General features: G+C 67.1%; 61 protein-coding genes. 41 read left to right on the forward strand and 20 right to left on the reverse strand.

What is annotated here, in order from left to right; genetic code table 11:
* Positions 1–47: 47 nt before the first annotated feature.
* Complete coding sequence (locus E5679_RS21110; RefSeq protein WP_212747008.1) at positions 48–263, reverse strand: hypothetical protein; 216 nt, start codon at positions 261–263, stop codon at positions 48–50.
* A gap of 500 nt (positions 264–763) precedes the next feature.
* On the opposite strand from E5679_RS21110, the gene E5679_RS20985 reads away from it, so the two are divergent.
* The 3 genes from E5679_RS20985 to E5679_RS18735 all read left to right on the forward strand — a co-directional run bounded on the left by E5679_RS20985 (position 764) and on the right by E5679_RS18735 (position 2,787).
* Positions 764–952 (forward strand): hypothetical protein, encoded by a 189-nt coding sequence (locus E5679_RS20985; protein ID WP_171042462.1) that lies wholly within the window; start codon positions 764–766, stop codon positions 950–952.
* A 20-nt stretch (positions 953–972) separates the two neighbouring features.
* Positions 973–1,740 (forward strand): metallophosphoesterase family protein, encoded by a 768-nt coding sequence (locus E5679_RS18730; RefSeq protein WP_249336234.1) that lies wholly within the window; start codon positions 973–975, stop codon positions 1,738–1,740.
* A gap of 801 nt (positions 1,741–2,541) precedes the next feature.
* Positions 2,542–2,787, forward strand: a complete 246-nt coding sequence (locus E5679_RS18735) for a hypothetical protein (protein ID WP_171042464.1) — start codon at positions 2,542–2,544, stop codon at positions 2,785–2,787.
* 28 nt (positions 2,788–2,815) lie between these two features.
* On the opposite strand, the gene E5679_RS18740 is transcribed toward E5679_RS18735, so the two are convergent.
* The gene (locus E5679_RS18740) at positions 2,816–3,112 is read right to left on the reverse strand and encodes a nucleotidyltransferase family protein (RefSeq protein ID WP_249336231.1); all 297 of its coding nucleotides are present in this window, start codon (positions 3,110–3,112) and stop codon (positions 2,816–2,818) included.
* Between the two features lie 203 nt (positions 3,113–3,315).
* Positions 3,316–3,456, reverse strand: coding sequence for a type II toxin-antitoxin system Phd/YefM family antitoxin (locus tag E5679_RS18745; RefSeq protein ID WP_138418730.1), 141 nt, complete (start codon positions 3,454–3,456; stop codon positions 3,316–3,318).
* Positions 3,457–4,083: 627 nt separating this feature from the next.
* On the opposite strand from E5679_RS18745, the gene E5679_RS18750 reads away from it, so the two are divergent.
* The 3 genes from E5679_RS18750 (at position 4,084) to E5679_RS18760 (ending at position 6,828) form a co-directional block, all read left to right on the forward strand.
* Positions 4,084–5,319: an IS110 family RNA-guided transposase gene (locus E5679_RS18750; protein WP_138418732.1), complete on the forward strand. Its 1,236-nt coding sequence runs from the start codon at positions 4,084–4,086 to the stop codon at positions 5,317–5,319.
* Positions 5,320–5,478: 159 nt separating this feature from the next.
* Entirely contained in the window at positions 5,479–6,234 is a 756-nt protein-coding gene (locus tag E5679_RS21460) for a barstar family protein (protein ID WP_138418734.1), read from the forward strand.
* Positions 6,235–6,483: 249 nt separating this feature from the next.
* Entirely contained in the window at positions 6,484–6,828 is a 345-nt protein-coding gene (locus E5679_RS18760; protein WP_171042465.1) for a hypothetical protein, read from the forward strand.
* Positions 6,829–7,429: 601 nt separating this feature from the next.
* On the opposite strand, the gene E5679_RS18765 is transcribed toward E5679_RS18760, so the two are convergent.
* Together E5679_RS18765 and E5679_RS18770 are read right to left on the reverse strand one after the other, a co-directional pair.
* Positions 7,430–8,524, reverse strand: coding sequence for a DUF4238 domain-containing protein (locus tag E5679_RS18765; RefSeq protein ID WP_138418738.1), 1,095 nt, complete (start codon positions 8,522–8,524; stop codon positions 7,430–7,432).
* A gap of 229 nt (positions 8,525–8,753) precedes the next feature.
* A complete protein-coding gene (locus E5679_RS18770) occupies positions 8,754–9,644 on the reverse strand; it encodes a hypothetical protein (RefSeq protein WP_138418740.1) in 891 nt (296 codons plus the stop codon).
* A gap of 124 nt (positions 9,645–9,768) precedes the next feature.
* On the opposite strand from E5679_RS18770, the gene E5679_RS18775 reads away from it, so the two are divergent.
* The gene (locus tag E5679_RS18775; RefSeq protein ID WP_138418741.1) at positions 9,769–10,782 is read left to right on the forward strand and encodes a DUF695 domain-containing protein; all 1,014 of its coding nucleotides are present in this window, start codon (positions 9,769–9,771) and stop codon (positions 10,780–10,782) included.
* 228 nt (positions 10,783–11,010) lie between these two features.
* Here the strand turns inward: E5679_RS18775 and E5679_RS18780 are convergent, their stop codons facing one another.
* Positions 11,011–11,739 carry a hypothetical protein gene (locus E5679_RS18780; RefSeq protein WP_138418744.1) on the reverse strand — a complete coding sequence of 243 codons (729 nt, stop codon included), beginning with the start codon at positions 11,737–11,739 and terminating at the stop codon, positions 11,011–11,013.
* 237 nt (positions 11,740–11,976) lie between these two features.
* Between E5679_RS18780 and E5679_RS18785 the strand changes: the two genes are divergently transcribed.
* The 3 genes from E5679_RS18785 (at position 11,977) to E5679_RS18795 (ending at position 14,946) form a co-directional block, all read left to right on the forward strand.
* Positions 11,977–12,693 (forward strand): DUF2637 domain-containing protein, encoded by a 717-nt coding sequence (locus tag E5679_RS18785; RefSeq protein WP_249336233.1) that lies wholly within the window; start codon positions 11,977–11,979, stop codon positions 12,691–12,693.
* 69 nt (positions 12,694–12,762) lie between these two features.
* Positions 12,763–13,422, forward strand: a complete 660-nt coding sequence (locus E5679_RS18790; RefSeq protein ID WP_138418748.1) for a DUF3841 domain-containing protein — start codon at positions 12,763–12,765, stop codon at positions 13,420–13,422.
* A 45-nt stretch (positions 13,423–13,467) separates the two neighbouring features.
* Positions 13,468–14,946 (forward strand): hypothetical protein, encoded by a 1,479-nt coding sequence (locus tag E5679_RS18795; RefSeq protein WP_138418750.1) that lies wholly within the window; start codon positions 13,468–13,470, stop codon positions 14,944–14,946.
* 40 nt (positions 14,947–14,986) lie between these two features.
* Here E5679_RS18795 and E5679_RS18800 read toward each other — a convergent pair whose 3' ends face one another.
* On the reverse strand, positions 14,987–15,442 hold the full coding sequence (locus E5679_RS18800) for a hypothetical protein (RefSeq protein WP_138418752.1): 456 nt from the start codon (positions 15,440–15,442) through the stop codon (positions 14,987–14,989).
* Between the two features lie 149 nt (positions 15,443–15,591).
* Between E5679_RS18800 and E5679_RS18805 the strand changes: the two genes are divergently transcribed.
* On the forward strand, positions 15,592–16,053 hold the full coding sequence (locus E5679_RS18805) for a hypothetical protein (RefSeq protein ID WP_138418754.1): 462 nt from the start codon (positions 15,592–15,594) through the stop codon (positions 16,051–16,053).
* A 226-nt stretch (positions 16,054–16,279) separates the two neighbouring features.
* On the opposite strand, the gene E5679_RS18810 is transcribed toward E5679_RS18805, so the two are convergent.
* The gene (locus E5679_RS18810; RefSeq protein WP_338055928.1) at positions 16,280–16,642 is read right to left on the reverse strand and encodes a PD-(D/E)XK nuclease family protein; all 363 of its coding nucleotides are present in this window, start codon (positions 16,640–16,642) and stop codon (positions 16,280–16,282) included.
* A gap of 670 nt (positions 16,643–17,312) precedes the next feature.
* On the opposite strand from E5679_RS18810, the gene E5679_RS18820 reads away from it, so the two are divergent.
* From E5679_RS18820 to E5679_RS18850, 7 genes are all read left to right on the forward strand, one after another.
* Positions 17,313–20,021 carry a hypothetical protein gene (locus E5679_RS18820; protein WP_138418760.1) on the forward strand — a complete coding sequence of 903 codons (2,709 nt, stop codon included), beginning with the start codon at positions 17,313–17,315 and terminating at the stop codon, positions 20,019–20,021.
* On the forward strand, positions 19,924–20,436 hold the full coding sequence (locus E5679_RS18825) for a hypothetical protein (protein ID WP_138418762.1): 513 nt from the start codon (positions 19,924–19,926) through the stop codon (positions 20,434–20,436). Before E5679_RS18820 ends, E5679_RS18825 begins: the two co-directional genes overlap by 98 nt.
* Positions 20,437–20,626: 190 nt before the next feature.
* Positions 20,627–20,959 (forward strand): hypothetical protein, encoded by a 333-nt coding sequence (locus tag E5679_RS18830; protein WP_171042466.1) that lies wholly within the window; start codon positions 20,627–20,629, stop codon positions 20,957–20,959.
* Between the two features lie 101 nt (positions 20,960–21,060).
* A complete protein-coding gene (locus E5679_RS18835) occupies positions 21,061–21,273 on the forward strand; it encodes a hypothetical protein (protein ID WP_138418766.1) in 213 nt (70 codons plus the stop codon).
* A gap of 71 nt (positions 21,274–21,344) precedes the next feature.
* Positions 21,345–21,596 (forward strand): hypothetical protein, encoded by a 252-nt coding sequence (locus E5679_RS18840; RefSeq protein ID WP_171042467.1) that lies wholly within the window; start codon positions 21,345–21,347, stop codon positions 21,594–21,596.
* Positions 21,593–21,904, forward strand: coding sequence for a hypothetical protein (locus tag E5679_RS18845; RefSeq protein ID WP_138418769.1), 312 nt, complete (start codon positions 21,593–21,595; stop codon positions 21,902–21,904). Before E5679_RS18840 ends, E5679_RS18845 begins: the two co-directional genes overlap by 4 nt.
* A gap of 45 nt (positions 21,905–21,949) precedes the next feature.
* Complete coding sequence (locus E5679_RS18850; protein WP_138418771.1) at positions 21,950–22,492, forward strand: sugar O-acetyltransferase; 543 nt, start codon at positions 21,950–21,952, stop codon at positions 22,490–22,492.
* Between the two features lie 34 nt (positions 22,493–22,526).
* Here the strand turns inward: E5679_RS18850 and E5679_RS18855 are convergent, their stop codons facing one another.
* Entirely contained in the window at positions 22,527–22,961 is a 435-nt protein-coding gene (locus E5679_RS18855) for a hypothetical protein (protein ID WP_138418773.1), read from the reverse strand.
* An 874-nt stretch (positions 22,962–23,835) separates the two neighbouring features.
* On the opposite strand from E5679_RS18855, the gene E5679_RS20990 reads away from it, so the two are divergent.
* The 7 genes from E5679_RS20990 (at position 23,836) to E5679_RS18885 (ending at position 28,369) form a co-directional block, all read left to right on the forward strand.
* Entirely contained in the window at positions 23,836–24,276 is a 441-nt protein-coding gene (locus E5679_RS20990; protein ID WP_171042468.1) for a hypothetical protein, read from the forward strand.
* Positions 24,218–24,961: a nucleotide-binding protein gene (locus E5679_RS18860; protein ID WP_171042469.1), complete on the forward strand. Its 744-nt coding sequence runs from the start codon at positions 24,218–24,220 to the stop codon at positions 24,959–24,961. Before E5679_RS20990 ends, E5679_RS18860 begins: the two co-directional genes overlap by 59 nt.
* A gap of 257 nt (positions 24,962–25,218) precedes the next feature.
* Entirely contained in the window at positions 25,219–25,518 is a 300-nt protein-coding gene (locus tag E5679_RS18865; protein ID WP_138418777.1) for a hypothetical protein, read from the forward strand.
* Positions 25,519–26,335: 817 nt separating this feature from the next.
* Positions 26,336–26,575, forward strand: coding sequence for a hypothetical protein (locus E5679_RS18870; protein WP_171042470.1), 240 nt, complete (start codon positions 26,336–26,338; stop codon positions 26,573–26,575).
* Between the two features lie 482 nt (positions 26,576–27,057).
* Entirely contained in the window at positions 27,058–27,315 is a 258-nt protein-coding gene (locus E5679_RS18875) for a hypothetical protein (protein WP_138418781.1), read from the forward strand.
* A gap of 109 nt (positions 27,316–27,424) precedes the next feature.
* On the forward strand, positions 27,425–27,670 hold the full coding sequence (locus E5679_RS18880; RefSeq protein WP_171042471.1) for a hypothetical protein: 246 nt from the start codon (positions 27,425–27,427) through the stop codon (positions 27,668–27,670).
* Positions 27,671–27,715: 45 nt separating this feature from the next.
* On the forward strand, positions 27,716–28,369 hold the full coding sequence (locus tag E5679_RS18885; protein ID WP_138418785.1) for a GNAT family N-acetyltransferase: 654 nt from the start codon (positions 27,716–27,718) through the stop codon (positions 28,367–28,369).
* A 591-nt stretch (positions 28,370–28,960) separates the two neighbouring features.
* Here E5679_RS18885 and E5679_RS18890 read toward each other — a convergent pair.
* Complete coding sequence (locus E5679_RS18890) at positions 28,961–29,182, reverse strand: hypothetical protein (RefSeq protein ID WP_138418787.1); 222 nt, start codon at positions 29,180–29,182, stop codon at positions 28,961–28,963.
* Positions 29,182–29,673 carry a hypothetical protein gene (locus E5679_RS18895; RefSeq protein ID WP_138418789.1) on the reverse strand — a complete coding sequence of 164 codons (492 nt, stop codon included), beginning with the start codon at positions 29,671–29,673 and terminating at the stop codon, positions 29,182–29,184. Before E5679_RS18895 ends, E5679_RS18890 begins: the two co-directional genes overlap by 1 nt.
* Before the next feature lie 179 nt (positions 29,674–29,852).
* Here E5679_RS18895 and E5679_RS18900 point away from each other — a divergent pair, with 179 nt between their 5' ends.
* Positions 29,853–30,083 carry a hypothetical protein gene (locus E5679_RS18900; protein ID WP_138418791.1) on the forward strand — a complete coding sequence of 77 codons (231 nt, stop codon included), beginning with the start codon at positions 29,853–29,855 and terminating at the stop codon, positions 30,081–30,083.
* A 38-nt stretch (positions 30,084–30,121) separates the two neighbouring features.
* Here E5679_RS18900 and E5679_RS18905 read toward each other — a convergent pair whose 3' ends face one another.
* The 5 genes from E5679_RS18905 to E5679_RS18925 all read right to left on the reverse strand — a co-directional run bounded on the left by E5679_RS18905 (position 30,122) and on the right by E5679_RS18925 (position 35,446).
* Positions 30,122–30,427 (reverse strand): hypothetical protein, encoded by a 306-nt coding sequence (locus E5679_RS18905; protein WP_138418792.1) that lies wholly within the window; start codon positions 30,425–30,427, stop codon positions 30,122–30,124.
* A 308-nt stretch (positions 30,428–30,735) separates the two neighbouring features.
* The gene (locus E5679_RS18910) at positions 30,736–31,014 is read right to left on the reverse strand and encodes an HPr family phosphocarrier protein (protein WP_138418794.1); all 279 of its coding nucleotides are present in this window, start codon (positions 31,012–31,014) and stop codon (positions 30,736–30,738) included.
* Between the two features lie 103 nt (positions 31,015–31,117).
* Positions 31,118–31,966 carry a PRD domain-containing protein gene (locus E5679_RS18915; RefSeq protein WP_138418796.1) on the reverse strand — a complete coding sequence of 283 codons (849 nt, stop codon included), beginning with the start codon at positions 31,964–31,966 and terminating at the stop codon, positions 31,118–31,120.
* Between the two features lie 87 nt (positions 31,967–32,053).
* On the reverse strand, positions 32,054–33,472 hold the full coding sequence (locus E5679_RS18920; RefSeq protein ID WP_138418798.1) for a glycoside hydrolase family 1 protein: 1,419 nt from the start codon (positions 33,470–33,472) through the stop codon (positions 32,054–32,056).
* A gap of 27 nt (positions 33,473–33,499) precedes the next feature.
* A complete protein-coding gene (locus E5679_RS18925; protein WP_138418799.1) occupies positions 33,500–35,446 on the reverse strand; it encodes a beta-glucoside-specific PTS transporter subunit IIABC in 1,947 nt (648 codons plus the stop codon).
* A gap of 295 nt (positions 35,447–35,741) precedes the next feature.
* Here E5679_RS18925 and E5679_RS18930 point away from each other — a divergent pair, with 295 nt between their 5' ends.
* Together E5679_RS18930 and E5679_RS18935 are read left to right on the forward strand one after the other, a co-directional pair.
* Positions 35,742–36,725, forward strand: coding sequence for an aldo/keto reductase (locus tag E5679_RS18930; protein ID WP_138418801.1), 984 nt, complete (start codon positions 35,742–35,744; stop codon positions 36,723–36,725).
* A 114-nt stretch (positions 36,726–36,839) separates the two neighbouring features.
* The gene (locus E5679_RS18935; RefSeq protein ID WP_138418803.1) at positions 36,840–37,706 is read left to right on the forward strand and encodes an MBL fold metallo-hydrolase; all 867 of its coding nucleotides are present in this window, start codon (positions 36,840–36,842) and stop codon (positions 37,704–37,706) included.
* Here E5679_RS18935 and E5679_RS18940 read toward each other — a convergent pair.
* Genes E5679_RS18940 through E5679_RS18950 form a run of 3 tightly spaced genes read right to left on the reverse strand, consistent with a single transcriptional unit; the run spans position 37,691 to position 40,019 of the window.
* Complete coding sequence (locus tag E5679_RS18940) at positions 37,691–38,677, reverse strand: aldo/keto reductase (protein ID WP_138418805.1); 987 nt, start codon at positions 38,675–38,677, stop codon at positions 37,691–37,693. The two genes, E5679_RS18935 and E5679_RS18940, sit on opposite strands and share 16 nt — an antisense overlap.
* A gap of 2 nt (positions 38,678–38,679) precedes the next feature.
* Positions 38,680–39,102, reverse strand: a complete 423-nt coding sequence (locus E5679_RS18945) for a (R)-mandelonitrile lyase (RefSeq protein ID WP_138418807.1) — start codon at positions 39,100–39,102, stop codon at positions 38,680–38,682.
* Entirely contained in the window at positions 39,099–40,019 is a 921-nt protein-coding gene (locus E5679_RS18950; protein WP_138418809.1) for a helix-turn-helix transcriptional regulator, read from the reverse strand. Before E5679_RS18950 ends, E5679_RS18945 begins: the two co-directional genes overlap by 4 nt.
* 176 nt (positions 40,020–40,195) lie before the next feature.
* On the opposite strand from E5679_RS18950, the gene E5679_RS18955 reads away from it, so the two are divergent.
* The 5 genes from E5679_RS18955 to E5679_RS18975 all read left to right on the forward strand — a co-directional run bounded on the left by E5679_RS18955 (position 40,196) and on the right by E5679_RS18975 (position 44,536).
* A complete protein-coding gene (locus E5679_RS18955) occupies positions 40,196–40,540 on the forward strand; it encodes a carboxymuconolactone decarboxylase family protein (protein ID WP_138418811.1) in 345 nt (114 codons plus the stop codon).
* Positions 40,541–40,544: 4 nt separating this feature from the next.
* Complete coding sequence (locus E5679_RS18960) at positions 40,545–41,567, forward strand: zinc-dependent alcohol dehydrogenase family protein (protein ID WP_138418813.1); 1,023 nt, start codon at positions 40,545–40,547, stop codon at positions 41,565–41,567.
* A 132-nt stretch (positions 41,568–41,699) separates the two neighbouring features.
* Positions 41,700–43,094, forward strand: coding sequence for an MFS transporter (locus E5679_RS18965; RefSeq protein WP_138418815.1), 1,395 nt, complete (start codon positions 41,700–41,702; stop codon positions 43,092–43,094).
* 79 nt (positions 43,095–43,173) lie between these two features.
* The gene (locus E5679_RS18970) at positions 43,174–44,127 is read left to right on the forward strand and encodes an NADP-dependent oxidoreductase (protein WP_138418817.1); all 954 of its coding nucleotides are present in this window, start codon (positions 43,174–43,176) and stop codon (positions 44,125–44,127) included.
* A 25-nt stretch (positions 44,128–44,152) separates the two neighbouring features.
* A complete protein-coding gene (locus E5679_RS18975) occupies positions 44,153–44,536 on the forward strand; it encodes a DUF2255 family protein (protein WP_138418819.1) in 384 nt (127 codons plus the stop codon).
* A 566-nt stretch (positions 44,537–45,102) separates the two neighbouring features.
* Here E5679_RS18975 and E5679_RS18980 read toward each other — a convergent pair.
* On the reverse strand, positions 45,103–46,173 hold the full coding sequence (locus E5679_RS18980; RefSeq protein ID WP_249336235.1) for a LacI family DNA-binding transcriptional regulator: 1,071 nt from the start codon (positions 46,171–46,173) through the stop codon (positions 45,103–45,105).
* Positions 46,174–46,458: 285 nt separating this feature from the next.
* Here E5679_RS18980 and E5679_RS18985 point away from each other — a divergent pair, with 285 nt between their 5' ends.
* From E5679_RS18985 to E5679_RS19020, 8 genes are all read left to right on the forward strand, one after another.
* A complete protein-coding gene (locus E5679_RS18985) occupies positions 46,459–47,415 on the forward strand; it encodes a carbohydrate ABC transporter permease (protein WP_138418823.1) in 957 nt (318 codons plus the stop codon).
* Complete coding sequence (locus E5679_RS18990; protein ID WP_138418825.1) at positions 47,412–48,233, forward strand: carbohydrate ABC transporter permease; 822 nt, start codon at positions 47,412–47,414, stop codon at positions 48,231–48,233. The genes E5679_RS18985 and E5679_RS18990 overlap by 4 nt, the downstream gene beginning before the upstream one ends.
* Positions 48,234–48,338: 105 nt before the next feature.
* Positions 48,339–49,619, forward strand: coding sequence for an ABC transporter substrate-binding protein (locus E5679_RS18995; RefSeq protein ID WP_138418827.1), 1,281 nt, complete (start codon positions 48,339–48,341; stop codon positions 49,617–49,619).
* A gap of 108 nt (positions 49,620–49,727) precedes the next feature.
* On the forward strand, positions 49,728–52,346 hold the full coding sequence (locus tag E5679_RS19000) for a glycoside hydrolase family 78 protein (protein ID WP_138418829.1): 2,619 nt from the start codon (positions 49,728–49,730) through the stop codon (positions 52,344–52,346).
* A 763-nt stretch (positions 52,347–53,109) separates the two neighbouring features.
* Complete coding sequence (locus E5679_RS19005) at positions 53,110–53,361, forward strand: hypothetical protein (protein ID WP_138418831.1); 252 nt, start codon at positions 53,110–53,112, stop codon at positions 53,359–53,361.
* A 367-nt stretch (positions 53,362–53,728) separates the two neighbouring features.
* Positions 53,729–53,947 (forward strand): hypothetical protein, encoded by a 219-nt coding sequence (locus E5679_RS19010; RefSeq protein WP_138418833.1) that lies wholly within the window; start codon positions 53,729–53,731, stop codon positions 53,945–53,947.
* Positions 53,944–54,156, forward strand: coding sequence for a hypothetical protein (locus E5679_RS19015; protein WP_138418835.1), 213 nt, complete (start codon positions 53,944–53,946; stop codon positions 54,154–54,156). The genes E5679_RS19010 and E5679_RS19015 overlap by 4 nt, the downstream gene beginning before the upstream one ends.
* A gap of 53 nt (positions 54,157–54,209) precedes the next feature.
* On the forward strand, positions 54,210–54,680 hold the full coding sequence (locus E5679_RS19020) for a hypothetical protein (RefSeq protein ID WP_138418837.1): 471 nt from the start codon (positions 54,210–54,212) through the stop codon (positions 54,678–54,680).
* Positions 54,681–55,218 lie beyond the last annotated feature (538 nt).

Genomic DNA, 55,218 nt, shown 5'->3' on the forward strand with positions numbered 1-55,218 from the left:
CCGTCGGCTTCTGGGATGAGCTGGAAAGCCGGACTGGGCGGCTGGCGTCAGGCGGGCCAGGGGTAGAGGGATTCAAGCCGGACGGTGCCCGTGGGGTTCCCCTGGCCGTCGTACCGGAGGTCTGCGTCTTCATGCGAGCCGGCCGCGTGCGCGATCGCGGCAAGGACCAGTGCAAGATTCCGGCGGTCCAGAGTGGTGGCCTCCGACAGGTCCACAGCGGGGCCGACGAGCAGCGAGACGGCGATGCGAACCACGCTGCTCACCACCGGACCAGACGCCGGATTCGTAGAGGAGCTTGTCCACGTCGACCGAAGCGATGTCACCTTCGCGGTCGATCCAGGGGACACCGTCGTAGATTGCGCTGCCCTGGCGGATCAGCAGCTCCACGCCCGCCTCGGTGTCATACCGTCCCCGCGCCCAGGCGCGAAGAGCGTCTTCGATGCTGATCGTCATAGTGGCCTCGTTTCGATACGGTTCGGCCGCATCTGAAGTTCTGTGGCCGGACGGGCGGGAGAGCGCATGCGTTTGGGTACAGCGTAGGGCTGGCCTGAGATTTCATTAATGTTCGGAACACTAATGAAATCGTGCCCTCGATAGTCTGAAGCCCTCGCTGACTACATGGAGGGCCCGGAAGATGCAGACGCTCACGGATTTGGATGCGGGCGACTGGCTGCTCACGACTGCCTCAGGATCGACCCACCGTATATCAGTCCGCCCAGGTGGCATCAGCACTGTCACCAGGCTCCCCCGGCAGGCCCCCCAGGTGACCGAGAGGGACCTCATCGCCGACTTAAGGAGGGACGGCGAGACGCTGCCCCTGGTGGGGATTCACAAGCTGACCGTCGGCGAGGACGGGGCCTTCTTCCTCCGGGTGAGGACCGACTGCGTGACGCTGCGCCAGACCACGACCGTCATTTCCATCCAACCCCTCGAGCCCCTGGACAGGTCCTAATGGTCTGGCGGGCCGGCGTCATGGGCGACTGGCATGGCCACTATGGCCATTTCCGGGCCGTCTGCCGGACGCTCAAGCACGCTGGGATCCACCGCCTGTACTGCGTCGGGGATGCTTCTTTTGACTGGCCGGGACAGCACCGGGGCCGCACTGAGAAGAGGATGCGCCTCCTGCTGGAGCAGAACGACATTCTCTATACGTTCGTCGGTGGCAATCATGACAACTGGGCCACGCTCGAGACCTTGCCCGCGAATCCGGACGGCACGCGCCGAGTCGCGGACCGGTTCTCCTACCTGCCAAACGGTGTGGTGATCGAGCACGACGGCGTCAGAATCGCCGGCTTGGGTGGTGCGTACAGTGTCGACAAGGCATGGCGACGTGAAGGCCGGGACTGGTGGCCCCAGGAAGAACCGACCCCCGAGCAGGCCCAGCAGCTGATCGAAGCATCGGCCGGAGGCGTGACGCTCATGCTCACCCACGACGTCCCAATGGGGGCGACAGGGCTCAAAGGCATGTCCGGGCTCTCCGCCAAGACGATTGAGCGGGCCAACCAGACACGGATTCTGCTCCAAGACACCGTCGAGCGCGTCCGACCGAAGGCTTTGTTCGCCGGCCATTGGCACCAGAGATTGCGCTCTGAGCTCCAGTGGGATGACGGGACCAAGACGATGGTTGAGGTTTTGGCGGCCGAGCAGAGCTGGGCGGGAAATCTCGTGGAGGTGTGCGTGGACGACGACGGTGAGGTCGAAGTGAAGCCGCTGAAGATCCAGGTGACATTCGCTGCATGAGCGGCTTCGAAGATCGGGCCGTGGACCGTCTTGTGCGGCTCGATGAGCTGCTGGCCCTGGCCTCTGAGCTGGGAAGATTCCACGACAGATAGGCGTATCTGTTATGGAATCTTCCCGCCCCTGATCCGTCCGCCCGCTCTCAGGCGGCGAAGCTCCTGAGGGCGGCGGCGATCGTCTCCAACGGCAGGTCTTGGGGCTGACCTAGCGGTGGCGTGCGCACCTCCTTCCTGAAAGGTGTATGGACCGCTGGGTCGACGGATGGGGGGACCTCTGTACGGACCACGGGACGAACGGCGTCTCGAACGTTTGTGCGCATGTGTCTGCGGACCTCTGATCAGATGCGCAGGCGAACGTCGATCCGGACATCGATGGGGATGGCTGAACAAAGGTTGCTTCGAACCAACGTGCTGACCTATGCGCAGATCATCGGCCACTCATCCGTCCAGAGGTGAATACAGACCTGTAGACGAACGAGAGAACGGATGAATGATCGAAGCCCCGTGCGTCGGCACGAACAGACCATGGGACATCTCTGCGTCAGGTTCTCCGGGCGCACCTCGGTACAGACACGCTCACGCACTTCCAATCCGGATCAACGCACGGGCGTACGTGCGGGTCGTTGCACACCGCTCTGTGCACACCTCCGATCTGGTGTAGGTACCGACCTCCGGGCCGCCAGAACGGGAAGGGGGGCGGCTCGCATGATGCGGGCCGCCCGATCCGGTGCCAGAGTATGACGCGAAATGGAAGGATTCGGCCCTAATCTGAAAGGTGCATGGGCTGCAAAAAGCAGGAGGTCCGGTGGCCGTGAAACGCTACCCCGCGGTTCCCGGCGGCGCCGCCCGCGGGCGTACTTTCGACGAGCGCATAGACCCGCTCGATGATGTCGTTATCGATCTCGGTGCAGGGTCCCTGCTTGGGGACGATCCCGATCCTGATCCGGAGGGGACGCGTCGTGGGCTGCAAGCACTGCTGAAGCTCGCCCGCAGGAGCCTTGAGGCTGAACGGGCGAAGCTGCGGCATGAGCGGGGCGACACGACCAGCTGATCGACCCTCGGCTCACAGCGGCACCGCCTCAGCCAGGATGCGCTCCATGGCCCGGCCCGCTCGAGCCTGTGGTCACGGCGTCGACCTCAATGCCTCCGAGCAGGTCGACTATGTCGAGTCGTAACAATGCGAGGTCGAACAGCGATGCCTCAGGGTCGGGGGCGACAAGGAGGTCGAGGTCGGACTCGGGTCCGTCCTCGCCCCGGGCAGCGGATCCGAACACCCGCACGTTGCCGACGTGGTGCCGGCGGGCGAGCTCGAGGACCTCGTCCCTGTGCTCCACGAGGAGCTGTGAGGGGCGACGGGCCCGCGGAGTCCTGGTCACGGCCCCATTCTTGCGTCAAGGCCACCGGATCCTGACATCGAACCTCGGACAGCAAATGGATCTTCGATCGGTAGCCGCTCATTCGGCCGCGACCCGCTTTGCCTGGTCCCACCGGATGGGCGCGCCTCGCGGAGGCGCTGCGTCTCATCCCACGCTGCATCCACTGCTCGGATGTGCGCGAGCTCCTCTGCGTCCTCCAGGAGCTAGCGAATCTGCTGTGCGTCCACGATCGCGGCGACACGGCGGCCCCTGCGTGTCAAGTGGACAGGCTCGTGCTTGCGGTTCACTTCGTCGACAAGGGCCGACAGTCGCGAGCGGGCGTCCGTGACGGTGACTCCGCTCATGCTCAGATCTTGCCTGTCCTACATCTCTAACGAGAAGGGGCGAAGCCCCGCTGTCATCGCTGGAGTCTCAGTTTGGGCTTCGCTTCAGCGCCTGTCCGGCTCTTCTCTCGGAGCACCGGGGCTAGCTGGATCGGGATTGCCGTCCTCGCCTCGGGTGCGGCGGGCGACGGAAGACGCGAGCAGCCACCGCATTCTCTGCGGAGGGCACTCAACGGGGTTCTTGAGGGAGTCCGCGCACGTTCATCCTGGCGCACGATGCTGGTTGAAGGTGGTCTAGCCCTCTCCGGTTCCGTTGGTGTGCGGGAGGGTGAGGAGGGCCGTCCAGTCGGAGGCGAACTTCTGCTGGAGGGACTGCAGCTGCTCGCTGCCGGTGCACAGTGCGCTCTGGGCGTCCGTCTCGACCTGGTCCTTATCCCTAAGGTTCTTCTGTCCTTGGCATAGCCTTTGGACAGCCCGGGTGCCGGGGTGTGGCTTGCGTCTTTGTGCTGAGAGTGAAGCTAACAATGAATGGCCGCCCCGGCCCTGGACGCCTCGACCACTGATTGAGATCTGATGCGAAGAGTCGCTGCTTAGGGACCTGTCGGCGGGGTCGTCCGTGGGTATGGAATCGACGAGAGGAGAACCAATTTGGCCCCGGCCCATGACCTCTGGATAGGCATCGACGTCGGCAAGACCGAGCACCACGCCTGCGCCATCGACAGCAATGGCAAGACCGTCTGGTCGATGCGGATCTCCAACAGCCAGGAAGCTATCGAGCAGCTGATCGGAAAGGGGACCGCGACGGCCCGATCGCCACGGTGGGCGATCGACATCACCAGCGGAGAGTCTGCGATCCTCTGCACGCTCCTCCTGGCCGCGGCCCAGACCTTGGTCTACATTCCCGGCAGGGTCGTCAACCGCATGAGCGCGGCTTTCGGCGGAGAGTCCAAGACCGACGCGAAGGACGCCCGCGTAATCGCAGACATCGCCCGCCTGCATGCCAATCTCCGGGCGGTCGAGCCAAAGGACCCAGTCGTGGCGCAGCTTATGCCGCTGCTGTCTCACCGGAAGGACTTGAACGAAGACTGGGTCCGCGGGATCAACAGGCTCCGGAGCAGCCTTGCCTCGATCTTCCCCGCGCTCGAGCAGGCCCTTGACCTGAAGACTCTGGCCCCGCTGAAGCTGCTGACCGTGGCCAGGACACCAGCCCAGCTCCGCGGGATGGACAAGGATGCGCTCTCCCGCAGGCTCATCGATCTTGGCGTCCGACGCCCCACTGCTCTGTCTCTGGCCGAAAAATCGCTCACGGCCGCCGGGGCGCAGACCATCGAGCTGCCGGGAGAGGAGATCGTCAATGAGCTCGTCGCCGCCCAGGCCCGCAAGCTTGTCGGGCTCCACGGCGAAATCTATGAGCTCGACAAGAGAATCGCCGCCTGCTTCCGAGAACACGAAGCCGCGCAGATCATCGAGTCCATGCCCGGATTCGGGCCGGTGGTCGGAGCCGAGTTCCTCGCCGTCACCAACGGACGTCTGGAGTCCTTCCCCAACAGCGGCCATCTGGCAGCCTTAGCCGGCCTCGTCCCAGTCGCGCGCGACTCCGGGCGGGTGGCGGGGAACCACCACAGGCCCAAGCGGTACAACCGTCGGCTCCGGCGCGCCTTCTTCATGGCCGCCCTCTCGAGCCTGAAGAGCTCGGAGGCCTCGCGGAGGTTCTACGACCGCAAGCGCTGCGAAGGCCGCAATCACACCCAGGCGATCCTCGCTCTGGCCCGGCGCCTCGTCAATGTCCTGTGGGCGCTCCTGCGCGAGGGCCGCACATTCACAGCCAGCCCTCCAGCTCCCACTGCAGTCATCACGATGCCGGAGGAGGCGATTGCCGCATGAGAGCGTGCCCCAGCCCAAAAGGCTGCCTCGCGCGAGGTTCAGGAGCGATTGCCTGACCGGCTGATGTGAGCCAATTCAGGTCCGAACCAGGTCTGGGGCGGGCTTCGCGAAGGATTCCGATCTTAAGATTCTCCGGATGCGGCATGTCCCAGAATCAGGATGACGGCTCAACCCAGGACCGCTGGGGTAGGTGTCCGTGACGTGGATGTTGCTGTTGTCGTACGTTCAAAGGGCAATTCATCGTGCGGGGTATACGCACCTCGGGCTGGGCTGAGCCCTCGGGGAAGGTTGAAGGGCACCCCTAGCACGCTGGATGGCCGGCTTGCGGACACGGAATCTGATGTGGCGCGCGACGACTGCGATACGGTCAGGAGCGTGATTGAGGACGAAGGGGCAACCGGAGTCAGCCGGTTGCTGGGGGTCGAATTAGGCTTTCGACCGCTTCTGGTCAAAGGCGATCGACAGGCCGTAGGCACCGCCCTGTTGGGCTGGGCCGATTCTGGGCTGACCGTGCGCACGTTGCGGGGGTGGAAGATGCGAAATCTGTCCGGCCTCTTCGACGAATTCGCCGCCGCACTCCAGTTCCCGCTCTACTTCGGCGAGACCATGGACGCGTTCAACGAGTGCATTGCCGATCTCGACGAGACGCTGCCTGCTGGCGAAGGCTACGTCCTGGCCATTGTCGAGCCGGACCATCTCCTGGCGGACGAAGATGACGGGACTCTAGAATGGTTCGTCCGTTCGCTGCAGTCAGCTGCGGAGACATGGAGCCACCCGATCGAGCTCGGCGAATGGTGGGACCGGCCAGCGATCCCGTTCCACATTGTCCTTGCAGGAGAGTCCGACGCGATCGAGCTAGCAGCACGCCGCTGGTCGAGGGCCGGCATAGGGCCCATGCCCTTCGGGCGAGTGTAATCGGGGCCTCGATGATCATCACGACTGGACTGGCTGTGAATCCATTCGCCGACACGACCCGCTAGTTACGGGTGAACATCGTTGGCTGACACGCTGACGCCCGCCGCGCTCACGCGCCTCGTTCCGCCGTCGTCTTGGACGGCTAGCTCGTTGCCCGGCGAGACTCGGCGTTGGTTTGAGGTCTTACTGTTTGACGAAGATCAGAAAGCACTTGTCCTCGAGGCGTCACGCCGTTGGCTATGGGCTTCAGTGGACAGCAGCGGCACGAGGCATCTGCATGAACTCCAACCGCCAGATGTAGTTGGAGTCCTGCCCTTACTCGAGCTCGATCCGGCAGCGCTGCAAGGGAAGCTCACCGACGCTGCGGACATTCTTCGGATTTCGCCCGCCGACCTGATCAATGTCTTGCCCTCAGCGGAGGTATTCGCAGCTGCACTCGAAACCAGGTCTGACTACTGGATCGACCGAGCGCTCGAGTGGATTACGAGGCTTCCCGCGCTGAACATTCCGCTGGCAGCCATTCGACCCGTCGTCGACGACCCGAGGGTCGGGCAGAGCGTCCGACACCGCATCAGGAAGCTGTTGTCGACCTGAGCGAGCACGTAGCCGCATCGTTCAGAGAGGCATTGAGAGCTGAGCATGATGCTAGCTTGACGACATGGAGCGCAGTCGAGACGAGCGGCGCCAACGTCGGCTTCCGCGACCCTATGCAGGCGAATATCCAGAGCGCCGCGTTGCAGCCTACCGTCCCGTCGGGAGCGGCCCCGATCCACTGAGAACTCTCGACATTGCCCGCATCGGCCAGTACCCCCTGCTGACGGCATGGGCGGCTCTCCACAACGCGGACCTGACGGGCAGGCCCGGAGTCCAGATCCTAGACCGGGCCATAGACGAGAAGACGATCGATGTGGACGGTCCGATCATGAGCGAGGTCGCCTATTTCGTCGGGGACCTCGTCTGCGAAGAGCAGCCGGGCTGCCGGTGGAATGTGGACGCTTGGGGGCTCCCCGTCCTAGCCCTAGACAGCGAAGACGGCCGCGGCCGGACGGTGTGGGATGTCCTCAAGTTCCAAGCGAAGGATCAATCAGGAGTCCCCCTCACTGGTGGAGGCAATCGACCGCTTCGGCACCTAATCCGAGGGGCCAAAACAGGAGTGACGGCTTCGACGCCCGAAACGATGCCCCCTGGCGGATGCCTAACGGGCAGCTTCGGTACGCCATCCAGCTGGCGGTCGAGGTGCCGGTGGAACAACGACCGGCCACCACGACTTTACTGGGCGAATCGGCGCGTCGGGTTCGCCGTGCCAACGGCGTTGGGCAGGCATCCAGACAAGTTCAGCACCCTCGCCGTTGGCTGGCGGTACGTTCACAATGCGGGCTGGCTCCTTGAGGTCAGGGACACGGAGCCTAGTCCCGAGTTGGCCGCCTGGTTGTTCGACGATGTGCCGATGCGCGTTGGCGGCGATCACTTGGTTCAATTCAATGGTCTCGTACGCGTTCAGCTCGCGGCCATGCGGGACAGGCATATTCGACCGGAACATGGCGAGCGCCTGATGGGGCCCTAAAGGGAAGACGATAACCGGTGCTCCGAAATATCCCCCGCCGTTAGGGTGGTCGTCCCCCATTCTCTCGTAGATCTGCACGACAGGCTCGTCGCCTGTAAGTAGGGGCTTTGCCGTGCTGTACAGCACGAATTGGCGACTACTGAGCACCTCGGCCAGCACACTTGCGCCTTGGATGGCCATGACCATCTCCTGCTCAGCGAGCATCGGAACGCTCCAAGGGTCAGCGATAGCAGCAGCGAAATAGCGCTCGATCTGGCCGACTCGCTCAGGGGTCGGTTCCTCCCCGGCCCGCGTAAGCATGGCCTCAATCGCGCCAGGGCGGTGCAGTTCCCAAAGCTGGTACTGCCCAGCTCCCATCATCCAACGCCCTTGATAGCGGTGCGAGCGGGATCTGGTGATCTGCACCCCGATGAAGTGAAGAAGATGTCCCCATTGAGTATCGTCGAGGCTGCCTAGCCCGTCCGAGTCGATCGCCTCAAAGACCTTGGCTGCGCGCCCCTCGAGATCTGACAGCCACGTCTCCCAAACCACAGGAGAGCCACCGTCCACGGCCCCATCTGGTACCCGGTAGTAATCGGTCTCAATAAGCGCGTTGATCGGCGCGGCAGTAAAGCTCCTTCGGGTAGAGAGGTCGGTCACTCTAAGGCGATTGTTGATGGCCCAGCGATCCAGATAGAACCGGGGTACGAGGTGGTGCCGACGGGACTCTTGTCCATTGGCGGTCATAGCTCTTGAGGCGTCGAGAATGCGCCGAAGTTCGGGCGACACTTCGCCCTTGGATCTTCCGGATCTTCGGTTTGTCAATTCAAAGATCCAAAGAGCTGGACGATTTGATGCTCCATACCTCGACAGTACGGGATATTCGGAATGGTGTTGGCGAGGCGGCCGCACCACGAACGGATTGAAGTGCGCGCCCGTCGAGGTGGTCCCTCTGCGAATGCGAACGAATCGGGCCTCATGCTTGTGCTTCGAAGAGCCTGTTCGTCAGCGGACCGATGCGCTCCGCGATGACGTTGTTCCAGGCATCCTGGTACTCCTGCTCGAGTCCGAAATGCGCGACCACCCCGCTGACAACCGTGCAACTGGTCTTGGTCATCGCCCCGATGAACGGGAGCACGAGCGCAGGGGGCTGGACGAACCCGATCCCGGCTTCGATGTTCCTGCCAAGGAACGCCGACACCCCGGCCGTCTCGCCGTGGGCTACGGACGAGAGCTGCGAGTAGAAGGCCCGTCCATCAAGCCCAGGGACGCACTCGGACACGACCATGGAAGCCAGTGCCGTAACGCCGACTTTCTCCCGTTCGAAGCCCAACGCCGCGAGCTTATCCTCAAGAGCTGCCATGTGAGCACGTACGTCGAGCGGTTCGCCTCGCAGGTCACGGAAGGCGTCGCCGACCTTCTTCACCGACACTTCGAGCTCTGCAAGGCCCAGACTGAGGTGGCGCCCTACCATCTCCTTCGCCGTGGGGGCCATGAGGAGGTAGTGAGCCTTCCCCAGCGCCTCGACTGCACCCCGGGTGAGGGTTGCGAGGGACATGGCCTGCCCTTCGCCCAGGACCGCCGCGAACGAGCGCAGATGATCCAGGGCAGTGAAGACGCATACGCCGATCGCCAGATGCCCTGAGGCGACGTACGAGCTTCCCGTCAAGGTCGGAGAATTGGCGCTGTCCTCCATATACACCTCAGCCCGGGACCCGTTGCGTGGGGGTCGCCCCAAAGCCAAATGCGTGATCGTCTCGGCGCCGGGCGCAATAACTGAGATGAGTTCCCTGATCAGGTCGACCTGGTCCGCGCTCAAGCGATCCTCAGACGCTGAGGTGGCGGCAGGATCGCTGTCGGCTGTCATGAGCCAACGCTACTGCTTCAGTATCGAGCCTCAGCCCGAGAGCATGTGTCCGATAGACGATCCCTCACTGACACAGCAAGACTGCAGGGCCGGGATTATGGGCGCGGACCCGTAGTCTTGCGCCATGCGCCTCTTCCGTAGGAGCGACCCGGTTGCCCTCGTACATCCCATCTCTGCTTTTTGGGAATGGTGGGGAAGGCAGGGTCGCACGATTGACCCGCACCAGCCGTCGGCAGCTCTTGAACAGCTAAGCCAGCGGGTTGCGGCGGTCCATCCCGGCCTCACCTGGCACTTCGGGGCAGGCAGCGAGTCCGAACACCGGCTCACCGTATCGGCCGGCGGGGTCGCGGAAGTTCGCCCGACGGCCGAGCGCTGGCTCCGCGCTGCACCGCCGGCAGACGCGACCTGGGAGTTCCGCGCCAGCCAAGAGGCCGAGCCGGAAGCCTTCAACGAGATCCTCGAGATCGCCGGGAGCAAGCTCGATCTGTGCAAGACCCTGTTCCGGGTCGAGCCCGTGGAAGAGATGCTCAGGGTCAACGTCGGAGTCCACCACCCCGCGTTCCCAGACGTCCCGAGGCAAGTCCGGCTGCAAGTGACCTATCTCGTTCTCGACTGGCTTCTGGGAGAGGACGACGTCGAGCGATGGCTGGGCCAGATTGAGGCGCTGGAGACGGCTCCGGACACGGTCGGAGACGGCGCCGGCCTGCTCCGCGCAGTCGCCTCGATCGCTGAGCGCCGCGACCCTGACGAGTGGAGCCTTGCGCAGTGGCAGGAAGCAGACGGCACGCCCGGCATTGCGCTGTTCCGCCAGGCGCTGCGTTGGATCGACTACCCCACACTCGATGTCCACCACAGCATCCATGCTTCCTATGCATCCCAGCCCAACGGACTTCCCGCCAACGGTGCCGCGCTCGAACCGCTTCGCAGGCTCGATTACGAACTGGAAGCCCTTCTTGGCTCCCGCGGCATACTTGTCGGTCACCAGACGATCGCCGGAGGTCGAACTTTCCACGTCTACACCGACGGTGAAGACCAGAACATCGCGGCTGGATTGGCCGACTGGGCCCGCTCCCGTCGCCTCGCGATCGAGTCTGCAAGCGACCCGGCTTGGCGAAGGGTGCGGCACTTCACCGGATGAGCGGCCCACATCCTGTTCCCTCCGCCCCTCGGCGATCCCGTAACGGGCGTTGCTCGGCGTTCGATTGTCCGCAGGGCGTCAGCTGTGAAGGCGAGTGTGGTTGAGGCGGTAGGAGTCAGCGCCGGTTTGGATGATGGTGCCGTTGAAGTTGATGGTTAGATGGGTTCGCTCGGTACCGGGTTTGAGGGAGACCAGCTCGACGTCAGTTGGCGTCAATCCGAAAAACGGCTATTGGAGCTGAATTTGAGTCCAGTCAATCGAGAACACCTTCTGCACCGCATCCAGGTTCGCGGCCCCGGAACAAACGGCGGTCCGGGCCTTGGACTCCACGACATCCTTGTCGTTCGCTGCGAACCCCTCGTCCTGACTTGACTTCGTCCATTGAGATTCATTGTGCACGTAGGACGACGGGGTGGAATGGATTAACGAGAGCGGATCTGGCCAGAGGTTCCTGACGTCGCTTGCCCCGCCGATGGTCAAGGGCTCGAGGTGGTCGAGCTCGTACTTGGACGCGTCGGAGGCGGGGATCCCGTAGGCGGCCATGATCTTGAGTTTGGCCGGGTCGGTGAGCGTTACGGGTGGCCGGACGCTGGAGGTGTATCCGCCCTTGCGGCACACCGTCTCCTTCAGGTTCGCCTGCGTCACGGCACTGTCGACCGCGCCGGGGGTGCACTTGGGGTCCGGGAGGGGCTCCTTCTCGGCCGTCCAGCGGATGTGGCAGCTGTTCGGGGCCGGGATCGTCCCATCCAGCCCGGCCTGCGTCCATCCGTGGCCGTTGGCGACGACCGGGCCCGAGGTGTCTCGTGAACCCGGCTCCTGTGAGACGCCTGCCGTGGACCCGTCGGAGGCACTGTGGGCCCGCCCGGCCGATGGGATCTGGGCACACCCCGCCACCGGCAGGAGGGCGGCTGCGAGAGCGAGTGCGGCGAGGGCTCTTCGGGGGTCCATGAACCTCATGTGTGCGGCCTCCTCAGCCCTCTTAGACGGCCCGATGCATGAACGAGCGGGAATATTCTGCCCCGCCCCAGACACCTCTGGGGCAGCGGCCCACGATCGACCTTACGGCTGACCCGTGGATGTGTGTCGGTGCCCCGCCCTAGACTGCTGATCCCTGGGGCAGAGCGCCCCACGAGACGACATTCGGGGAGGGACAGACGGATGGCGGCACCAAGGCTCGAGGCCGACAGTCGAGAGGTGGCACTCACCGCACTCGGGCTCGTTGCGGTGCTCGGAGTGGCGAGCTTCACGCTCTCATTCCAAGGACTCATCCAGGCCGCGGCGTGGGCTGGCATCCCGCCTCTCCTGCGGTGGCTGGTGCCGATCGTCGTCGACTCGACCATCCTGGTCTACGCCCTCGCGGCCGCCGTGCAGCGCGCCAGAGGCGAGAACACGCGGCTGTCGTGGGCGGCTGTGGCGTTCTTCACCACCGTCTCGGTTGCCGCGAACGCCGCGCACGTCCTCGCACCCGAGGGGGTGCCGGCACAGCTCACTCTCCCGCTGGCGTTCGGAGCAGCTCTGGCGGCCATCATGCCGATCTCGCTGTTCTTTGCCACCGAGTCGGTCGTCCAGATGGCCGTGGCGCCGCCGCTCGGCACCATCGCCCAGCGCCGGAAACGGGCCCTGCTGAAGCTGGCCCAAGAGCGAGGCGAAGATCTTGGGGCGCTCGGGCTCTCGGCGGATGGGTCGGGCTCACGGGCCAGTGCTGGGCCACGGCCGGGGCAGCGGGCTGGGACAACTGGGCCAGCGCGCCCTCGTGTGGAGGCCGACCCGGCCAAGGTGCGAGAACTGGCGGAGCGTGGCATGTCCCATCGGGAGATCGCGAGCGAGCTGGGACTGTCCAAGAGCAGCGTGGGGCGGATCCTTGCCGGCGGCCAGAAGGGCGGTCGGGAACCGGTCCCCGCCGGCACGTGAAATCGTCTCACAACCCCTAAGGGTTCATGAGACAACTCGGGTGTCGGTGCGGGTGGGCATCATGAGGGCGTGACCTTCCCCATCCGCACCGCCCGCCGGGGCGACGCCGTCCTGCCCGGACGCATCGGCTACGACACCACCGCACCCGTCCTGCTCCTCCACACCGTCCAGACCGAGGAGGCCCTCCTGGAGCTCCTCGACACCGGCCGCCTGATCCCCGACCCTGCCCGGGCGATGGAAGGCTACGACGACGCCTACGCTTGGCTGCTCGGCCACATGGAGAAGCGCCTCCCCACCCGCGGGAACGGCATGGTGTGGCTGTGGGCAAAGATCCGCCGGGACGACCTCATCCACAACATCCGCTACTCCGACGGCCAGGTGCTCCTGACCTGCAGGATCCCCCGGGAGCGGGTCCTGCTGTCCCAGTACGACGACTGGCACCAGGTCCTCAACTCGATGCCCAACATCCTCGGCCTCCCCGGCGAGACGGAGGACGCCTTCGGCGCTCGGCTCTACGCCGAGCTCGTCGACTTCTATGGTCGGGTCCGGGCCGCAGGATGCGACCTCCAGATGGTGACAACCTGGCCGTCCGAGCTCCGGGAGGAGATCGAGACGAGTTGGGAAGAGATCTTCGACCCGGCCAACTACAGTCGGCGCAGCTATTGGCAGGCCACCGTGCACGAACTGCTGGCCGAGGACGTAGTCGATGCCGTCCGCCTGGACGGATGAGCCGATAGTCTGGGCGGACTGCCGGCTGCTGCAAGGAACACCGCGTTGGAGCACCTCAGCAAGGCCCATGCACCAGACCACCCCATCTATGCGAAGATCCGGGCGCTGTCCGCCGTCGCCAGCGAGGTCTTCGACGAACTCGAGGTCCAGCCGCTCTTCGATGACCCGGACGGCGTCCTTTCGGTGGACGGCTGGCTCCCCGCCGAATCCGGAGACGACCTCGAGCTCACGCTCTGGAGGCCCACCGGAGAAGCAGCAGGGCTGTGCCTCCTCATCGGCTCGCACATCGATCAGGGGAAGGCGAAGCCAGAGCATGTCTACCGCCTGACCCCCGAGCCGCCTTCGTATGGCCTAGAGCTTCCCGACTCGGGGACGGCAGAGGGGATCCGGCGGGCGCTCGTGCCGATGACCCTGATCTTCGAGCTCGCCGAACCCACCCATCTCGGCCTACACGGCGTGGAGCGGGACCGCAGCCTCCAGCAGCTCAACGAGGCGGTCGTCGACGGGTTCGACTCGGGTCTGTCAGACGTCTCAGACGAGGCGGCCGAAGAGCGGGGCGCCTCGATCGTCGAAGAGATCCAGCTCCTCTGCGCGACCGGCATCTGCACCCACGTCTCCTTCGAGTACAACCACGACCTCCCCTCCGAGCTCGCCACCCACGGCATCCTCGACACGGCAGACGGGGACGAGTCTGCCCTGAAGGTGTGGACTAACCCCGACGAAGACAGCATCTGGGTCAGCGTCAACGGCAACGCCCACCAGTACGACCCGGAGGCGGAGGCCCCTAACCCGAAGTGGCACCCCGACGAGGGGGTACGGCGCCTCCTTGCCGAGGCGATCAGCGACCTGTGCGACATCCATTTCCTGGCCCTGCTGCTGTTCGCCGGCACCGTCCTGGAAACCAAGACGCGCGTGGCAGGGAGCCTCACAGGGTACGCGGCAGCGGCGATCGAAGACCCGGACGACGAGGATCAGGACCTCGATTTCGAGGACGAGGTCTTCGAGGACTGGAGGGACTCAGCAGAGGCGTTCGCCGAGCACTGCAAGCTCCCGCTGTTCGGCGGCGTGACCCTCCAGGAAGGCCCGTACGGGGAGTTGAACATCGCAGGCACCACGCATCTCGGCAGGCCGGGCGAGAACGTGGAGCTGAAGGTCTACTGGCATCTGAAGGACCCCGACTCCGAGCCGGAGCACTGGCTGGCAGTCGGCAACGCGAGCGGGCCCGCACACCTCGCGGACCCGGCGTACCCCGAGCTCCTCAAGGGCTTCCCCGAGGAATGCCACGACCATCTTCGCCATGCGATCGGCCACCTGCACCAGATGGTCCACCTCGCTGCCGATGTCGTCGCAGGCAAGGCCGAGGAGGCGAGGGACTACCTCGAGCAGAGGACGGACGAGGGCCAGCTCGGGGACATGATCCTGCAGACGCTGGAGAGCCAGTCTGTCTCGGACGCGATCGAGGGTTTGAACGGGGTGGCGAGGCTGTACACGGGCTCGATGCCCGAATGGGCGCCTCTCGACTAGCCCAGCCAAGCTTGGACGGCCGGTCCTTACGTGGCCGACCCTATTCGGCATGCCCAACCTTTGGCGACTCGGCGCCGTCGGCACCGTCGCCCCGCCACAGCGGGCAATGCCCGTCGAGCCACTGGCGCCGGCCCGGTTCGAGGCGGCCGAGCCGCTCCCGGGTGCGCTGCATCCCCAGCCACATCGCCACGGACAGCTCGCCGGGGTCTGTGGATTCGGGGTCGGGGTGCCGGCTGGTGGAGAGCATGAACGAGGACGCCTCGCGTGCGTGCTCCAGCCAGGCCTCCTCGGGTCCGGGGGCCCAGCCGTTCAGGACCATGTTCAGGCAGACGGCCCGGAACGGGTCGATCGTCCCGCGCGCCAGGGCGAGGCGCTGGAGCCGCAGCCACAGGCCCAGGCTGCGCTCCTCCTCGGTACCGGTCGCCGGGCTTGGCCAGCGGCCGTTGCGGTCGCGGAACTGCGCGATCCTCTGCGCGGTGTCCCATTCGCCGCCCATTGCCTTGCCCCTCCTTGGTCCCGGTGCGTGGTGCCTTCCATGACACCGGCCATGCGTAGGCGGCCCGAAGTCGGCCACCAGACCGATCCGGGTCTCGACCAACTGGTCCCGCCGGGAGGACACTCTCCGCGTGGCGAAGGAGGTGCACGATGGAAGGTCCCTCGGAAGAGCTGCGTACACGGGTGGCCTCCGAGGTCAGGCCGCTGGTCGACGGGATGCGGCCAGACGTCGTCGACGCGAGCGGCGAGGAGGCCCTCACCGGAACCCTGGAGATGGTGAGCAGCTCATGTTCTGAAGATGTGCGCACTGATCGTTCCGTCGCGACAGGGGCGCGCGAGCTGTCCGCCTCTGAAGCGGAAGACCTGCTGGCGGCCGTGCATGCATGGGCCGCCCTCGCCTCGTACGCCGCCGCCCGCATCTATGGCCCAAACAGCCCCATGCGGGGCGGCCTCGCAGGGTGGAGCAAAAGGGTCGCCGGTGTCCTCCAGAAGATCGCCGGGATCCTGCTGACACCGTTGAAGCTGGCGGCCCAGTCCCTTAGGGCGTCATCGTGGTCGATCGGCGTGAACTTCCCGTGGGCCGGGGTGGCTGTCTCGCTGACGTGGCCGTGAGCCCGGACAGAAGTGCGGAAGGCCGCGAGAGGTGCGCGGACGGCCCCTGTGGTGGGGGATCGTAGGCAGGGCACGGTCGATCCTTCTTCTCGGGTGGTGCAGGTGGGTTCGTTGCTGGTGATGGTCCTGTGTGCGGCGATCCGCCAAAGCGTCATGAGACCTCCAGAGATACGTGCCGGGCGGCCCGGCGGGCAAGGAATGCCTCCGCTTGATCGGGGATGCGCAGCTATTGCGTCGTCAAGCCGGATCGCGTCGGGCCGAACCCCTGGGCCGCTTCGACCCGGTCGATGCACCCGATCATGGGCACCCCGGCGACGGAGATCCCCTCGAGCTTGTCCTCGAGGCCCTTCAGGAGCACGTGGGCGGGGTCCTCGGTCTTCCACAGGACTTCGTAGCAGTGCTTTGCCACGGCGATCCACTCGGCTCGCTGGGCGGCGAGCTCCTTGAGCTCCTGCCGGCTCTCCCCGCCGGTTGCCGCCCACTGGGCGTCGGCCTTGGCCAGGAGGATCTTGTAGGCCCGCTCCATGGTGCGGTCCTTGGCCGGGAGGGCGAACAGGTCCTCCAGGACGGAGTGCGCGGCGGTGCCCAGGGGTGTGGTCGAAGGGGTTCTCGACCTCGCGCTCCCGGGTGAGACGCTCCCCCACTCAGCGTGCGGCGCAGCCTTGGAAGGACTTCGACGTCGAGGGGGACAGGGCGGGCCGCCGCATGGCGGCGAGGGTCGCCTGGTCGGTGACCTTCAGGGGTGCTGCCGTCCCACTCGGCGATGCCGGCGATCACGGTGCAGTGGTCGTGGTCATGGTGTGCCTATGCCAGCACTCGCCCGACGGCCGTCGGCTCAGCACCCGGAGCAGGGCCCCCGGTTGGTGAGGCCGCCTTTGACCGACGCGACCGACGTTGACCGACGCCGTTGGTCACGGAAAATCCGCGCCATCACTGGGATCCGAGCCCGTTTTCGGTCTCTGACCAACATGGGGACTCCGGAACATAGGACCCATATAGAGAGGAGATATAGGTTTCTTCGAAACCGGAGGCCCACTTATCTATATCTATCTCTTCATGACGTATACCTTTCTTGTTAGTCAGCTGGTCACTCGGGTTCTCGCCCTACTGCCGACTGGGATCTAGCCCGACCAACGCTGTTGGTCAACGTCGGTCACGTCGGTCAAAAAACCCCCGAAAACCACGATTTCGGCCACCATCGCCGGCCAGAGCCGCTCACCGACCCGCACCCGTGCTCCGACCCCGTGCATAGACCTGGCATGACCATCGAGCACAACGGCGCGCAGGACGCGCCCGAGAACAGCAGCGACGAGCAGACCCTGGACGAGGCGGCGGAGGCGTTCATCGCCAAATTCGCCGCAAGCGCTCCCGCCGGGCAGCGCGACCTCCCCGCCTGGGCCCCGGACGACTACACCGGGACCATCATTGGCAGCGGCGCCTACAAGCTGGCCGACTCGGCCGTCGCCCCGCTCGTCGCAGCCGCCCGCGGCTACTCCCGCATCGACGAGGACAACTTCGGCACCGTCAAGGACATGGGCGTCCGCCTCAACTCCAAGCAGGGCCAGCGGATGAAGCGCACCATGGGCCTCCCCGGCCGCGACGGGATGCTCATGCCCTGGTACAGCGTGAACGACATCGCAGCCAACCAGGCCAAGAACGCCCCGCTCGTCCCCTTCACACACCAGCTTCGCCCTGGCCTGCCCGAGAACAACGACAAGGGCAAGCCGGTCAAGTACGAGTTCGTCTCCCAGGTCGGGACCCCGCTGGACGTGCATCCCGCCGTCCCGACCGACTGGATCGACGGCGCCCCGACCCTGATGATCGCCGAAGGCCTCCTCAAGGGCGACTCCGCCCTGTCCGCGTACCTGAAGCAGCACGGGGCCAGCTGGGACGACCTCGCCTTCACCGGCCCCCTCGCGGAGGCCCGCGAGAGGATGCGCGCCCTTATGGACGCCATCCCGGAGAAGGACCGGGTGTTCATCTTCAACATCGGCGGCATCTACAACGACCGGCAGAACCCGGTCGACTGGCGCTCCATCCTGCTGAAGAACCGGGCTGCGATCGTCGCCTACGACGCCGACTTCAAGGAGAACCCGCACGTGTGGCGGGCCGCGAAGGGCATGGAGACGTTCCTCAAGGGCAAGGGCGTCTCATCCGTCCGGTTCCTGGACCCGGACGTCGTCGATGAGAAGAAGCCCGGCGTGGACGACTTCCTCGCCCAGACCCCCGGCGGGTGGCCGGCCCTGATGGGCACCTGCATCACCGACATCGGCCAGATGCCCTCCGACTACAAGCCCGGGGACGTGCGCATCTCCGAGGACGGGCTGCGCACCGAGGAATACTCCGCCGGGGAAGATGGGCAGGGGTACTGGAAGACGGTGGTGGACCTCGGCGGCCGGATCAAGGTCATCGAGGACCGCCGCAGGCCCACGGAAGAAGAGACAAGATCTCTCGTGTTCAACTCCGACGTCTCCCCTGACGAGATGGAGGAGTCCAGGGTCGAGATCGAGGTCGCGTGGAAGGACAGGCTCGGAGAGGCGATCAGGGCCACCGCCAGCGGCCCGGCCTTCCTGCTCGCCACCCACCCCCAGGACTGGGTGCGGGCCAAGGCGACCATGCCGTCGCACACGCTGCTCGCCAACCCCGACTGGTCTCCGAAGGGTCACCGGGGTGATCAGTGGCTGCGCGCGGTGAAGGCCAACCGGCTCGATGATCGCGTTCTGAGGACGAGATGGATGCAGATGGGGTGGGTTCCCGTCGAGGGCGGCGACCCGGTCTTCATCGCAGGCCAGACGATCGTCGGCGGCGGCGAGCAGTTCCGCAAGACCGCCGAAGCGGGCGTCACCCCCGGCGTCATGCCGGTCTCCACCTCCTTCGGCGTCGGGGAGGACATCCCGGTCGCGGACTGGGACAGCCAGACCTACCGGGACATGGTCGCAGCGGACATCCGCGAGGTCGTCGCCCACTACGTCGACTCGGGCGCCTGGACCGACCCGGCCACGGGTGTGCTCGTGATGTGCATGGGCCTGCGTCCCGTCCTGCCCATCCGCCCGAACTCGACCGGCTACTTCTGGGGCCCGAAGGGTAAGGGCAAGTCCTTTACTGCCCACCGGTGCATGCAGTTCTGGGCCGCCTCCCCCGGTCGGGACTGGATCGACAAGCTCCCCGGCTCGGCCTCGGACACGGCCGCGTATATGGAGAAGGCCGTCTCCATGGCCCCGATCTGGGTGGTCGACGACCTCGCCCCGTCGACGTCGCAGCGGGCCGCGGACGCAGGCGCCTCCAAGCTGGAGGACCTGATTCGGGCGGTGTTCAACGACTCCGGCAAGGGCCGCATGAACGCGGACATGACCGCCCGCGCCCAGAACCGCCCGATGGCGCAGCTGATCGTCACGGCCGAGAACCGGCTCGCGACCGCTTCGGCCATGGAACGCACCATCCCTGTCGCGATCGGCGAGGGCGCCCTGTCGCCGTCGACCGAGGTCACCGACGCGCTCGTCCAGCTCGGCAAGGACGGTGTCCCGGCCCCGGCTCACCGCGCACCTGATTCAGTGGATCCAGCACCGCGGACGCGAGTACCCTTCCCGCTGGGCTGGATACTTCGAGGAGGTCCTCGCCCAGTTCCACGAGGGCGCGAAGGAGGACGTCAAGCGGCTCATGGAGGCCGCCGGCGCGGAGCGGTCCAAGATCGAGCGCACCTCGAACCTGATGGGCGACGTCCTCTCGGTGCTGCCGCTGCTGCAGGAGATGGCGATCCGCGCCGGGGTCGAGCAGGTTCTGGTCGACCGGCTCTCGGTGGATCAGATGGGCCTGCCGGTGGTGCAGAACGCCATGGAGACCCACGAGGAGAACCGGGAGGCTGCCCCGGGCATGTCGCTGGTGAGGGCGCTGAAGAACCTGCTCCAGTCCGGGCGGGCGCACGTGGTCGCGGTCGAGGACCCCTCGCGGGCCCCGTTCCTGGGCTCTGACGAGCAGGAGGTCGCCCGGCAGGCCCTGACGAACAACCAGCTCGGCTGGATCGCGGGCGGCTCGGACGGCTCCCTGCGCCCCGGCGGGGAGAGCGTCGGGTTCCTGGTGAAGATCATGGACCACGACGCAGTCCTGTTCTCCAGGGAGACGGCGTTCAACGCCGCCCGCCGCGCCTACCCCGACCTGATCCCGCCGGGACAGGGTGCCGCGTCGGCGTGGATGGCTGTCTGGGACGAGGGGCACGCCATGCCCGTGCGCCGGGAGAAGGGCCGCGGGGGCCGGGAGCTGGCGACCTACCGGTACCGGTTCGGGAACATCGACCTGAGGGGCATCCCGGTGAGCCTGGACACGCTGTTCAGCGGCGGCCGCATCCACGCCGAGCTCGAAGACGACGAGCAGGACCTCGCCGCCTGACCGAGGCGGCTGGACAGAGGGCCCGGACAAGGCGTCCGGGCCCTTCGCCGTCCCATTTGCGTGATTCCATATGTCCATGAACAGGTGGGGGACTGCAGCGACTTTGGCCGCTTCCTTGCTAGCCCTTGCTGGGTGCCAGGGAGCACCTTCTGACGCGGGGACAGCGAAAGCGGCGGCGAAGGCCATGACGGTGGCCGGAACCCTCTCAATTTCAGGCAAAGCCGAAGGCGCTGCCTTCGCTGCCTCCTCCGGGAAGGCGTGCCGGCTCAGCCAAGCCGCGGCCTGGATCCACGATGGAGGCCTAGTGGTCCTGGCCCCCTCCGGGGACAGTGTCACGGCGACGGTCGCCATGGAGGGCACGATCGACGCCCAGCATCGATGCAACCTTCCGTTCACAGCTTCCCGGGTGCCCGACATGGACGGCACCTACCGCATACGGGTCGGCCGGGGATCGGCCGTGACCGAATCCCCCTACTCCAGGGGCACGCTGGCCGCGGCGCCAAACGTCACGTATCTGGACTAGGACTCGAGAACAGGCAGGAGGCCCGGACCAAGACAGTCCCGGGCCTCCCTTAGTGTGAACACTCCCCCAGCGGGGCCTTTCAGGCGGCGTCTGCTTCGGTGATGCCGAACTCCTTGGAGACGATCCGCACGGCCATGGCCTTGATCTCGCGGATGTGGGTGCGGATGGTGGAGCGGGAGAGGCCCCATCGGCTCTGCGATCTCGGCGACGTCCACGATGAGGGGCGGGGCGCCGTCGCGGTAGGGGCCGCCGAGCCGGAGGTGGGTGACCTTTCCGAGCTGGGTGTTGGCCTCCCCCGACCTGGTCGACGATGAGCCTGACAGCCTTGGCCCCCCGGTGTGCGGCCGGGCGTCAGGACGAGCGCAAGCCGCACACATGGGTGCCCATGATGTTCGATGCGTACCCGGGACAGTTCGACCACAAGACAGCGCTGGGCTCCCTCGCCTCAGTCGCCACGACTGAACGCAAGGCGGCGATCGTCGACGAGCTCATCGAGCTCCTGCCCGAGAAGCTCACCGACATGGAAGACCTGCAGATGGCCGACTTCCTCCTCCGGTGCCTCGGGTCAGCCGAGGAGCATTCCGTGACCGAGTCGCCACAGCGGGTAACTGATCCAGAGCAGGGAGATCCATCATGAGCGCCACCGTCCATCCCATCCGCCGCGAGCTCACCCTCGCCCAGGTTCTGGCCGTCGTCGACCCCGACGGGGCCCTCCACGGGCTGATCGAGACACTGCTCGGCCTCGGGGACCCGGCCACAGTGCGGGAGGCGGAGAAGGCCGCTGCGACGGCCGACGCTGCCGAGAGGGCCGTCGCATCCCTGATCCGGTCCGTCGAGTCCCGCTCCCCGCGGTGGCATGAGCTCATGCTCGTGTCCGAGGCGATCTCCCGCCGCGCAACCCGGATCGAGTCCGCCGCACGCGTCTTGGGCACCCGCGCCGCCTGAGCGTGTCCGCTCGAACCCCTGCACGGCCTGAGAGAGGATTCTGGGATGTCCCGCGACCGCTTCATGCGCATCCACAGCCCCGAGTTCAAGGCGATGAGCGAAAGGGTCCTGCAGGTCACCGCACTGACCTCCCGGCTCAACGTCCTGCCCTTTGAGGACGAAGCGGGCAAAGCCGAACTGCTCGAGCAGATCCTGGGCCGGCCCCTGCCGGAGAAGGCCACGATCTACCCGCCCTTCTACACCGACCACGGCCTCAACCTCGACCTCGCCGAACGGGTCTTCATCAACCAGGGCTGCACGTTCCTGGACTACGCCGGAATCCGCATCGCCAAGAGGGTGATGATCGGCCCCAAGGCCACCTTCATCACCAGCGGCCACCCCGTCGACCCAGAGGAGCGCAGAGTCTGGCTGACCGGTGCCCCCATCGACATCGAAGAGAACGTCTGGATCGGCGCCGGTGCGACAATCCTGCCCGGCGTCACCATCGGCCGGGACTCCGTGATCGCCGCCGGCTCTGTCGTGGCCGACGACGTCCCAGCTGCCACCCTCGTGACCGGCACCAAGGCCTCCGTACGCCGTCAGTGGTGAGCCCGCAGCCGCAGGCCTTCCCGGTCGGCGGCTCCTAGCGGGACTGGGTCGCGTACTCGAGGGCGACGTCGCCGATCTCGTCGCGCTCGTCGCTGCCCTCAGGGGCGTAGGCCTCCCAGTCGCCTTCCCACTCCACCGAGGCGTCCCCGGGCAGGAGACGCGCACGCACCCTCGCCCCGTTCGGCATCGCGAGGACCGCCTCGGGGAACTCCCCCGTGGTCTCCAGCTGCGGGTCACGCACATGCGCCGGGGTGCTGTCCACATCCGCCACGCCGAGCACCGCCGAGACGGGCAGCTCGACCCCCGCGGGCCAGGCGCCCATCGGGTGAGGGTACTTCGGGTCCGGGTGGGGGAATCTGGCAAGCGGGTCTGCAGCGAGGGACACCTCCGGCTCGCGGTGCTCCACGGGGGCGAACTGGCCGCCGGTGGGACGGCCCGCGGGCTGGCGGTTCACAGGGATCGTGCTCATGCCCGTCTGTGTGCGGCCCGGAGCGGACCCGCCGGCATCGGGTCGCCGAACGCGTTCAACACCCGGATCGGCGTCAAAACCGGCTCTTGACCGACATGACCGACGCTGACCGACGTTGACCGACAGCGTCGGTCATCGAAAATCCGCGCCATTACTGGGATCCGGGCCCGTTTTCGGTCTCTGACCAACATGGGGACTCCGGAACATAGGACCTATATAGGGGAGGGGTGTATATGTTCTCCGGAACCGGAGGCCCACTTATCTATATCTATCTCCTTATGACGGATACCTTTCTTGTTAGTCAGTTGGTCACTCGGCCTCTCGCCCTACTGCCGACTGGGATCGAGCCCGACCAACGGTGTTGGTCAACGTCGGTCATGTCGGTCAAAAAACCCCCGAAAACCCCGATTTCGGCCCAAAACGTCGGTCACGGCCCCAGACGGGTGTCGACGACGGCGGAGATGTCCGCACACATTACGTCCCATGCTGAAGACGACCAGGACGCCGGCTGAGCGCGCACTGCACACCTTCCGCACCGACTGCGACGGCAACCGGATGGAGATCAAGCTCGAACAGGGCCCCTACCGGCACCTCTCGTTCCGGTCCCCCGGCTCCGGCCTCTACTGGTACGACCTGATCACCACGCCGGGTCAGCTCACGTACCGTGGCGACTGGGGCTCTTGGATTTTCGCCAGGTGCGAGGACATGTTCGAGTTCTTCCGGCTCCAGCGCACCAAGACCATCAACCCCGACTACTGGTCGCAGAAGCTGGTCGCGGACGACGCCTACACCAAGCACCGCGGCTTCTCCCCGGAGAAATTCCGGGCAGAGGTCGTCCAGCAGTTCTGGGACCGCCGGGACCGGCTCGGCTCAGATGCAATCGACGTGTGGCAGGCGATCCGCGAAGAGGTTCTGGACCAAGTTCGAGGACTACACCGAGGAGAACGAGGCGATCCGCTCGGCGTACGAGTTCGGCCACAAGGGGTGCGAGTTCTGGAGCCCCGAGGACTGGGATGTGAAAGAGTACGCACACCAGTACCTCGTGGCGCTGTACGGGATCGTCGACGGCATCGCCCGTTACGACGCCGCCAAGACGGCTGCGCTGCCCGCCGGGCTCGTCGCCGCACAGCGCTATGGCCTACCGAATCGTCCGCCACCCCTGGCCGACACCCGCCCAGATTCGCATGTCCACGACCCGACGGACCGTGGATGCCGCAGTCGCAGACATGGTCCAAAGTGCACATACGGTTGTTCTCATGACCGTTCCCTCATCGCCCGCACGCCTGTTTATCGGATCCTCTTCGGAGGGGCGTGACCTTGCCCGCCACCTGCAGACGGAATTAGCCGGCAGCTGCGAGGTCGAACGCTGGGACCAGAACGTCTTCGAGCCATCCGGATACACACTCGACTCGCTCCTGCGAATCGCTGCAAGCGTCGACTTCGCGGTTCTGGTTGCCACTCCCGACGACACGACCGTCAGCCGCGGTGTCACCACACCGTCCGCTCGTGACAACATCATCCTGGAGTTCGGACTGTTCGCTGGGGTCCTCGGGCGAGAACGGGTCTACCTACTAGCCACAGGGGAGCTGAAATTGCCAACCGATGTCCTGGGACTGACACGTCTGGCCTATCACCCCCCGGCCGGCGAGAACACCCGCGCTGCAGTAACTGCAGCCGCCCTTCAGATCGAAGAAAGGATCCGGAGTCTCGGCCGTGTGAATCGGATAGACGAGCCAAGCGCTCGTAACGCCCCGAACGCCGCTCTGGAACAGGAACTCGCCATCGTCTGCGCAAATGCTGTGGCTCAGGGTTGGGTGGTGAAGGCCAATAGTGCAACAACCCTGCGCCTGCGTTCCCCTAGGGGCAAGACGCACACTCTGACAAAAGGCCAGCCCGAGCTCACTCGCGTCGAACTTCGGCGCTTTGCCGCTGAGCTTCGAGCCGCGGGCCTGCGAGTGAATCACAGCGTGCGGCGACCGGTGACCGAATCGCCCTTCTGAGCCTGCTGCCGAGCGTGTCCCCCTGCGAAACTTGCCGTTGCGGCGTTGCCCCGCAGGGGGACGGCACTCCAACTCGGGCTCCACCGAGAGCCCCCGAAGGGCGGCCGTGCCTCGGCTGCGCCCCTGGGTTGTCAGTTGGCCAAGGGCATGGCGCCCAAACCGCCTCCAGGGCGGGGCCCACAACCTGTAACGCAACGTCCACAGTCTATGCGAATCCACTCATCCAATAACCCACTCGACCCGGATAAAGGCGTTCTTTGACCGAGACCCGGAGCATCCAGGACATCTGCTCGGACTTCATGCGGGCGCTGGAGAAGGCCGTGCTCGAGCGGCCGGCGCGGCAGGAGTTCGTGGACGGCCTGCCCGGGTGGGTGTCGCATGAGCGGGAGGTCATGCACGAGGCGGTGAACGCCGAGCGCGTCCGCATCGGGCTCCCTCCGGTGGACATCGAGGAGGTGCGCCGGGTCGAGGCCCGGGCGTTCGGCAGGCACAGCTTCGCGGCGAGGTGGGCGATCGGGTGCGCCTGCATCGCCCTCGGCAAGGAACCGCCAGCCTGAAGACGGGGTCGCGCAAGAGGCAACTGCCTCATCCCCCCTCTACTGGTGAAGGCACCCTTCTGGGTGCGAGCCGGAATCTGCCACGGTGGCAGAATTCGGCACTCCCTACGCTGCTGAGACGGTTCCGCCCGGAGCGGCCCCATACAGACCGACGGAAGGAGAACCGCGTGGCGCGGAAGAGGTCATCTGAGCACGACTGGATCTGCCGGCGGTGCGGTTGCCCGTGCGACCTGGCCGGCGGGGAGTCCAAGCACATCGGCGGCGGACAGAACATGCGCGGCTGCGGCCCATCGGCTGTCCCTGTCCTCCGCAGCGACTACGAGGCCGAGATGAAGGCCGACGCGATCGCCTTCGCCGCACTGCACGCACGGTGGGCAGAACGTTGGATACCCCCGTCGCCGAGGAACGGCGGACCATCAGCCAGGCGGCTCACCGAGGCGGTCCTTCGAGGCGTGTCGTGCCCATCGGTCACAGCAATCGAAGCGATAGCTTGAACATGCACAATGTACGAGTGAACTAAAGGGGCAGCAGGCGGATGAAGACCCTCCAGGTGGCCGGCGCAGCGGTAGGGGCCGTCCTGCTCTTGGCCGGCTGCGGCCAAACTGGCAATTCAGCGACATCTGGAAACCCTCCGACCGCATCGGCCCCTTCTTCAGCCGGAAAGACCGCGGCCTCTCCGTCCGCAACTGCTACATCCGCATCGAGTCCATCACCTACGAAGCCGAACCCGATGGACATCAGGGTCGTCAACCTGCCTTCGTTGAAGAGTCGCTTCGTTGCTGCTGGGGGAGTGTGCCCAAATATGACGAGAGTGGAAATGAGTCCGAACGCCCTCCCTCTGGAGGGCGGCGACTGCGGTTCGGGCACCCACCTGTACTTCTTCGACGTTCCAAGCAAGGTCGATCGGTGGCTTGCGAACAACGAGGATCTGGCGAAGGAAACCGGGGACAGGACTCCTGTCGTCTATGGTCCAGGCTGGATTGTCCAGTCGCCGCTGGCACCCCAAGTCGCGGACGCAATGGTGGGGGCGCTCGTGCCTGACCCCACTCGCTATTAGGGAGCTCGCAACTCCGGCACCTGCCCTCTAGGCATGCACGGGGCGGCTCGGTTACTTCGACCCGCGCATCGATGCTCCCAGCGCCGATGACCGGGCGGCTATCGAGAAGCTAATCCGGAAGCGCGCCCTCGACGCGGCCTGAGAGTGGCAGGTCAGCCTACGCATGGCCGGGGGCTGACCGCCGTCCCCGTGCTTCGTGAGGAATCCGCCGTGCCTTTCAACCCGAGCTACGCCGTCGCCGCCCTCATCACGGTGGCGATCTTCGCCGCCCTGTTCGTCGTCGTCCGGGTCGCCGCCTACCGCGCCCGCTAGGATGCCCTTGCCCGTCGCGCCGAGCTCGTCACCGAACGCACCGAAGTCCCGCGCGGCCGGTTCATCACAGGCGGGCCCGAGGTCGAGCAGTTCGACGCCGCCTGACCCAGGGAACGGCATCCCCGCCGTCCGCGCACATGGGCTCCTGAACCGAACCCCGAAGGAGCACGATGGACCAACTCAAATCCCTGGTAGAGCAGATCGCCGGCAACCCTTCCGGGGTGGCCATGGGCGTCCTGGGTTCCGTCGCGGTCGGCGTGTTCATCAACAAGATCCTGAAGTTCTTCATCGCCCTCTCGGAAGACCTCGAGGCGAACATCGTCGAGTCCCTGTCGTCACGATCGCTGTCGCCACGGCGCCGCCCTGCACAGCGGCTCGGTTCCCGGCGACCCCGCCTAGCAGCAAGGGGCTGGACCCGCCGCCGCTGACCATCTCGGCGACGCACACGGCTGCCGTTCGGGAAGCCGTTGTCGCGTCGCCGGAGGTTGCCTCTCCCGCACACATGGGTAACACCAACGAATGAAGGAGGCACCGGAGATGGCGGTCGAGAGCAGAGACCACGGCTACAGCCAGAGCGTGCAGCAGGGGGACCGCCTGGACGGCACTGAATCCGGCCACGGCTCCGGGTTCGGTCTCGGGCTCATGCGCTACTACGAGGAACGGCAATTCATGTCGCCCGAAGAGCGAAACCGGCCGCTGCCGGAGCTGCCCCGCTCAACTCGCCCCGAGATCCAGGCGATCGCCAAGGCAGAGATCGACCGGCTCTTCGGACGCGCCGCCTGACCCTGACCTCCGCGCGCGCCCATCGCCAGGCGCTAGCGTGACTGCATGGAGTCCCTCGAGACCCTCTGGCCCGCCTATGGTCTCCGCCTGACCACACCGCGGCTGGTTCTCCGCCCCATCCGCGACGACGACATCCCGGCCTTCGTCGAGGCCGCCGCCTCGGGCATCTACGAGAACCGCGACGGGCACATCCCCTTCCCCGCCGACTGGGCCCACGCGCCCGACATGGCCTCGAACAGCGCCCGCTGGATCTGGGAGCACCGCATCCAGGCCAGCCCCAGCTCCTGGGTCATCATGTTCGGCGTATCCACCCGCGACGGCGAGTTCCTCGGCAGCCAGGATGTCGCCGCCAAGGATTTCCCCGCCCTCCGGACCATCAGCACCGGCTCATGGCTGCGCCGCAGTGCGCAAGGCCAAGGGCTGGGCAAGGAGATGCGCGCCGCCGTCCTCGTGTGGGCGTTCGATCATCTCGGCGCCGACCTCGCCATGACGAGCACCTACGACTGGAACTCACCGTCCATTGGGGTCAGCTCTGCACTCGGTTACGAGCCGAACGGCGAGGGCCGCCTGAAGAACTCGCTGGGCGTCGTCGAACGCGAGGTCCGGTATCGGCTCCCCAAGGAGCGGTTCCGCCGCCCCGACTGGGAGCTCGAAGTCGAGGGGCACGAGGCCGCAGCGGCCTTCCTCGGCGTCAGGTAGAACATCATGCCGCTCACCCCTGGGGGGTCAGACTCATCCGCACCAGATGTCCCCGGCCAGAAGCCTGTGCGCTTCTGCCCGCGCCTCCTTCTCGCTCAGCCCGGCATGTTCCAGATCCCGCACGAGCCTTCCCCACTGCTGGGAACCTGTTCTCGCCAGTGCCGGCTCTGATGGCGAGCCAGGTTCCGGGCCTTCTCCGTCGCCGGCAGGCGCGGCTTTGGAATGGCGATCTCGCGATCGGGAAGTGCGGTGGGTTCCGGGGGGCATAGCGGCCAGCCCTTTCTGCCCATCGATCTTCTCTGGCCTATGGGCGTCCAAGCCGCGCCGCCCCACTGCTCGAGGGAGCGTTCTAAATATTCTCCACCCGGACCGTTCGATTTGACCCGCCAGAGATCGTCCGGCGCAAAGATCAGCGGGGACAGGGAAAGCGCCGATCGTCCTATGCCCTCTCCCTGGATCGGGCGCCAGTCGTACGCCGCCGCACGGGACAGCTTCTCGTCATCGAGGGAAAGGGGGTCCGGAATGCACGACGGTCGGGGTGTAGCAGCGGCGATGGAGGCCGCACGGGCCTGAGGACTCGCCGCCTCTTGTCTATGTTGTGCCGTCCCGATCTTGGCGTGCGCGGACGTACAGGAGGCGGCCGAATTCAACGATGACGAACACGACGACAAAGATCGCGATGGAACCGGCGAGGTGCGGATCGCCTAGCGGCGTTGTCATCAAGGCGACAAAGACTCCCGAAGCGACTGCCCACAGGATATTGAGGGTCCACCTCGGGTTCTCGTTCGCCAGCCTTTGCTTTGGCTTGTCCATCAGTTGGATTCCTTGACGAAGAAGTTGCTCGCCTTTCGCACCCAGTTGCCCGAGGCATCGTTGCTCAGGGAGAGCGGGGTGGTGTTCGGCACGACCAGCCAAGCCTCTTCGGTTCGGTCAGAGTTCCCGACCCTTGCACCGGACCGCAGTCCGTACGAGCCGAAGGTGTTCATGGAGGCGCACCCCATCTGCTGGCCCCTGCCGCCTGAATCAACTGCAGCCACACAGATCAAGTCGCTGCCCTTGACGAGCGCGAAGTATTCGAATGCGCTGCCGCTGCCGAGGAACCGGGAGCTTCCGAGGTCTACGCCTACAGCCCCAAAGGTCTTCGCCGCTGAAGGCGGCAACCGGTCCGATGGCTGCTGGGCTGAGGCCATCGCGGGCACGATGTCAGTGGGTACTGTGATCTGGTGTCCTCCTGGGGCAGACGCTGAGACTGAGGACAGGCCTGCGAGGATGATCAGTGCCGCCGATAGCACCTGCCACTTCATCTTCCACTCCCCCAGAGAAGACCCACGTTGTGAAGTTCGTGAGCGTAGCTCGAATTGGACCGATTGGACAATATCTGTAGCAGCGAGCACGACGGCAGGCCATTCTCGTCGTCGTCGTCGTCGTCGAATCGCACCACGGACCGGGCACGTCACTGCTTGGGTCCGCACACATGGTTTCCATGCAGAAGCTGACCTCCCATCTGGACCTCGCCACGGCCTCCGTCGCGCACCTCGTCTCGCAGGCATCGCACGACACCTCGTCCGGCGTCTTCGACATGATCGCCCGCTGGGTCGCGCACGCCGCCCTCTGGCGCATCATGGGCTCGCTCGGTCTGCCCGCGGCGATCGCCGTCGGCGTCGCAGCCGTCCTGTTCATGGTGCACCGCAGCCGGCGCCGGAACCGAGGCTGAGGCCAGCCCCGGGGCCCCAGCAGGAAGGGGATTCGTCCTCAGGTGTAGCGAGGGTCGTGCGTAGCCGCAGCTGCCCAGCCCCGCCCAAATGCCGCGTCGGCGAACGACTGGAGGGTGCGCCCGAGCATTCCCCTGGCCGCAATCTCCCGCTGCTGCTGGAGCCACTGCCCCAGCAGCGCCTCGTGCCGATCGGACGATTGGCCGTCGGGGAACCTCCCGGTGGCTTGGCCGAAGGCGCGCACGTGCTGGACCATCGACAGGAACGGCAGATCGGCCCGTCGGCCCTCGCCGGGGGTCATCCCCGACATCTGGCGCGCGAGGTCCTGATAGAACCGCTCATCCATTGCGCCCCCCTTATCTCCAGCCATCACCGTGGTGCCCGGCCCGTGTCGCCCACATCAACTCTGCCGGTTGCTCTCCCCGCCGGTCATGAGTGCCGGGTACTCGACTTCTACCAGGCCCCTACCCCCAGTACTCATGTAGATTGCCAAGCTACTTGGTCCTTGTGACCAAGTTGTGAACCCCGTTATGCCGCGGCTGCGGGCGCCCACTAGCGGCGCAGTTCTGCCATCGAAGATGGTCCTTTTCTCGCTCTCGAGCCCTGCGCGGAGATGAGACGGTGCTCGCCGAGGGGGGACTCCTCCTCCAGCGTTTAGGAGGCGTCCAGGTCGCTCTCGACGAGTGCGGCGAGCCTTGCTAAGGCGTCTTCGGCTCCAGGCCCTTCGGCGCGCAGCACCACCTTGTCGCCGTTGCCGGCGCCAAGCGTCATGAGGGAGAGGATGCTGGAGGCGTCGAGGGCCTCATCCTCTGGTGCGCCGTGCATGGCGATGGTCACCTCGAGGTCGAGCTCGGCGGCGGCTTCGGCGAAGATCGCGGCGGGTCGTGCGTGCAGGCCGGAGGCGCTGGCGACTACGGCGGTGCGTTCGGGCATGGGGTTCTCCTTGTGATTGTTGGATCCGCGGAACGGCTTGAGGATCGCGAAAAAAGACCTAGAATTCGGCTTGGCCGACGGGTCTTGGCGATGCGGGCGGGGGTCAGCTCATGGCGCTCACGTCCGCCACCAGCCGGGCCACGTGCAGCGCAAGGTAGGCCACTTCGTCCCGGGTGAGAGAGGCGTCCAGGCCCATCTCCAGCAGGTACTGGATCTTCGCCGCGCACACGACCGCTTCCGGGCGGCTTTCGGTGATGGCATCGACCAGGACGGTGGATTCCTCTGAGATCTGCTTCCCGGATGCGACCCGGCTGAAGAGGTAGCGCAGGTGGGTCACGAAGCGGGCCGCGTTCATGGACTGCTGGTCCACGGTGATCCCGAAAGTCCTGTCGACGAGGGCGAACGCCTGTGCGATCACCTCGGTCATCTGCATGGCCTTGTCCACCCCGGGGGTGGCGAACTGGGCGTTGACGAAGTGCATGGCCAGCGCGACGGCCTCGTCGGGGTGCAGGCGTACGCCGAGGGATGCGGCGATGAGCTCGAGTGCCTCGCGCCCGGTGGCGAGCTCCTTGGGGTAGAGCTGGGAGACCTCCCAGGCGAGCGGGAACTGCGCCGGGATGCCCTCCTGCTGGCGTTCGACGGCGAAGCCGAGGTGGTCCGCCAGCGGCACGACCAGGGCCTGGCTGACGCGCAGTCCCAGCCGTTCCCCGGCGAGGGCGGCGACTTCGCCCGCGGCCTTCAGGCACTCCAGGGGGATGTCGTCCAGGAATCGGGAGAGCCGTTCCAGGTTGGCATTCTCCGCGGCGACGAAGACCTGGTCCGCGGCTTCGCGGAGGACCTCGTCGCCGGGCTTGCGGCCGTGGCCGAGGCCGCGTCCGATCACCACGAGGTCCCGGCTGTCGTCGTCGACCGCGAGCACCGCGTTGTTGTTGAGCACGCGCTTGACCTGCACGACTCACCTTTCCTTCCTTCGAAAATCCACGGCGGCGGCGCGGGGCCGAACCCCGCGCCACCGGTGCCCGCAGCGCGGGCCCTGCCCTCACGAGGAGAGCGAGTCACCGCCCGAGGCGATGACATCCTGATACCAGAAGAAGCTGTCCTTGCGCACCCGGGCCAGCTGCTTCAGGTCATCCTCCGTGCGGTCGACGTAGATGAAGCCGTAGCGCTTGGAGACGCCCTGGTGGGTGGAGACCAGGTCGATGGCCGTCCAGGGGCAGTACCCGAACACCTCCACGCCGTCGCTGATGGCCAGCTGGATCTGCTCGAGGTGGAGCTTGAGGAACTCGATGCGGTAGTCGTCGTGCACCCGGCCGTCCACCAGCTCGTCGAAGGCGCCGAGCCCGTTCTCGGTGATGATCAGGGGCAGCCGGTACCGGTCCCAGAGTCGCCGCATGGTGGTGCGGAAGCCCACGGGGTCGATCTCCCAGCCGAAGGCGTTCACCGGCAGGTGCTCGTTCTTCACGGCCCGGTAGAGTCCGATTTCCCCGCGCACGACCTGCTGGTCCCCGCCGCGGACCTGGATGTCCGAGGCGTCCCCGCGGGAGGCCCCGACGGTCTGGGTGGAGTAGTAGTTGAACGCCAGGAAGTCCGGCTTCGCCTCGGCCAGCAGTTCCAGGTCCCCGTCCAGGATCTCCGGCTCCCATCCCTTGGCCTTCAGGTAGACCCAGGCCAGGGGGTGGTAGGACCCGCGCACGGCGAGGTCCAGGTAGAGCAGGTTGCGGATGGCGTCCCAGTCGTCGGCGGCCACCACGTCCTCGGGGGCGCAGGTGGCCGGGTAGACCGAGACGATGTTCGGTGCCGGTCCGATCTTCGCCCCCGGCAGCAGCTGGTGGCAGAGCGCCATCGCCTTCGCCTGGGCGAGGAACATGTGGTGGTTCTGCTGGTACAGCTCGCGGCCCTCCACCTGGCCGCTGCGGCCGGTGGTGCCTATCGCCTTCCCGTGCAGGATCATCATGTTCTGCTCGTTGATGGTCAGCCAGTGCTTCACCTTGGACCCGTACTCCTGGAACAGGATCCGGGCGTAGCGTTCGAACGCCTCGATCGTGGAGCGCTCGGACCAGCCCCCCTTGGCGTCCAGCGCGGCGGGGAGGTCGAAGTGGTACATCGTCACCACCGGCTCGATGCCCCGGGCCAGGAGCGCGTCGATCACCCGGTGGTAGTGGGCGACACCGGCCGGGTTCACCTCGCCGTCGCCGTCGGGGACGATCCGGGTCCAGGCGATGGAGAAGCGGTAGGCCGTGAGCCCGAGTTCGGCGAAGAGCTCCACGTCCTCCCGGAAGCGGTGGTAGTGGTCAGCTGCGACGGTGAAGTCCGTGACCCCCTCGGGGCGGTGGAGGTGGAGGTCCACCACGGAGGGTCCCTTGCCGTCGGCGTCCCAGGCGCCCTCGGCCTGGTAGGCGGAGGTGGAGGCGCCCCAGAGGAAGTCCTCGGGGAACGCGGCCAGCTGCTCGTGCTGCATTCTGCTGTTCCTTTCCCGGGTCCCGGATCAGCGCCCGACGGCGGCGATCGCCGAGCCCGCCGCGACCGTCCCGGCCTGAAGCTGTTCGACCGGGGCGTCCTTGGGGCCGTTGGTCACCACGACGAGGACGGTGGCAGGGTGGCCGGCGGCCCTGATCGCCTCCAGGTCCGCGGTGACGAGCGGCTGGCCGGCCTCGACGCGGGCGCCCTTGGCCAGCGCCCCGTGGAAGCCCTCGCCCTTCATGGTCACGGTGTCGATGCCGACGTGGACCAGCACCTCGGCGCCGTCCTCGGTCTTGATGCCGAAGGCGTGGCCGGTGCTCATGGCCACTGCCACGGTGCCGCTGACCGGGGAGGCGATCACGCTCTCGACCGGCTCCACGGCGATGCCCGGGCCCATGGCGCCGGAGGCGAACACCGGGTCCGCGACCTCGGACAGTGGCACCACGGTGCCGGCGCAGGGCGCGGCGAGCTCCACGGTCTCGGTGCGGACCAGGGTGGCCACGCGGCCCTCCCCTCCGGCGGCGGCCTCGGAGGCGGTGGCGCGCGGGCCGGAGGGCAGCGAGGCGTCGGCCTCGGCTGCGGCGGCCTCCGCGGCGGGCTTTTCGAAGCGGAAGGACAGGAGGAACGTCAGCGCGGCGGAGACGGCGGCGGAGATCACCAGGGCGATGATGATGTTGACCATGTTCTGCAGCGAGTTGTCGCCGATGTACAGCAGCACGGCGGGCAGGCCGGAGGAGCCGGTGGCGAAGCGGTGGGTCTGGGTCAGGCCCGCGTAGAGGCCGCCGGCGCCGCCGCCGATCATGGCCGCGATCAGCGGGTAGCGCTTGGGCAGGGCGATGCCGTAGAGGATCGGCTCGGTGATCCCCATCAGGCCGGTGATGCCGCCGGCGGTGGCGATCTGGCGGGTCTTGCGGTCGCGGGTGCGGAAGGCCACCACGAGGGAGGCGGCGCCCATGGCGATGTTGGAGACCAGGGCGCCGGGGCCGAAGATGCTCTCCTTGCCGGTCTGGGCCAGCTGGACCACGCCGAGCGGGGCGATGCCGTTGTGCAGGCCGAACATGACCATCACCGGCAGCGTGGCGCCGACCAGGAGGGCCGGCGCCCAGGCCGCGTTGGTGCTCAGGAAGGAGAAGAAGGAGCCCAGGTAGCCGCTGAGGATGCTGCCGATCGGGCCCAGGACGCCGAGGGCGAGCGTGCCCATGATCAGGAAGGTCAGCATGGGCACGAACACCAGGTTCACCGACTTCGGGATCACCCGCGTCAGGGCCCGCTCCACGTAGTACTGGGCGAAGATCACCAGGATGATCGGGATGACCGCCCCGGAGTAGTTCACCAGCGGGAACGGAAGGATGTCGAAGAACGTGACTGGGTCCTTCTTGCCCACCAGCGCCACCCAGTTGGGGTGCAGCATCATCGCCGCCACGGCGGCGGCGAGGATGGGGCTGATCTTCAGCTTCTGCGCTGCGCTGAAGGCCAGGAGCACCGGCAGGAAGTAGAACACAGCGTCGGCGAAGAGGTTCACCAGGGCGTAGGTCTGCGAGCCGGTGCTCACCACCTTCAGCACCACCAGCAGCGCCAGGAGCGCCTTGACCATGCCCGCGCCCGAGAGGGCCGGGATGAGCGGCTGGAAGACGCTGGAGACGAACTCGATCACCGCACTGCCGACGTTCGTCCGCTTCTTGACCTTGGCGGTGCCGCCGTCGGCCGAAGGGGTGGCGAGGCTGCCGAGCTCGCGCTCCACCTCGTCGAAGACGTCCTTGACGTGCATTCCCACGACCACCTGGAACACCCCGCCCTTGGAGAGGGTTTTGGCTATCCCGTCCGTGGCGTTCAGTTCGTCCACGGCGACGGCCGATTCGTCCTTCAGGACGAAGCGGAGCCGGGTCTGGCAGTGGTAGTACTCACTGATGTTGGCCCTCCCGCCAACGAGCCGCACGATCTCCGCGGCCAGGGGAGCATATTGCCTGCTCATGATTTCCTCGCGTTCTCAGAACTGCCCGCGGCAGTCAGGTGAAGCAACGCGGCTAGGGGTTCCTGTGGGAGAGCGCGGGCTGCACTCCCGGGCGCAGAAAAGGCCCAAGCCGGTTGACCGATGACGGTCGAAGAGCTTGAGCCTTGCCTCGCCCGCAGCGAGTTACATACCCAGGTCTCGAAAGAACCAGAACCGATTGTGGCAGGTGATGCCGGTCACGTCAAATGCGTCTCGCCTCAGGGGTGCACTGGCAGGGCCTTCCGTCCGCGTAGGGCAGGTTCCTAGGGTGGAGGGCATGGAGTATGCGCACTTGGGCAGGTCCGGGCTGCTGGTGAGCCGGCTGAGTCTGGGCACGATGAACTTCGGGATGGTGACCGATGAGGGCGCCAGCGTCGCGGTGCTGGACGCCGCGGCGGAAGCAGTCATCAACCTGATCGACACCGCCCACGTGTACGGCGGCCCGCAGTCCCCGGACATGAGGCAGGGGTACGGGATCTCAGAGGAGATCATCGGCCGGTGGCTCAAGCGGACGGGTGTGCGCGACGAGGTCGTCCTGGCCACCAAGGCCTACCAGCCGATGGGGCTCGGCCCGAATGACCGCCGCCTGTCCGCGTTCCACATCAAGCGGGCCTGCGAGGCCAGCCTGCGCCGGCTGCAGACCGAGCACATCGACCTCTATCAGATGCACCATGTGGATCGGGCCACCCCGTGGGAGGAGGTCTGGCAGGCGATGGAACAGCTGGTGCGGGAGGGGAAGGTCACCTATGTCGGCTCCAGCAACTTCGCCGGCTGGGACATCGCCACGGCTCAGTCGGCCGCGCAGGGCCGCCAGTTCCTCGGCCTGGTCTCCGAGCAGAGCGTCTACAACCTCAGCAACCGCATGCTCGAGCTCGAGGTCATACCGGCCCTGGAGCACTTCGGGATCGGGCTCCTCCCCTACGGACCGCTCGGCGGCGGCCTGCTCGCCGGGGCCCTGGAGAAGGCCACGGTGGGTCGCCGGTCCGCGCCGGAGATGCAGGAGAGGACCCAGCAGAACCGCGCCCAGCTGGAGGCCTACGAGGCGTTCTGCCGTGAGCTGGGGCAGGCCCCGGCCGACGTCGCGCTGGCCTGGCTGTTGCACCAGCGTGCCGTCAGCTCGGTCATCGTCGGTTCCCGCACCCCGGAGCAGCTCGAGGCCAGCCTGCGCACACCTTCGATCGCCCTCGACGAGGTGGCCCTGTCCCGGCTGGACGGAATTTGGCCCGGCCCAGGCCACGCCCCCCAGGCCTACGCCTGGTAGCGCCTACAGGGACCGAGCACGGCAGCACCGGACCCCGGCCTCGACCCCGCTGTAAGACGCTGAACGGTCCCTCGGTCAGGGCCCCTGACATCGATTGCTTCGAAGGAGAAAACGATGGACGCTTCCCAGGCGCCGATCCGGCGCAGCCCGCGCGGGCAGGCGATGGCACCCGAGACCGTGCCGATCCCGCCCGAGGCATTCGAGGCCCGGGGCGGCACCGTCCTGCATTGGCTCGGCATGGCGGGATTCCTCATCAACTCGCGCGGTACCCTGCTCGCGGTCGACCCCCTGCTCCAGGACTTCGACATGCCCGTGCTCATCGACTTCCCCATACGGGCATCAGAGGTCCCCCGGCTCGACGCGGTCCTGGTCACCCACGCGGACAACGACCACTACAGCGTCTCCACCTGCGCCGCGCTGAGCCCGGCGACGCGGCGATTCCACTCCACGCACTACGTCGCCGGGCTGATGCAGGAGGCGGGCATGCCTGCGGAGGGCCACGGCATCGGCGAGGGGTTCGCCGTCGGAGACGTCAGGGTGACGCTCACCCCCGCCGACCACGCCTGGCAGAACGCGGACCCCCGACCGGGCCGGCGCGTGTTCCGGGACGAGGACTGCTGCGGGTTCTGGATCGAGACGCCGGACGGGACGGTCTGGGCCCCGGGCGACTCGCGGCTGATCCGGGAGCACCACCTGACCAGGCCCTCGCCGGATGCGATGCTGTTCGACTTCTCCGACAGTGAGTGGCATTTCGGCTTCGCCGGCGCGGTCGAGATGGCCAACGCCTACCCGCACGCGGAGCTTCTCCTGCACCACTGGGGCTCGGTGGACTCCCCCGAGTTCGCCCCGTTCAACGCCGACCCGGACGCGCTCAGGGACGTAGTGGTGAACCCCGAGCGGATCCGGGTGCTGGCGCCCGGGGAGCCCTTCCACCTCGTGCCCGGTCCGGTCGGCGGCGGCCCGGGTCAGCGGTTGACGTAGGCCATGTGCTGGGCGTTGTAGCGGTCGCCGCTGACGCCGACCCGCTGGGCGAGGCCATCAAGGTCCGACACCTCGTCGGCGGAGAGGGCGAGTGCGGTCGCGGCAGCGTTCTCCTGGATGCGGCTGGTGCGCCGGGTGCCGGGGATAGGCACGATCCACCGCTGCTGGGCGAGCAGCCAGGCCAGGGCGATCTGCCCGGGCGTGGTGCCCTTGGCCTCGGCGAGGGCCTTCACGTGCTCGACGAGGGCCTGGTTCGCGGCGAGGTTCTCTGCCTGGAAGCGTGGGACGCGGTTGCGGATGTCGCCCTCGGCGAAGTGCGTGGACGTGTCCACGGTGCCGGTGAGGAACCCTTTGCCGAGCGGGCTGAAGGGGACGAACCCGATTCCCAGCTCGGCCAGGGTCGGCAGCACCTCGGCCTCGGGATCCCGGGTCCACAGCGAGTACTCGCTCTGCACGGCGGTGACCGGGTGCACGGCGTGCGCCCTGCGGATGGTCGTCGCGGAGGCCTCGGACAGGCCGAAGTGCCTGACCTTGCCCTCGGCGATGAGTTCGCCGACGGTCCCCGCGACGTCCTCGATCGGCACCTCGGGGTCGACCCGGTGCTGGTAGAACAGGTCGATCACGTCGGTGCGCAGCCGCTTCAGGGACGCCTCGGCGACGCGGCGGATCTGCTCGGGGCGGCTGTCCAGTCCGACGCTCTGGCCGCCTCGGATGGCCCATCCGAACTTCGTGGCGATCACGATCTGGTCCCGGATGGGCTCGAGGGCCTCCCCCACGAGCTCTTCGTTCGCGTACGGGCCGTAGACCTCAGCGGTGTCGTAGAAGGTCACGCCGGCATCTGGGGCCGAGCGCAGCACGGCGATCATGTCCTCGCGGGTGCCGGGGTTCGGTCCGTAGCTCTGGGACATGCCCATCGCGCCGAGCCCGACCGCGGAGACCTCCAAGCCTTGGCCAAGTGTTCTGGTGTGCATGCTCAGTCCTCCGTGGTCGTGGTGTGGGCGGCACTGTAGTCCTCGGCGGTGACGTGCTCGAGCCAGGTGGTGGTCGTGGCGGGGTCCTCGCCGTTCTCGAGCATGGCCAGATGCTCCATGAAGTCGGCCGGGGTGGCGCCGTGCCAGTGCTCTTCTCCCGGCGGGGTGTAGACGGTCTGGCCGGGGGTGGCGCGGATGACGGTGCCGTCGCGGGTGCCGATGAGCGCGACGCCTGCGGTGATGTGCAGGGTCTGCCCGCGCTCGTGGGAGTGCCAGGCGGTGTGCGCGCCGGGGGCGAACCGCACCCGGGCCACGGTGGCTCGCTGGTCCGGCTCCTGCGGCGAGGCGATACGGTCGACCCACACGTCTCCGTTGAACTGCTCCGGCGGGTTCTTCACGGTGGGGCTCTTCGGGATGGTCCTCATGGTGTGTTCTCCTTCTTCGGCTCGGCGGAGCCGAGCCGGGCGATTGACTGGCGGTCGGCCGCTTCCTGCTGCCGGCTGGCCGCGGACCAGCTCGCCAGCAGGTTCAGGCGGTCCTGACTGGGCGAGCCCGCCTCGGCGGTGTAGATCAGGAACGACAGGCCCGGTTCGGCGGTGAGCTCCAGCCCCTCGTAGGTGAGGGTGAGGTCGCCGACCAGGTGGTGGTGAAAGTTCTTCGTCCCGGAGCCGTGGCGTCGCACGTTGTGCGCTCCCCAACGGGTGCGGAACGCGTCCGAGCGGGCGGACAGCTCTCCGATGAGGTCGTGCAGCTGCCTGTCGTGCGGGTCGCGCCCGGCCTCGGTTCGCAGGATGGCAACGCTCACGTCCGAGGCCGCCTCCCAGTCCGGGTAGAAGTCCCGGGACCGCTCGTCGAGGAAGTTGAACCGGGCGAGATTGCCCTGACCCGGCCCATCGAAGACCTGGTCGTAGAAGGCGGCGCCGAGGAGGTTGGTGGCCAGGATGTCCATGCGGCCGTTGCGGACGAAGGCGGGACCGCCGGTGATCACCTCCAGGGCCCGGGTCAGGCTCTCCCGGGGCACCCACTGCCTCGGCTTGCGCCTCCTGACCGGCTCCGCCCGGCCGTGGGCGATCCGGGCCAGCCCGAAAAGGTACTCCCGCTCCGCGTCGTCCAGCCGGAGGGCACGGGCGAGGGCGTCCAGGACGGCGTCGGAGACGCCGCCCAGGCTGCCGCGCTCGATCTTGGCGTAGTACTCGATGCTGACGTCGGCGAGCATCGCGACCTCGCTGCGCCTCAGCCCCGCCACGCGCCTGTTGCCCGAAACGGGGATACCGGCCTGTTCCGGGGTTAGCTTGGCGCGCCGGGACATGAGGAACTCCCGTACTTCGTTCCTATTGTCCACGCCCTCAACGCTACGCGGACCAGCTGCCCGAGAGGGATGCCCTGCCGGTACACCCTTCGCCAGGGACTCCCTGCCCCCACAGGCACCGGCTGTCATGGAAGCAGTTCGATTCCCCGGAACGGAGGGCAGTGGACCAAAGCCAGGGCCTCCAGGGACCGGGGAGAAGGAGAGATGTCATGACCGAGAACACCGAGACCCAGGCGACCGGGTGGACGGGGGGCAAGAACGTCTTCGGAGGCTTCGCGCCCGCAATGGTGCACTACACCGACAAGGTCCTCTTCGACGAGGTCTGGGAGCGGCACGGCCTGTCGAAACGCGACCGCAGCCTGGTCACGGTCGCAGCGCTCACCGCACTGGGAAAGACGGAACAGCTCCGGTTCCACCTAGCCTTCGCCCGGCAGAACGGGGTCGCCGACGAGGAACTGAAGGAAGCGCTCCTGCAGCTGTCCTTCTACTCCGGCTGGCCCAACGGCATGGCCGCCACCACCGTGCTGAAGGACATCATCGAGAAGGAGGACTAGGACCATGCATGGAACCCTCATCCACGCACCCGGCGACGTCAGGTACGAGCAGCGTCAGGACCCGGAGATCCTCGCACCGACCGATGCGATCATCCGCCTGGCCGCCACATGCGTGTGCGGGTCCGACCTGTGGGACTACCGCGGCATCAACACCGTCGACCAGCCCACCCCCATGGGACACGAGTACGCGGGCGTCGTCGAGCAGACCGGCGATGCGGTGCAGGAGATCAAGGTCGGCGACTTCGTCGTCGGATCGTTCTTCGCCTCCGACAACACCTGCGCGATCTGCCGGGCGGGCTTCCAGTCCCGCTGCGAAAACGTCGAATTCGCAGGGGCCGGCGGTGCGCAGGCCGAACTCCTGCGCGTGCCCCTCGCCGACGGGACCCTAGTCGCCACGCCGGGGATGCCCGACGAAGACCTGATCCCGTCGCTGCTGGCCGCCTCGGACGTGCTCGGCACCGGCTGGTACGGGGCCGTGGCCGCCGAGGCCGGGCCCGGCAAGACCGTCGCCGTCGTCGGCGACGGCGCGGTCGGCCTGCTCGCCGTCCTCGCCGCCAGGGAACTCGGCGCCGAGCGGATCATCGCCATGTCCCGGCACGAACCGCGCCAGAAGCTCGCGCTCGAGTTCGGGGCGACCGACATCGTCACCGAACGCGGCGACGAAGGCGTGGCGCGGGTGAAGGAGCTCACCGGCGGGCTCGGCGCCCACTCCGTCATCGAGGCCGTCGGCACCCAGGAGGCCACGATGCAGGCCATCCGCTCCACCCGGCATGGCGGGCACGTCGGCTTCGTCGGCGTCTCCCACGGGGTGCAGATCCCCGGCGACGAACTGTTCTTCGCCGAGATCCACCTCCATGGCGGCCCCGCCCCCGTCCGAAGGTTCCTGCCGGACCTGATCGACCGGATCTGGAAGCGCGAGATCGACCCCGGCAGGGTGTTCGACCTCACCCTTCCCCTTTCCGAGGTCGCCGAAGGCTACCGGGCGATGGACCAGCGGCGGGCGATCAAGGCCCTGCTCCGACCCTGAGGCCCACACCCGGCGGGAGGAAGGCGCGCAACGCCTCCTCCCGCCGGGCGTGCGCCCAGCGCGGGGAATGCCCTGCGAGCACCACCGGAGCATCCCCCGCGCCTCCCGTCCCCATCGACATCGAGGACCACCATGACTGCACCATCGGCTGACCAGACGCGCCCCGCCTCGGCTCCCGAGGCAGTGCGAGCGACGGTGACGCTGGCCGCATCCACCCTGGTGTTCTTCGTGATCACCCTGGACGCGGTCATCGTCAACGTCGCCCTGCCCAGCATCCGCGACGAGCTCGGCGGTGGAATCGGCGACCTGCAGTGGATCGTCGACGGCTACACCCTCATGTTCGCTGCGCTGCTGCTCTCCTGCGGATCCCTCGCCGACCGGCTCGGGCCCAAGCGCCTCCTCCTCCTCGGGATGGTGCTGTTCATGGCGGCGTCTTCCGTGTGCGGTCTGGCGCCCAGCATGCCGGTGCTCATCGCCGCCCGGTTCGTCCAGGGCGCGGCCGCGGCGACGATGATGCCCGCATCGATGGCGCTGCTCAACCACGCCTACACTGCCCCGGCCCGACGGAACCGTGCGGTGGCGATCTGGGCCATAGGCGGCTCTCTCGCCTCCACCTCCGGCCCCGTCCTCGGCGGCCTGCTGACCCTGGCCAGCTGGCGGCTGATCTTCTTCGTCAACATCCCCGTGGGCCTGATAGCCCTGTACCTGATCGCCCGCTCGATCCCCGTCGCCCACCACAGGGCACCGATCGACTGGGCGGGGCAGATCACCGCCGTCCTGGCGATGGCCGGACTCACCTTCGGGGTGATCGACGCCGGCGAGTCCGGATTCGCCGCACCCCAAGCCATCTTCGCCCTTGCAATTGCGCTGGTGGCGGCCGCGGCCTTCGTGGTCATCCAACGTCGGGTCGCCCACCCGATGGTGCCCCCGGACCTCTTCCGCGACCGCAACGCCGGGATCAGCGTGCTGATCGGGTTCGCCTTCATGGTCGGCTTCTACGGGCTCCCGTTCGTGATGAGCCTCGGCCTCCAGCAGCACCGCGGCCTCACCGCGCTGGAGACCGGCTTCGTATTCCTGCCGATGATGCTCATCGGCCTCGCGCTCACACCTCTCACTCCGAGGATCGGGGAACGCGTCGGCCGGAAGGCCCTCATCATCACCGGCCTGGCCGCCATGGCCGCCGCACTGCTCCTGCTTGCCATGCTGCCCGCCGCACCTTTGTGGCTGGTCTCGAGCCTGATGACCCTCGCCGGCATCGCCGGCCCCTTCGTCAGCCCGCCGACGACCGCGATCCTGCTGGATAGTGTCCCGGCCCGCCGTGGCGGCATCGCCTCCGGCGTGTTCAACACCAGCCGCCAGATAGGCGGCGCGGTAGCCGTCGCAGTTTTCGGGCTGCTGCTGAACAGCCTGCCCTCCCGGGCCGGGGAGGCCGCAAGCCTGCTGGCCGCCGCCGCGGTCTGCCTGCTCACCGCGGGGGCGGCCCTCTGGCTCGACCTCCGTCAGCGTCCCGAGCCGCTGCCCAGATGACCGTCGCCCGAGCCCGCGGGCCCATTCTCTCGCCCCGCCCCATGGCTGCCAGCCACATCCAACAGAAGGAGTTCATCCCATGAAAGCGATAGCCGTCAAAACCTACGGTGGCCCGGGTGTGCTCCACCCGGTCGACCTTCCCGATCCGCACGCCCGGGCCGGAGAGATCCGGATCAGGGTCCGCGCGGCCGCGGTTGCCCCGGTCGATGCGATGCTGCGCACCGGCCTCCTGGCCGGATTGAACGCCGGGCTGAACCCGCCGTTCGTGCCGGGCATGGAGGTCGCCGGCACTGTCGACGAGGTCGGCGACGGCATCGACCCCGCCCTGGCGGTGGAGGTCGGTGATGAAGTCGTCGGGTTCGTGGACAACCTCGGCTCGCACGGCGGTTACAGCGACTACGTCGTCCTGCCAGCGGCCTCCGTGGCAACCGTTCCCGAGGGGGCCACGGCAGCGGAGGCGGCCAGCTTCCTCAACAACTCGCTCACCGCGCTCAACGCACTCGAGACGCTGCTGCTGCCGGCGGCCGCGACGCTGCTGGTCACCGGCGCGGCCGGTTCGGTGGGAGGCTATCTCGTCCAGCTCGCCCACCACGCCGGCCTGCACGCCATCACGATCGCCGCCCCCGACGATGACGACCTGGTGCGCTCGTTCGGCGCCGACCACCTGGTCCACCGCGGACCCGACGCAGTCCAGGACCTCCTCGCAGCCTTCCCGGGCGGGGTGGACGCGGTCGCCGACGCCGCCCTGCTCGGCGACGGCATCGTCGAGACGATCCGCGACGGCGGACAGCTCGCGACGTTTCGCCCCTATCCCGGCGACCCGGGACGCGGGATCCGGGTGCGGAGCCTGAACGTCCGCCAACGCGCAACCGACCACGCCGCGATCACGCGCCTCCGCGATCTGGTGAACCAGGGCGTCCTGGCCCTGCGTGTCGGCGCGGTGCTGCCTGCCGTGAAGGCACCCGAGGCGCACCGACTCCTTGACGCCGGCGGCGTCCGCGGCCGGATCATCCTCGAATTCCCCGTCCACTGACCCCCCGACGAAGGAAACAAGCCTCATGAGCTCCTGGAGCGCCGAAGACATCGAACGCATCGCCGCCAGCGACGACCTGCACATCGCACCGTTCCGCCCCGACGGGACCACCGGGACCCCGACCTGGATCTGGTCCGTTGTCGTCAACGGGCGCTTGTTCGTGCGGGCGTGGAACGGAACCCGCTCGCGCTGGTACCAGGCCGCAATGACCCACCGCGGCGGGCAAATCACAGTCGCGGGCACGACCTATAACGCACGCTTCCACCCCGCCGACCCGGCCCTGGCCGAACTGATCGATGCCGCCTACCGTGCCAAGTACGCCGCCAGCAGCTACCTCCCGCCAATGGTCTCCCCCGGCCCACAAGCTGCCACCGTGGAGATCACCCCGAGATCCACGGACCAAGACTGACGTCGCCCGCCCCGCTCGCCACCGCACCACCCCGGAACGGGTCACGATGGACCTGCGCCCTCATCCCAGTGCTCTGTTCCGTCATGACCGCTTCGGGGCTGACCCGCCTGCCGGAAGGCGTTCGCAGTGCCCCCATAGCTGGGGAATTGTGAGGGCGTCGGCGCATCCGTGCACGATTCGACGCTCGCAGATGGTAGCTGGACCCAACCGGATCGATGGTCTCGCGTCGAAAATTCCCCGGAGTGCGTGCTCGCCGCCGGCGTGGTCGAGAACCGTCCCTCCGGCTCTCCGTCGAGGTCAGCTCCTGCGCCTCCTCCCGAAAGGATCACCTGGATGACGAAGGGATGCGGCTCGCCGTCGAAGGCGATTCGCGGCCTTCTCGAGTGGAAGATTCCTGGCTGAGAGGCACTTGACTTCTACTTCATGCCTTGGAGTCATCTGGGTCCTCGCCGACGTGGGCAGAGCGCACCTCAGGGCCGACTGGACTGGGAGGGCGCCGGGCACCTTGTGGCGCGCGAAGGGGTCGGAGTGGCTGGTGAGCCGCGAGCTTGGAAGGGGCGGCGTGCTCAGGCTGGCGCGGGCGCCCTGCCGTCGGTATCGGGCAGGGGCTTGCCGCGAGGGCCGAGCGTGCTCTCGCGGAGGATGAGGCGGGGTTCGAGCGTGAGCGTGCGGTGTTGGTGGTCTGGGTTCTCGATCTCGTCGAGCAGGAGCCTCATCGCCTCGCTGCCCATGCGGTGACCGTCCTGGCTCACCGTAGACATGGAAATCGCCGCTTCGGTGGTGAATTGGTTGTTGTCGTATCCGATGACGGCGATGTCGTCCGGGACACTGAAGCTTCTTGCCATCAGCTCGTGGATGACTCCCGCGGCGATTCGGTCGGACGGCGAGAGGATCCCGTCAGGGATCCTCTCAGGGGAGCGATTGGCGATCTCCGCGGCGATCTTGCGCCCCTCGTCGCTCTTGAGTCGGCGGCAGTTGATGATCTCGAGAGTCACATCGCCAGCCTCCAGGACGGCGCGCAGGGCTCCGTTGCGGCGCTCCTTGATGGCGTAGAACTCCTCAGGTCCACCTGCGAAGAGCAGGCGCCGGCGGCCGAGCTCGATGAGGTGGCGGGCTGCCATGTAGCCGCCAAGCTCCTCGTCGGAGATCACCGCGCAGCAGTCCTTCCGGCCTTGGGCCAGGTTGACCAGCACGACCCGCCGGCCATGGCGCCGGACCCGGTCGACGCCCTCGAGGCTGGCGTTCATGGGAGCGAACAGGATCCCGGCCACGCGAGCCTCGTCGAAGATGTCGAGGTACGACTCCTGCCGATTGAAGTCGATGTCGCTGTTGGCGAGGAGGAGGGCGTGGGCGGCTCTGCGGGCCTGATCTTCTGCGCCACGGGCGATGTCGACGAAGAGCGAGTTGTCGATGTCGGTCAACACCAGACCGACCGTCCGGCTGGCGCCCGCGGCCAGCGAGCGGGCTGCGCTATTGGGGACGAAGCCAAGCTGCTCGACTGCCGCGCGGACCTTTGCCAGCGACCGCTCGGACACCTTTTCAGGCTTGTTCAAGGCGTGCGAGACCGTTCCAAGGGACACGCCCGCGAGGCGCGCGACGTCCTTCATGCTCGGGGTGCGTCCCCCATTGGCGGGCATCCTGGTCAACGGCTCGTCCCTCAGCTTTCTCAATGCGTTCGCTCAGGGCCCTGTTCTGAAGCGCTTCATCGAACGGCTTCCTGCCAGACTAATCCTCTTCCCGATCCCAAACAACCTATCTTCCCCCAAGAAAATCGTTTCAAAAATATGTTGACCACATCACACCCTGCCCCTACGCTGGACGAAGCTGAAGCGCTTCAAAATCTTCCCCCCAGACTCGATGGAGAGGTTCGCGTTGATCCTGTTGACCAGCACCGCGGTGCCAGCCCTGCACGGACGGGTCGGATGAGCTCGGCGGACAGCCAGTCGCTGGCCGTGGCCGAAGCCGCCGCCCCCGTTCCCCTCGCCCGCCCTCGCGGTGCCAGGATTTCAGCCCGCATCGGAGCTGTGCCGTGGTGGTTCGTCCTCCCGGCCCTCGCCTTCTACGTGTTCGTCGTGCTGTGGCCGAGCATCGAGGGCGCCGGGTTCGCCTTCACCAACTGGGACGGGCTCTCGGCGACGAAGGACTTTGTCGGATTTGCGCAGTTCCAGCGCCTCCTGACTGACCCGGCGGGCGTCGGCGCCGTCGTGCACACGCTGCTGATCGCCCTATCGATCACGATCGTGCAGAACCTCGTCGGGCTGCTCCTCGCACTCGGCGTGCACACGAAGATCAAGAGCCGCAACGTGCTCCGGGTAGCCCTGTTCACCCCGGCGGTGATCACCCCGGTCGCGACCGGGTACCTCTGGAAGTACCTCATGACCCCCGATGGGGCCATCAACCAGATCCTGGGGTTCTTCGGCCTGACCGCACTCCAGCACGACTGGCTGGGGGATGCGAACATCGCGCTCTGGTCGATCGTCGCGACCGTCGTGTGGCAGTTCGCCGGGTACTCGATGGTGATCTTCCTCGCCGGCCTGCAGGGGGTGCCCGAGGACGTCCTGGAGGCCTCGCGTCTTGACGGCGCCGGACCGTTCCGCCGGTTCTGGTACGTCGTCCGGCCGGAGCTGGCCCCGGCGATCACGATCAACCTGATGCTCTCGATCATCGGCGGCCTCAAGCTCTTCGACCAGGTCTGGGTCATGACCTCCGGCGGCCCCGGCACCTCCACGGACACGATGTCCACGCTGATCTACAAGAACGCGTTCCAGTTCGGCGACTTCAGCTACGGCATCGCCATGGCGCTCGTCCTGGCCGTGTTCGTGGCCATCCTCTCCTCGGCCCAGTACAAGCTCCTCGGAAGGCAGGGCGGAAGCAAGTGAACCGCTACACGTGGAGGACGTTCGTCCTCGAGGCAGTGATGGTGCTGGTCGGCGTCGTCTTCTTCCTCCCGGTGTACGTCCTGATCAACCTGGCCCTGAAGAAGCCGGACGACCAGTCCTCGCCCTTGGCGCCGGTCACGAGCATCACCCTCCAGAACTTCTCGGACGCGTGGGGCCAGGCCAACCTCGGGCAGGCCCTCCTGACGAGCGCGTTCGTGACGGTCTTCAGCGTCGCGATCATCGTAGCGATCTCGGCCCTGGCCGCCTACCCGCTGGCACGTGTGACCAAGCGCTGGTCCCGCTGGCTGTTCTTCGTCTTCATGATCGGGCTGCTCCTGCCCTTCCAGCTCGCGCTCATCCCGCTCTACACGACCATCCGCGACCTCGGGCTGCTGGGGAACCCGGTCTCGCTCGTGCTTTACTACGCCGGGCTCCAGGTCCCGTTCTCGGTCTTCCTCTACACAGGCTTCATCCGAGCCGTGCCACTCGACTACGAGGAGGCCGCCTCCATCGACGGGGCCGGGCCGATGCGCAGCTTCTTCTCAGTGATCTTCCCGCTCGTGCGCCCCATCACCGGGACCGTCGTCATCCTGAACGTCCTGCACGTCTGGAACGACTTCCTCACCCCGCTGCTATACCTCAGCGGCAGCAGCCAGCAGACCGTCCCGGTAGCGCTGTTCTCGTTCGTGAGCCAGTACGTCTCCCAGTGGAACCTCGTGTTCGCCGGGCTCGTGATCACGATCGCCCCGATCCTCATCGCCTACTTCGCGATGCAGAAGACCATCATCAAGGGCTTCGCCAGCGGCCTCAAAGGCTAGCCCACCGCTCAAGAACACAACCCGCCACTAAGGCACTGGGCCATCCCACGCCCATGCCAGTCAGTCAGTCAGCAGCGCCCGCTGAAGTTCAAAGGAGAGCAATACATGCACAAGAAGAGCCTTCTGGCCCTCTCAGTCGCGGTCGTCGCGGCCGTGGGCCTCAGCGCCTGCAACGGCGGCGGCAGCTCCGCATCCGGTGGAGGGGGCGGGGACGGGAAGACCCTCACCCTCGCCGCCACGACCAACGAGAAGCCCGCCCTCGACGCCGTCGTGGCGAAGTTCAAGGAACAGAACCAGGGCGTCGACGTCAAGTACACGACCTCAGCGCTCGACCAGTACCAGACCACCACCAGGACCCAGCTCTCCTCCGGAACCGCTCCGGACGTCGTGTTCGTCTGGCCGGGCGACGGCAACCCCATGGCCACCCGTGTCGTGGCCAAGGGCGGCTTCCTCGAGGACCTCTCCAGCCAGTCCTGGGCCAACAGCTTCCCCGCTGGCATCAAGCCCGTCACCCAGTACAACGGCAAGACCTACAGCGCCTCTGTCACGTTCTCCGGCATCGGCGCCGTCTACAACATGACCGCGATGAAGGCAGCCGGCCTCACCCCGCCGACCACCTGGAGCGGTCTCCTGCAGTTCTGCTCACAGGCAAAGGCCAAGGGCAAGACCGCCTTCGAGCTCGGCGCCCAGACCAACTGGGTCACCCAGCTCATTCCATACTCCCTGACCCCGACCCTGGTCTACGGCCCGAACCCCAGCTTCCCGCAGGACATGGCGGACAAGAAGGCCACGTTCAGCGACTCGAAGTGGTCCGACGCGCTCAACAAGTACCTCGATATGCAGAAGGCCGGATGCTTCCAGGCCAACCCGCTCGGCACCGACTACAACGCGAGCCTCACCGCGGTCGCCAAGGGCGAGGCCCTGAGCGTGATCCAAGTGAACTCCGCCGTGGCCGCCATCAACCAGCAGGCCCCCCAGGGCACGGAGCTGAACATGCTCCCGGTCCCCGCGACCGACAACGCATCGGAGACCCGCATGGCCGGCGCGGCAGGCTCCACCTACGGAGTCAACGCCAAGGCCAAGAACAAGGACCTCGCGATCAAGTTCGTGAACTTCCTCGAGAGCCCGGAGGGAATGAACCTCTACGCCCAGACCAACAAAGCGCTCCCCGCGGTCCCGAACGACAGCTTCAAGGTCGACCCGGCCCTGGCCACGCTGCAGCAATACCAGAAGGACGGGAAGACGGACGCGTTCATGGACCAGAACTGGCCCAACGCCCGCGTCCAACAGACCCTCTTCCAGGTCGTCCAGGACCTCCTAGCAGGAAAGACCGACGTCTCCTCGGCCCTGAAGCAGATGGACACCGCCTACAGCCAAGGTTCCTAACCCCTTGCGGCCCGCCCCCCGGCCGCAAACGAACTCCTCCGGCGGCGGTGGCCCTTCGGGCCGCCGCCGCCGGTGCACTCACCACCACCGATCCTTGGGAAGAAGGCCATGACCCTCCCGGCATCAGCCACATCGACACCGCAGACCGCAACCCCAACAGTGAACCGAGTCCGTGCCGAGCATCACCGCGAAGCACTCGGCATCGCCGACACACGCCCCCGCCTCTCGTGGCAGACCGAAGCACCGGAAGGCTGGGCCCAGAGGCAGTACGAGGTGTCCCTGGCCCGTCCCAGCGGCCAACGTCAGACGAAGACAGTGGCTTCGCCGGAATCGGTGCTGGTCGAGTGGCCGTTCGACCCCCTGGGCTGCCGCGAGCGGGTCGAGGTCCGAGTCCGCGTCTGGGGTGCCGACGACGAGCCCAGTGAATGGAGCGCGCCCCTGCCGGTGGAAGCAGGCCTGCTCTCGGCCGGCGACTGGACCGCCGAAGCGGTCTCTCCCGCCTGGGAGGAGGACCGTGACGCAGACAACCCGCCAGCCCTGCTGCGGCGGTCCTTCGGCCTCGGGCCGGGCGTCGCGTCCGCCCGCCTCTACGTCACCGCCCACGGGGTGTACGAGGTCGAGATCAACGGCCAGCGCGTCGGGGACGAGGTGCTCGCCCCGGGCTGGACCAGCTACCACCATCGCCTCCTCTACTCGACCTTCGACATCACAGACCTTCTCCAGGAGGGCGAGAACGCCGTCGGCGCCTGGCTGGCAGACGGCTGGTTCCGCGGCCGTATCGGCTTCAAGGGCGGGAAGCGGAACGTCTACGGCGACCGCACCGCCCTGCTCGCACAGCTCGAGATCACCTACACCGACGGACGCCGCGAGACCTTGGCCACCGACGAGAACTGGAAGGCCTCCCGCGGGCCCATCACCCTCGCCAGCCTCTATGACGGCGAACGCTACGACGCCCGCCTCGAGCAGCAGGGCTGGTCCCGGCCAGGCTTCGACGACTCCTCCTGGGCAGGGGTCCGCATCGCGGGCCTGGACAAGTCCACCCTCGCGGCCCCAGCCGGCCCCCCCGTACGCTGCACGGAAGAACTCGCCCCCCAGAGGATCTGGGTTTCGCCCTCCGGCAAGACCCTCGTCGACTTCGGCCAAAACCTCGTCGGCCGCCTGAGGCTCGCCCTCGCCGGCAAACCCGGCCAGACCGTCACCCTGCGTCACGCCGAAGTGCTCCAGGACGGCGAGCTCTACACCCGCCCACTCCGGCTCGCGGCCTCCACCGACGAGTACACCCTCGCGGACGAAGCGAAGCACACATGGGAGCCGCGCTTCACCCTGCATGGCTTCCGCTACGCCGAGATCACCGGCGCCGTCGATGCCGTCGACCTGGAAGCGCTCCGGGCCCGCGTCCACCACACCGACATGGAGCGCACCGGATGGTTCGAATGCTCCGACCCGCTCCTGAACCGCCTCCACGAGAACATCCTGTGGAGCATGCGCGGGAACTTCGTCAGCATCCCCACCGACTGCCCTCAGCGCGACGAGCGCCTAGGCTGGACCGGGGACATCCAGGTCTTCGCCCCAACCGCCTCGTTCCTGTACGACTGCTCAGGGATGCTCGCCGGATGGCTCAAGGACGTCGCCAACGAGCAGCTCCCCGACGGAACCGTCCCCTGGTACGTCCCATGGGTCCAGGCCGGAAGCTGGGACGAGACGATCCCGGGCGCGGTGTGGGGTGATGTTGCAGTATTGACCCCTTGGACGCTGTTCGAGCGATTCGGCGACAAGGGGGTGCTCGCAGAGCAATACGCGAGCGCCAAGGCGTGGGTCGACCTCATGGCCGAACGGGCCGGCGAGAACCACCTTTGGGATGAGGGATTCCAGCTCGGGGACTGGCTCGATCCGGCAGCCCCCCCGCACGATCCAGCCGACGCCCGCACCGACCGGCACCTCGTGGCCTCTGCCTACTTCGCTTGGTCAGCCCGCCACCTCTCCCGCATCGCAGGGGTCCTGGAAAAAGCCGAGGACGAACGGCACTACGCCGAGCTTGCCGAACAAGTCAGGGAGGCCTTCGCACGTCGCTACGTCCGGGATGACGGGACGATGACCAGCGATGCCCAGACCGCCTATGCCCTCGCCCTCGTGTTCGACCTGCTCCCAGCAGGTCAGCAGCGGCAACGGGCAGCCGATCGGCTCGCCGAGCTCGTGACCCAGTCCTCGAACCGGATCGCCACGGGCTTCGCCGGAACGCCCGTGATCAGCGATGCCCTAACGATCGGTGGCCACATCGCCTCGGCCTACGATCTGCTCAAGGAAGAGGAGTGCCCCTCTTGGCTCTACGCCGTCAAGCAGGACGCCACGACCATCTGGGAACGCTGGGACTCGATGCTCCCCGACGGCACGGTCAACCCCGGCGAGATGACTTCCTTCAACCACTACGCCCTCGGCGCGGTCGCAGACTGGATGCACCGGGTAGTCGCGGGCATCGCCCCCGCCGAACCCGGCTACCGACGGATCAACTTCCGCCCTCAACCGGGGGGTGGCCTTTCCCACGCCTCCGCCCGTCACGAGACTCCCTACGGGACGGCATCGATAGCCTGGCGGCTCGGCAACGACAGACTCGAGGTGGAAACGCTCGTTCCCACAGGGACCACCGCCGTCCTCGAGCTCCCCGGCGCCGACCCCGTCGAGCTCTGTCCCGGACGGCACCAGAACTCCGCAGCGTTTGTCCTCGCATGAATTAGCCCTGAGGGAGCCAACCTCGGAGAAGTAGTCGCCAGAGAGCCCCAGCCAACGGCTTCCAACGCACGGACGGACGGCCTATCTGCCGATACCTTCAGATAGGCCGTCCGTTCTCGGTAGACAGACGTCCAGATTGGGAACCAGACCTGCTTTTCACCGAGAATGTCGGGAGCTATCCATGAATCATCGATCGGCCTTGAGAGCAAATTCCTACTGCTCATCCCAAGTGCTGAACACATTCGCGCCGCTCCCAGCTTGGACCAAGAAGGAGCCATTCACGGATAGATCTGGCTGCCTCTGTTCCAACAGGGTCAAGCTCCTCCGATTCTCTGTACTGAAGCGAAACGCTCGCCTACTTGGAAGAATCCCAAGTAGGCGACCGATGTCACGCAACTAGGCCCGGTTCTTCCACCTAGACCCGTTTCTCACATCCTCTGCTGCCTCATCATCAGCTGCTCAAAGCTGGCTCGGCGGGCGCGGGCACCGCGGCAGATGGTTCCGTACACATGGTGTTCATGGAGCACAGCACCCCGGCGACTGAACCTGAGTTCATCGACGCCGCGGCATCTTCGTCCGCCTCCCCGGCGAGGCCCGCGGCGCCTGGCTTACCCCGAAGTACACCCGCAACGACCGCCGCGTCCACGCCGCCCTCGCCCGCACTCCAGAGGAGCTCGAGAAGTTCGAGCGTGTCGCGGCCAAGCTCCGCGAGGAGAACCCGGACGCCCTCGTCGAAGTCCGCAAGCTCTGAAAGGCCAAGCGCATGACTGCCACTGCCCCTGAGCCCGGCGACGCCCTCGCCGAGGCGATCACCACGAACGCCCGCGAGATCCGTGTCCTCCTGCTCGTGCAAAAGGGCTACACGAAGACGATGGCCGAGCGGACCTATGACCAGGACCCCGAGGCGCGGAAGGTGTTCGTCGATCTCGCCGGCGCCCAGGCCCGCCGCATCGTCGCCGCCCTCGGCCAGGACTGGGACACCCTCGCCGAATCGACCCGCTCCCCGGAGCGCTGAGCCGTGTCCCGCAGCGACCGCGACCGGCGGCACCGGCCGCACTCCCCCAAGCGGTGCCCGGAGTCCGCCAACGGCGGCTGCAGCTAGTGCGTCACCGGCGACGAGAAGCGGCCCGCACGGCGCCGCGACCGGCACAGTGCGAAGGCCGAGACCCGGAAGGCCCGTACCGAACCCGACGAATGATCCACGTCCCAGCTGAAGCCCGCGCCTCGACACCGGTGCGGCTTCACTGCTGTCCGAAAGTGCTCCTCTCACCTGCGATGACTCGCCGCGCAACATACCGGAGACCTCTACTGAGAGCGGCCTTGCACATGTACAGTCATGCCAATGCCGGGAGGGGACCCCGGCCCAGCAAGGGGGACCACACATGGTTTCGATCAGCCCCGCAGCGGCGATGGTGCGGCTGCGGCCCGGCGACGTGTTCGCGCTCAGCTCCGGCACGGACACCCGCGAAGGCACGGTGCTCACCGTCGACCTGCGCGGGATCATCCGCTTCCGGGATGGTGCCACCGGCAAAACGCTCATGGCCGACCTCGCCCACTGGGACGCCGTCCAGGTGCCGGCCCGGCTGAGGGCTGCCTCATGAGCCCCCGTGCCCTCCGGATCGAATCCCACGACGAGCTCCATCCCGGCGACGGCGTCCTGGTCTTCGCCAACGACCGGTACATCGTCGGCCTCGTCGTCTCCACCGCACCCGGCACCCTGGTCTTCGAGCGCCAGGACACCAACGAGCAGATCACCGTCGATCTGAAAGACGCAGTCGTCTTCCTCATCGAAGGCGGACTCCCCGGCTGACACCCCAGCCCGCGTCCCCGGCGAGCGTCCAGCTCGCACATATGATCGGGCGCGTGAGCTCCACCCCGCCCCGCCCCAAACGCCTCCGCGAAGACTTCGGCCTCGACGCCGCCTGGCTCGCCGCCCGCATCGAGGAGAGCCCCCTCGTCCTCGGGGTCGGGACCGGTCTGCCGGCGTTCGAGCGCACCATTCTCCACGAGCGTCCCGATCAGTTCGCCGTCATCCTCTTCCACCCCGCCGACGGCGTCCGCCGCATCGTCGAGGTTCAGCTCGGCGCCGCCGACCAGGAGCAGATCGCCCGCGCCCTCCAGCACTGGGAGGACGAACGTGTCCGGCTCCCCCGCGTCGAGCACCGGGTGGCGATCGCCGCCGAACGCATCCCTGACGAAGTCGCCCAGGCTGCGGCCCGAGTCGCCAAGGCGGTCCCGCTCGAGGTCATCGAGCTGCACGCGGAGAAGACCGGGAACATCGTCGCCGTCCTTGGCGAACCCGTCCAGCTCCCCGATGCTGAGGCCGAGCACTGATCTGCACGGCAGGGCGGTAGCCCCCTGACAGCGACCACTCATCCCGCGCCGACCGTCCGGGGAGGCGTGGGCCGGGCGATAGCCCCGACCGGATGGGCCCGGCTGCCGGTGACGTGGTGGCCATATTAAGAAGGGCTCGGTCGCTGCGCGACCTCGCCCGGAGGGCGTTGCGTCGCCCCTCCTCGTCCGGCGTCTCGTTCCCCTTGGTTCCGCGCTTCGCTGCGTTCACCGTGACGGTTCCCCTTTGGGCCGCTGCGCGGCCCCGGTGCGCGGGGCGGCGCCCGGTCCGCGCGGCGGGCCGGGTGGCGTGCGCCCCGTGCCGGGGCGCTGCCCGCGTGCTGGGTGGCCTCGTCCTCGGGTCGGCCCTGTCATGGCTGGGTGCCATGACATGAAGGGCGGCGACTTGATTGCGGCCTTCGGCCGCGGGCCCGTGGCGTCCCCCAGTATGTGCCTCGTCTCGGGCTTCATGGCGGGGAGCAAGGGCGGCTGCGCCGCCGGTGCCGTCGTCGGCCGGTCCGCCGGTTCGGCTGGCCGTCGC

Source organism: Sinomonas gamaensis, from assembly GCF_005876955.1.
GTDB lineage: Bacteria > Actinomycetota > Actinomycetes > Actinomycetales > Micrococcaceae > Sinomonas > Sinomonas gamaensis.

Bases quoted from the DNA above. Each gene is read 5' to 3' on its own strand.
- E5679_RS18895 (WP_138418789.1), bottom strand. From the start codon at position 29,673: ATGAAGTGGCAGGTGCTATCGGCGGCACTGATCATCCTCGCAGGCCTG.
- E5679_RS18955 (WP_138418811.1), top strand. From the start codon at position 40,196: ATGACCGAGAACACCGAGACCCAGGCGACCGGGTGGACGGGGGGCAAG.
- E5679_RS18780 (WP_138418744.1), bottom strand. From the start codon at position 11,739: ATGAGGTTCATGGACCCCCGAAGAGCCCTCGCCGCACTCGCTCTCGCA.
- E5679_RS18970 (WP_138418817.1), top strand. From the start codon at position 43,174: ATGAAAGCGATAGCCGTCAAAACCTACGGTGGCCCGGGTGTGCTCCAC.
- E5679_RS18825 (WP_138418762.1), top strand. From the start codon at position 19,924: ATGTCGCTGGTGAGGGCGCTGAAGAACCTGCTCCAGTCCGGGCGGGCG.
- E5679_RS18880 (WP_171042471.1), top strand. From the start codon at position 27,425: ATGGCGGTCGAGAGCAGAGACCACGGCTACAGCCAGAGCGTGCAGCAG.
- E5679_RS18945 (WP_138418807.1), bottom strand. From the start codon at position 39,102: ATGAGGACCATCCCGAAGAGCCCCACCGTGAAGAACCCGCCGGAGCAG.
- E5679_RS18935 (WP_138418803.1), top strand. From the start codon at position 36,840: ATGGACGCTTCCCAGGCGCCGATCCGGCGCAGCCCGCGCGGGCAGGCG.
- E5679_RS18930 (WP_138418801.1), top strand. From the start codon at position 35,742: ATGGAGTATGCGCACTTGGGCAGGTCCGGGCTGCTGGTGAGCCGGCTG.
- E5679_RS18855 (WP_138418773.1), bottom strand. From the start codon at position 22,961: ATGAGCACGATCCCTGTGAACCGCCAGCCCGCGGGCCGTCCCACCGGC.
- E5679_RS18820 (WP_138418760.1), top strand. From the start codon at position 17,313: ATGACCATCGAGCACAACGGCGCGCAGGACGCGCCCGAGAACAGCAGC.
- E5679_RS18975 (WP_138418819.1), top strand. From the start codon at position 44,153: ATGAGCTCCTGGAGCGCCGAAGACATCGAACGCATCGCCGCCAGCGAC.
- E5679_RS18940 (WP_138418805.1), bottom strand. From the start codon at position 38,677: ATGCACACCAGAACACTTGGCCAAGGCTTGGAGGTCTCCGCGGTCGGG.
- E5679_RS18980 (WP_249336235.1), bottom strand. From the start codon at position 46,173: ATGCCCGCCAATGGGGGACGCACCCCGAGCATGAAGGACGTCGCGCGC.
- E5679_RS18730 (WP_249336234.1), top strand. From the start codon at position 973: ATGGGCGACTGGCATGGCCACTATGGCCATTTCCGGGCCGTCTGCCGG.
- E5679_RS18775 (WP_138418741.1), top strand. From the start codon at position 9,769: ATGCGCCTCTTCCGTAGGAGCGACCCGGTTGCCCTCGTACATCCCATC.
- E5679_RS18890 (WP_138418787.1), bottom strand. From the start codon at position 29,182: ATGGACAAGCCAAAGCAAAGGCTGGCGAACGAGAACCCGAGGTGGACC.
- E5679_RS18905 (WP_138418792.1), bottom strand. From the start codon at position 30,427: ATGGATGAGCGGTTCTATCAGGACCTCGCGCGCCAGATGTCGGGGATG.
- E5679_RS19000 (WP_138418829.1), top strand. From the start codon at position 49,728: ATGACCCTCCCGGCATCAGCCACATCGACACCGCAGACCGCAACCCCA.
- E5679_RS18960 (WP_138418813.1), top strand. From the start codon at position 40,545: ATGCATGGAACCCTCATCCACGCACCCGGCGACGTCAGGTACGAGCAG.
- E5679_RS18770 (WP_138418740.1), bottom strand. From the start codon at position 9,644: ATGACAGCCGACAGCGATCCTGCCGCCACCTCAGCGTCTGAGGATCGC.
- E5679_RS18845 (WP_138418769.1), top strand. From the start codon at position 21,593: ATGAGCGCCACCGTCCATCCCATCCGCCGCGAGCTCACCCTCGCCCAG.
- E5679_RS19005 (WP_138418831.1), top strand. From the start codon at position 53,110: ATGACTGCCACTGCCCCTGAGCCCGGCGACGCCCTCGCCGAGGCGATC.
- E5679_RS18835 (WP_138418766.1), top strand. From the start codon at position 21,061: ATGCCGAACTCCTTGGAGACGATCCGCACGGCCATGGCCTTGATCTCG.
- E5679_RS19015 (WP_138418835.1), top strand. From the start codon at position 53,944: ATGAGCCCCCGTGCCCTCCGGATCGAATCCCACGACGAGCTCCATCCC.
- E5679_RS18860 (WP_171042469.1), top strand. From the start codon at position 24,218: ATGACCGTTCCCTCATCGCCCGCACGCCTGTTTATCGGATCCTCTTCG.
- E5679_RS21460 (WP_138418734.1), top strand. From the start codon at position 5,479: ATGACGGCTCAACCCAGGACCGCTGGGGTAGGTGTCCGTGACGTGGAT.
- E5679_RS18805 (WP_138418754.1), top strand. From the start codon at position 15,592: ATGGAAGGTCCCTCGGAAGAGCTGCGTACACGGGTGGCCTCCGAGGTC.
- E5679_RS18850 (WP_138418771.1), top strand. From the start codon at position 21,950: ATGTCCCGCGACCGCTTCATGCGCATCCACAGCCCCGAGTTCAAGGCG.
- E5679_RS18765 (WP_138418738.1), bottom strand. From the start codon at position 8,524: ATGACCGCCAATGGACAAGAGTCCCGTCGGCACCACCTCGTACCCCGG.
- E5679_RS18900 (WP_138418791.1), top strand. From the start codon at position 29,853: ATGCAGAAGCTGACCTCCCATCTGGACCTCGCCACGGCCTCCGTCGCG.
- E5679_RS18885 (WP_138418785.1), top strand. From the start codon at position 27,716: ATGGAGTCCCTCGAGACCCTCTGGCCCGCCTATGGTCTCCGCCTGACC.
- E5679_RS18910 (WP_138418794.1), bottom strand. From the start codon at position 31,014: ATGCCCGAACGCACCGCCGTAGTCGCCAGCGCCTCCGGCCTGCACGCA.
- E5679_RS18920 (WP_138418798.1), bottom strand. From the start codon at position 33,472: ATGCAGCACGAGCAGCTGGCCGCGTTCCCCGAGGACTTCCTCTGGGGC.
- E5679_RS18875 (WP_138418781.1), top strand. From the start codon at position 27,058: ATGGACCAACTCAAATCCCTGGTAGAGCAGATCGCCGGCAACCCTTCC.
- E5679_RS18995 (WP_138418827.1), top strand. From the start codon at position 48,339: ATGCACAAGAAGAGCCTTCTGGCCCTCTCAGTCGCGGTCGTCGCGGCC.
- E5679_RS19010 (WP_138418833.1), top strand. From the start codon at position 53,729: ATGGTTTCGATCAGCCCCGCAGCGGCGATGGTGCGGCTGCGGCCCGGC.
- E5679_RS18925 (WP_138418799.1), bottom strand. From the start codon at position 35,446: ATGAGCAGGCAATATGCTCCCCTGGCCGCGGAGATCGTGCGGCTCGTT.
- E5679_RS20990 (WP_171042468.1), top strand. From the start codon at position 23,836: ATGCAATCGACGTGTGGCAGGCGATCCGCGAAGAGGTTCTGGACCAAG.
- E5679_RS18870 (WP_171042470.1), top strand. From the start codon at position 26,336: ATGAGTCCGAACGCCCTCCCTCTGGAGGGCGGCGACTGCGGTTCGGGC.
- E5679_RS18745 (WP_138418730.1), bottom strand. From the start codon at position 3,456: ATGAGCGGAGTCACCGTCACGGACGCCCGCTCGCGACTGTCGGCCCTT.
- E5679_RS18840 (WP_171042467.1), top strand. From the start codon at position 21,345: ATGATGTTCGATGCGTACCCGGGACAGTTCGACCACAAGACAGCGCTG.
- E5679_RS18965 (WP_138418815.1), top strand. From the start codon at position 41,700: ATGACTGCACCATCGGCTGACCAGACGCGCCCCGCCTCGGCTCCCGAG.
- E5679_RS18800 (WP_138418752.1), bottom strand. From the start codon at position 15,442: ATGGGCGGCGAATGGGACACCGCGCAGAGGATCGCGCAGTTCCGCGAC.
- E5679_RS18985 (WP_138418823.1), top strand. From the start codon at position 46,459: ATGAGCTCGGCGGACAGCCAGTCGCTGGCCGTGGCCGAAGCCGCCGCC.